The sequence below is a fragment of the Paenibacillus sp. Paensp111 genome (assembly GCF_059492195.1).
On sequence record NZ_CP168527.1, the window covers coordinates 3587672 to 3645342 of the forward strand.

The window sequence follows — 57671 nt, forward strand, 5'->3', positions numbered from 1 at the left end:
GTGAATAGTGGGCTATCCACTGGGGAACTATCGCACACGCGGTCATAAATGCGACGACCAAGCAGGCAGCATATAAGAAGAATGAGGATGCGCTAATGCGCCTTAATGACACACGCGCTTTCCAGGTTGTTTTCCAAATCGGCTTAAGCGCCGTTGCTTCCTTCATCTACACTCCTCCCTTAAGCTGCGAGCGTCTAACCCGGGGATCGATGAACGAATACGAAATATCTACGATCAGATTGGTCAAGACATAGATCATGGCCGTGAAAAAGATAACTCCCTGCACAACTGGGATATCCTTGGACAGGATAGCATCCGCCAAGATTCTTCCGATTCCCTGCCGGGCGAAGACGGTCTCGGTCACCACAGTTCCGCTGAGCAGCTCCCCGACCGTAAGGCCAATCATGGTCAGCGCCGGAATCAGGGAGTTGCGCAGAGCATGACCGTACATGACAGCCCTCTCAGAGAGCCCTTTGGCCCGCAGTGTCAAAATATACGGCTCTCCAAGCACCTCAAGCATCGTATTACGCACCATCCGTACGATGAATCCTGCTCCGATGAGCCCAAGCGTGAGCCCTGGAAGAACCAGCGTCCTCCAGCCGTCAGAACCCATGGCGGGCAACCAGCCAAGCTGAATGGAGAACAGCAGCAACAGCAGGATTCCCGTCCAGAACGCAGGCATCGAGATTCCGAACAGCCCAATGAAACGGGCCGCGAAATCAATAACTCCATTCCGGTGGATGGCAGAAAGTACACCTAGAAGAATACCTACAACTAGCGATACGGACACACTAACAAGGGTCAGGGTCAGCGTAGCCGGAAGATGTTCCAATATCTTCGGAAGGACCAGATCCCCATTCACTCTGGAGACCCCAAAGTCGCCCTGAAGCAGATGGATAAAATACCTGTAGAACTGGACATAGAACGGTTGGTCAAGCCCAAGGTGGCTCTTCAGGCTGGCGATGGCTTCCGGTGTAGACGCATTGCCGTCAAGCATGATCAGCACCGGATCACCGGGCAGCAGATACATAATAATGAACACCAGCATCGATGAGCCAAGAACAACAAGCAAGGAGGAGAACAGACGGGTTGCGATGGCTCCGGTCATATGATTAGCTCCCTGTTGTCTATTTGCGAGTCGTTACGTCGTAGAACTGTGGATAGCCCAGAAGATCGAACTTCAATCCTTCTACGCTGCTCGAATGGGCCACGGTATAAGGAAATACATAGATTGGAAGGGCGAGAGCATTCTTGATCACGTACTGCTGAATCTGCGCATAGGCCGCCTTCCGCTTCTGCGGATCGGTCTCTTGATAGCCTTGATCCAGCAGCTTATCGATTGCAGGGTCATTCAGCTTCACGTAATTGTAACCGCCCTTGCCGTATACTCTGTCCGATCGGAACAAATTGCGCAAAATATCCGGGTCAGCCTTAACCTGGGAATTGCCGACCAAATCATACTCGCCTTGAGTCAGCGGGGTAACGGTATCCTTGGTAATTGTCAGCTTGACATCCACACCGACCTGCTTCAGCTGCTGCTGGACAATCGCGGCAATATCATTGCGCTTCTCCCGGTTGGGTGAAGACTCCAGGTACCGAAGCGTCAGCTTCTTGCCGTCCTTCTCACGGATACCATCTGCCCCTTTGATCCAGCCAAGTTCATCCAGCAGCTGGTTCGCTTTCGCCGCGTCAGCCTTCACGCTATTCTCGAGTGTGGCATCATAACCAAGTATGCCAGGTGTCAGAACGGACCAAGCCCGTTGATACGTGCCCAGATACAGGGTCTTTACAATCGTATCCACATCTACAGCGGACCTCACAGCATCTCGCAGCTTGGGGTCGCTCCATGGCGCATTGCTTGTGTTGAAGTAGAGCGTGTACGGTGTACCATTGGTTATAGCTGTATCCAGCTTAATATTAGGATCGTTCTTCAAAGTCAGAATGTTCTGCGGGGGCACTGTCTCTGCGGCAAGCACCTGTCCGCTCTGGACACTGCCAATCCGGGTGGCTTCTTCAGGGACAATTTTGAAAATCAGCTTATCCAGATGCGAAGCTCCTTTGTTGTCCGCAATCGGCGGTCCCCAGTTATACTCTGAATTCCTCTCAAGTACAATCTGGTCGTTCTCGGACCAGCTTACGAACTTGAACGGGCCAGTTCCCACAGGGTGCTTACCGTATTGTTCACCATACTGCTGAAGTGCCTTAGGTGAGGATATCCCGAGAAAAGCGGAGCTTAAACCGCTAAGCAGCGGCTCAAAAGGTTCCGTGAGGTTCACTTTGATCGTATCCTCGCTAATGACCTCGGCGGATTTATAAGGCCCAATCAGCGTGCGCGCCTGCCCGGTCAAGGTCTGGGTATGATCGAGAGTGGCCTTCACCGCTTCCGCGTTAAAAGGAGTTCCGTCATGGAACTTAACGTTGTGACGCAGCTTGAAGGTATAGCTCTTGCCATCCGCCGACTTCGTCCAGCTCTCAGCCAGCCATGGCTTGAAGGTGCCGTCAGGCAGCTCGGATACCAAGCTGTCAAAAACATTACGGAACACCCTGTGAGATACGGCGTAACCGCTCTTGCCAGCGTCCAGAGAATCCGGTGAAGTGGCCAGCGCATAAGTCAGTTCACCGCCTGATGAAGAACTGCTGCTGCTCCCTTCAGCCGCAGCCTTTGGCGTTCCGGTATCGTCTGATCCCTTGCTTGAAGCGCATCCGGTAAGTACAAGAATGAATGCCGCCGATACGAGTACAAATTTCATCCAATTTGAAGCTTTTCTCTTGTTCAATATGATCTCTCCCTTTTGACAAGTTTGAACGTGAACAGCAGTAGGTACTCACTTTATTTCGCAGCTCTGTTAGGCTTGAGGCACCTCATCCTGTGCGAACTGGCTGCTAATGCCTCTTTGATCCGGTTAATCTGACCGATATGATGATGCACATGTCTGATGAACCCCGATACGATCGCTTCAGCTGTTACCGTCTCTCCTTTGAAATTCACTCCGGTCTTCTTCCAGTCCGTATCCGTCAAGCGTCCAAACAGCAGGCTGTTATACTGAAGCAGCGCCTGATACACAGTCAAGATCTCTTCAATGCTGCTCTCGTTCGCCTTCTGACCGTATACCCAGGCATCCTGATCAAAAGCAGGCAGCTGAGCTGTCGTGCCGGCAAGCACATCGCGAATCCGGAAAGACACAACGAAGTTGTGATCGGCTAAATGGGCCAGCACTTCAGTGATACTCCAAGATTCGGTTGATACTTTCCATTTCAGCTCTTCAGGGCTAAGGCCCGCGACGGCTTGTTCTAACACTCGGTAAGTATCCAGATAGTCTGGAATATGAATAGTACTCATGGTAAGTTCCTCCCGAAATATATTTTAATTTTATTTAACTTACCGAATTAGTCGGATTTAATAGAGCACTGGGTGCACTGAGTATAATAAAGTCTCCCGTAGGTAAGAGTGTGAATGATTCTGGGTGAGCGAAGCGTTGCCTACAAGCTTTCTGAAAGAAAGCTACATTGGAAGCATATTCTTTGTTCCAAAATTCCACCTAATAAATTTAATTAAGAAATCTGGGCAATAGCAAGCGGCGGCCTTCCGGGCATATTTCTTCCGTGCATGTCACTTTAGTGGCTCACTTTGTTCAAGCTTGGTTCCAGCACCGAAGAAGACTCCCATACCGCGCTGGGGATTTCCCGCTTCAGCACAGGGATAACCTCAGTTGCAAACCGTTCAACCTGCTCCAGTTGCTCAGCCTCGGTCAACCCGTCTACGCTGATACTAAGCACTTGATGCCCGTAAGCCTCATGATATTTCAGGATTTTCTCTATAACCCGGTTTGCACTTCCGACCAGAGCGGGTCCATTCTCGATATTGTCCTCAAGGTCTTTGAACGGGGACTGGTTATGCTTGGCGGAATCGGTAGATTGGAAGGATTCATAATAAGGACGATATCGCCGGATAGCTTCCTCATTCGTATTGGCAAGATACAAGCTGCCTCCACCTGCACCGACTACAGCAGTTTTGGGATCATGTCCATAGTAGGCCAGCCGCTCGCGGTAATGATCAATCAAGGCTTTGTATTTAGCCATAGGGTGAAAGGTATTGGAAGAGAAGATCGGCTCCCCGTACTTCGCAGCAAGTTCTGTTGATCTCGTGCTCGACGCGCTGCCATGCCAGAGCGGAATCGTCTTCTGAAACGGTCTTGGCTGTGTTGTAACCTGATCCAGCGGTGTACGGTAGTGTCCCTCCCAGCTGACTTCCTCCTCTCTCCATAGGCGCCGCAGCAATTCATACCGCTCGGCAAGGGAGTCCCACTGCTCCTCTTCGGTAATCCCGAAGAGCGAATAATGGCGCGGATCATTTCCTTTGCCAATAATCATCTCCAGTCTTCCTCCCGAGAGGTGATCGAGCGTAGCATAGTCCTCGGCTACCCGAACCGGGTCAAGCACACTCAGAACAGTCACAGTACTAAGCAAGCGAATCCGTGAGGTTCTTGCTGCTATGGCTGTCAGCACTAACGGCGGAGAAGAGGACAGAAAAGGAGCACCGTGACGCTCGCCAACCCCGTATGCATCGAATCCAAGCTTTTCAGCCAGAACTGCCTGGTTCAGCACGTTCTGGAATTTCTGCTGTGCCGTCAATGTCTCCCCGGTTACAGAATTGGGAATGTTCATCATCAGGCTGAACAGGGCAAATTTCATTTGGTCTATTCCCCTTTTATATGGATTGAACTAAAGACTATGCGATTAATTCCTCCATATAGATATTAATGCTCACCTTTAATAGGAACCCCAAATTCTGCTTTGAGGGCCAGCCTTATAAAATAATCAAAGCTCGGGTTAGTGTCTCTCCACGTCTCAGGCTGGGTACGCGTAAGTTCGTTCTTGTCAATGTCATAACCAAAGAAAGGACGTGCCGTGTTCCTTCTTCGCATGGTTGTAGACTCCCTTTCTCCACAAGATTGGCAATTCAACGCTCAAAAGCGGTAAAGAGTCGATCTAGACTTAAGAACTACCATACGGCTTTACGTTCAGGTGCTGATCTAAATGCACCCTCCCGCTCTTCCTGCAGAGCCTCAAATACGAACTGTACATGAAGCTTAGCGCCCAAAGTAAGTATCGATTCATCCAGCTCAAACTTCGGATGGTGAATTGGATAGACTGGGTTGCCCCCTTCTGGCGACGATCCCAGAAAAGCAAATGTACCTGGAACTTGTTCGGTATACAGCGCGAAGTCCTCCCCAGCGAGGATCGGTCTAAGCTCCTGAACACGGAGCTTCCCGAACACAATATGTGCGGCTTGTTCAGCCAAATGGAGCACATGGCCATCGTTATTCAACACAGTTCCGGTACGCTGAATCACCTCAGACGTTCCTCCATGTTGCAGTGCGATCAGTTCCGCTGTTCTTTGAATCCTGTGCGTAATTTTGTCTACCACAGCCGGATGGAATGCCCGGAATGAGCCTTTAATCTCACTATGGTCTGCAATGGCATTCAAGACAGTACCTGCATTCAATGTTCCAAAAGACAGCACTGCAGGTTCAAGCGGGTTCACCATGGTGGTCATGGCCAGCTTGATCTCATTAATGAATTGGGCGGCCATGAGGATGGCATCTGCTGCCAGGTGCGGCGAGCTGTGATGTCCGCTCACGCCATGGAAGCGGACTGTAAAGTGAGAAGAAGCCGCCATGGCCTCCTTCTTGTGCAGCCCAAGCGTTCCAGCCGGTAGATCTGGCCAGACATGTATGGCGAAGCACATGTCCACGTCCTCCAGAATGCCGGCCTCAATCATGTCCCGGCCGCCGCTGATTAGGCGGCCGTCTGACTCCAGCTGGCGCGTGCCCTCCTCCGCCGGCTGGAACACGAACTTCACCTTACCGTGAAGTTCGTTCCGGAACCGGCTGAGCGCTTTGGCTGCGCCCAGCAGCATGGCTGTGTGCGCATCATGCCCACAGGCATGCATGATGCCCGCGTGACGGGAGCTGTATTCTGCTCCCGTCTCCTCCTGGATCGGCAGGGCGTCCATATCCGCCCTCAGCAGAACCGTCCGGCCCTCCTTGCTTCCATGGAGGAGGCCGATAACCCCGCTGCCGAAGTGCCAGCCCACATGGCGATGTACTTCAAGGCCATACTGCTCTAGCAGCTCGGCTACCTTACCCGCCGTTCGCGGAACATCGAACAGCACCTCCGGATACTGATGAATATCCCGGCGAATCTGGGTAAGCTCCTCCTTCAGTGTATCGATATAAGCAAGGATAGGCGCCGTGTGCATCAGCTGTTCACTTTTTGCTTGGCGTAGCGGTTCTCAGGAATAGGCACCTCCAGATTCCCTCTCAGCGTATCGGCCTCGTAATCCAGTCTGTATAGACCTCGTTCTTGCAGAATAGGAACCACCAGCTCTACGAAATCACTCAGTCCGCTAGGCAGCTCGGAATGAATAATGAACCCGTCAGCAGCGCCCTCCTCATGCCAAGCCTGGATCTTATCTGCTACCTGCTCAGGTGTCCCGATAAATCCGGTTCTCGGTGTTGCGGACTGCAGCGCAACCTGACGCAGCGTCAAATTCTGCTCTTTCGCTCTCTGCTTGATCTTGTCGGTTCCGCTGCGGAAGCTGTTGGACCCAAAGTCACCCAGCTCCGGGAAAGGCTCATCCAGCGGATATTGCGAGAAGTCATGATGCTCGAAGAACCGGCCCAGATAATTAAGGGCATTCTCAATGGTCACAAGCCCCGCGAGCTCCTGATATTTGCGCTCCGCTTCTTCCTCTGTTCTGCCTACGATCGGGCCGATTCCCGGCAGAATAAGTATGTCCTCCGGCGACCGCCCGAACCGGACAGCGCGCTCCTTCACATCCTTGTAGAATGCCTTGGCCTCCTCCAGGGTCTCCTGACCTGTGAATACGGCGTCTGCTTCCTTGGCCGCCAGATTCTTCCCATCTTCCGAGGATCCGGCCTGGAAGATCACCGGCTGTCCCTGCTTGGAGCGGGCAATATTCAGCGGGCCCTTCACCGAGAAGAACTCTCCCTTGTGGTTCAGCGTATGCAGCTTCTCCGGATCGAAGAAGACTCCAGACTCTTTATCGCGTACGAACGCATCATCTTCCCACGAATCCCATAATCCTCTGGACACCTGCAAATACTCTTCTGCGATCTTGTAGCGCTGTGGATGAGATGGATGCTCTGCTCTGCTGAAATTCAGCGCCGAGCCCTCCAGCGGAGAGGTGACCACATTCCAGCCGGCACGGCCGCCGCTGATATGATCCAGTGAGGCAAACTGTCTGGATACGGTGAAGGGTTCGCTATACGAGGTAGACAGGGTTCCAACCAGACCAATTCGCGAGGTGACCGCAGCAAGGGCGGACAGAATTGTAATCGGTTCAAAGCGGTTCAGGAAATGAGGAATAGATTTCTCGTTAATATATAGACCGTCCGCAATAAAGACGAGATCAAACTTGCCTTCCTCGGCCTTTAATGTCTGACGCTTGTAGAATTCAAAATTCACACTGGCGTCGGTAATCGCCTCCGGGTGCCGCCACGAGGATACCGACCCTCCTACCCCATGTACAAGTGCGCCGAATTTTAATTTTTTAGAGCTAGCCATGAACATCTCCTCCTTCTGCAAAATTATAATTTATACAATTCCGATAAGTTAAATCGTATTTATGGCGATAACTATACCACCCGATTTTTCCCTCCGTCAATCCGGCAGCCAATCAACTCTTTCTATTCGTTAATAGATAACTTCGATAAGAGTTATTTAGTGAAGATGAGCTTCTCTCCCAGCCGTGAGAAAAGCTTGCGCAAGCGAGGTACTCTCCCCTATGCGCGAAATAATGTGGGTGTGCAGAGCGTTGCCTGATATCTCGGGAACATGAACAGGGATCAGCCGCCCCTCCTCGGTTTCTTTCCTCGCACACAGCTCCGGTAGGAAGCAGATCCCTGCCCGGTTCATCACCAGCTTCTTGGCCGTCTCCAGGTTATCCACCTGGTAGTTAATTTTGGGACGCTCAGACAAGCTGTCAAAAGAACGCTGGATTCTAACCCAGTCCAGTGATCCGCACTCAAAAAAGATGAAGGGCTCACGACTGAGAAGCTCTGCAGACACTTCCTCCAGCGTTGTAAAAGAATGTCCCTCATAGACAAATAGCCTGATCGGGTCCTCCAGCAGCTTAAGGGAATGAATATGCGGATGAATTACATTCCTCACCAGCCCCAGATCGCTCTCATTGCTCAGAACACGGTGCAGGATGGTATCACTTGCAGCCGTGGTAAGTCTGATGTTGACTTCCGAGAATTGCTCTTTAATCCTTGGAAGAATCTGCGGAATTATGTAGTTGGATACCGATACCGTACAGTCAATTCTCAGCTCTCCCGTCACTTCTGCAGCCCGGTGCAGGTGCTGCTTGGAGCTTTGGTAGAGACGGAGAATTTGCTGAGCATCCGGCAGGAACCGCTGGCCCTTGTCCGTAAGATTGATTTTTTTGCCCATACGGTCGAACAGTTGGCAGTCCAAATCGCGTTCAAGTGATTGAATCCTTGCGGTTACCGAAGGCTGTGACAAGAACAAGGCATCGGCAGCCTTATTAAAACTTCCATAATGGACAACGTATACAAAGGCCTCGAGATTATCCAGGTTCATCCTATTCAACCCTCCCAATGAACAATACACATTTAACATATTAGTTAACTCGGAATTAAATGTGCATGGTTTTGTTTAGGGACGAGTATACGGCACATGGTTTGTATGCGTCAATTAAAATATCCTAATTTTTCTATTCATCTTGCCTGAAAGTTGGTAGAAGTACTATGATAGAGATAGGTCTAAAGTCCAATTCCAAAATGAGGTGTCCTCTGTGGGGTTCAAAGGTAGGATTGCCGCAGTATCCATTACATTCTGCTTACAAACAGTGTTTGTTCTCTACGATACAGCCAAATATGGACGCCTTGATGCTTTCGTACTGGCAGGTTACTTGTTGGTTCTGCCTGTTGCTTACTGGGCGGGCTTCCACTTTGACCGGACTAAGGCTGAATCCGAGAAGGATCCGCTCACTCGCCTGTATAACAGGCGGTACGTCATGGAATCTTATCCCAAGCTTACGATGCGTGCAAGCAGACAATTAGGCAAGCTGTTCGTGCTTATGATCGACTGTGATAATTTCAAGACGATCAACGACAAATTGTCGCATGAGAAAGGAGATCTCGTCCTACAAAAGATCGCCGCGCTCCTGTGCGCGCATACCCGATCTTCCGATATTGTGTCCCGCTGGGGCGGTGATGAATTCCTGGTTATCGGGGAGTATAATGGATCTGAAGCACTAACCGCCATGCTCAAGAGGATTGCAGGTGAGCTTGAGAATCTCTCTCTTGAAATGGGTATCCCTATCTCCGCCACGATCGGATCCGCCGTATATCCGGATGACCATCATCACATTAATGAACTGATCAAGATTGCAGACAGAGAAATGTACTCCTATAAGCCCCGCACGAAGGAAGAGGACGCGTTCCTTGCCTACGATCTGCCTGAGCAGCATTGATAGATTTGCATTCTAATATAAAAAGACGCTCTCCTAAGTTCATCCTAAGGGAGCGTCTTCTTTTTATTTAACCTTATAAACGTTTAATGCTGTACACAAGCTTTCCTTCCGCATCGGTAGAAGTGAACTCGCTCTCTGCAAGCTCTGTCAGCTGCTCGAATACAGGAACGGCGACGAACTGCCAGTCACTAATATAAAAGCGGATATATCCGCCATCCGAATCCAGTTCCGTGCGTGCCAGATCATACGTCTTGGGCGGTGCAACCGGATCCAGTCCCAGTCGGTCGCTGATCCTTACTTCGATAGGATGACCGTGCCATTCTACCAGCTTGTTCAACATGCTAGGGTCCATGTGCCTACGCCTCCTTCATCCTGCAGCTGCCTGCATCTTCTTGGGGGATTACCTGCAAAGAGTACCCACTGAGCCAATCCCAGCATGGGGAATTCAACCTTGGATCAATGAAGGTCAGAAATTGGTCTTCGGTCTGGCAGACGGTAAGCCCTTTGCCCTCCGCAACGGTTATCAGGAGATCATCCTGTCTTTTCACTTCCACATGCCAGGTAATATGTTCATCCAGCTCTGCAAGTTCAAGGTCCAGCATGGCCTTCATATCTTCCGGAGCCGTCTGAGCCGTGGTGATGAAGACGAGATCCCAATTTAACTGACTGATATTCACGGAGGGTCCCCCTTTCGGCTTGTTAATCTTTAAGCAAGCTTTGACCTGCTGCTCGTAATATCGCTGAACATTCCAGAGTAGTTCGTCACTTCACCAGATTCATTCTTCACAGCACTAATCGTTAACCATTCGAGATAGACTTCTCCATTCTTCTTGCGGTTCCATATTTCTCCCTGCCAGTATCCATGCTCACGAATGTTCTCCCACATGTGGTTATAGAACTCCCGCGATTGCTTGCCGGACTTCAGGACACTTGGCTTCTTGCCAATGACCTCGGCCGCAGTATAGCCGGTTAATTTAGTGAATGAAGCATTAACGGAAGTAATCGTTCCCTTCTCATTCGTAACCATGATCCCTTCCACGGTATTCTCGATAATCGAAGCAGACAGTCCCAGCTTCTCTTGATAGAACATCCAGATAACCAGAATCAGGCTGGCAAGTGCAATTTCAGATAAAGCCATGAATCCAATAGCATAATGCCCGGTTGCCTTGAACAGGAGAGTAAGCATCAGCGGCGGGAAGAAGCCACCGAGTCCGCCCATGGCAGAGATGATTCCGTTCGCGATCCCCGCCTGCTTGGTGAAGTGGAGCGGCACGAGCTTGAAGATCGCTCCGTTCCCTGTTCCTGCACAGAAGGCCACAGTCAGACAGCCAACCGAATACCAGGTAAGCGTAGGGGCGAATGAGAGCAGCACAGCAGACGCAGTCAAGCCGGCAAATACAAGAATGAGCAGCTTGTAAGGATTCATGATATCGCCAAGCTTACCCCCGATTGGGCGCATGGCCGTAGCCAGCGCGATAAAGCCGGCTGTACGTAGTCCTGCATCTACCTTGGACAGATGGAAGTAAGTAACCAGGAAGTTAGGCAGATACACGGTGAAAGCAACGAATGAACCAAAGGTAATGAAATAGAAAAGACATAACAGCCACAGCTTCTGATTGCGGGAGACTTCCTTCACCTGCTTAACCAGTGAAGTTCTCACTTTCGCCTGCGGCTCCTTGCGGTCACCGAGCGTAAAGTTCAACAGCGCCATCCCGATAAGCAGAATTCCGTATGCCAATACGGTCTTGGACCAGCCGATTTGATTCGCGAGCAGCGGTGCCCCAAAGGTTGAGAAGGCTGTTCCGATATTGCCCACACCGTAGATTCCATTCACGAAACCGTGCTTTTCCTTACCGTAATATTTAGGGAGTGAAGTGACTCCAACCGAGAATACGGCACCGGCAGTCCCCAGGAAGAAGCCGCCGATGATCAGATCCCAGAAAGAATCGGCCTGGCTGACCCAGTACAGCGGGATGAGCAGCAGTACGAAGCTGTAAGCGAACATTCTGCGTGCACCAATGACATTCGTCCAATAGCCAAACGGCACTCTCATGATGGAGCCCATCAGCACTGGAACTGCCGTTACCCAGGTTAGCTGGGTTGCGGTTAGGTGAATATCCTCCTTAATGAAGGGCATTAATGAGGATATGATAACCCACACCATGAAGCCGGTAATCAAACTGACGGTTTGGACAGGTAGTTGAAATTTTCTAGTATTCATTTGACGTCACGCTCCCGAAAATAAATCCATATAGCAATTGGAAATAATACGATATTTAGTACTGCAAAAAGCACCACACGCTCATAGCGATCATAGAAGTAGGCGTTCACTGCCTGCTGTGTACAAATAATATTAAGCAGCAGTACGAAGCAGAGTAGAATGACACCACGGTAACTACGTTTCATACCGCTTCACTCCCGTCGCATAGATTGCTCCCTGCTCTTTGGAGAGAACTACTTCAGGAAGGGGGCGCTGCGGAGGACCCGCCGTCGGCTTCCCTGTCTTCACATCGAAGAATCCATGATGACAAGGGCATACCAGCCTGCCTTCTTCTTTGCTCCAGAATACGGGGCACTTGAGATGCGTGCATGCGTTCTGATAGGCCTTGAATTCATTCTCTCCCAGGCGGACCAGCAGTGCGGCATCATGCTCGCCAGGGTAGGCAAATTCAATGGCTTCCCCTATCTTCAAGTCATTCGTGTTAGCCAGCTTTTGCTTCGGGTGAGACTTGCTGCCAAGTCCAGTAAGCTCCTTCACGGCGAGTGTGCCCCAAGGCAGGGTAGACACCGCGAAGATCCCGGCCGCGCCAACCATAGTCTTCATGAATCCGCGCCGGTCCAGTCTGCGCTCCCCAGCCTTGCGGATATTGTGGGTATAGTTATTCTCGTCAAATGGAATTTTGTCGTTGCTGATCTTGGTACGGCCTGGATCTGTCTTCTTGTTATTCTTGATCTCCTCACTCATATATGGATCCCTCCTTCTTCAGCGGTACATGCTTGATTAGAATAGCTTCTCTGTGCCTTGCAAAATTCCCGGCAGGTTAATCTTCACGTGAGTCTCCCCTTCGAGCGGGTTCTCCGGCAGCCGGGAGGACATCCATTTACCCAGCCGGTGCTTCTCCTGCTTGGCTGCGAACTCTTCCTCCGTAATCCACTGGAGCGTATTGGTCGGGCAGACCGAAGCACACATTGGAGGAATCCCCTCTTTGGTACGGTCATAGCACAGATCGCATTTGTACATCAGGTTCTGTTCCTCGTCGAATTTAGGAATTCCGTAAGGACAAGCAATCGTACAGTTCTGGCACCCGATACATTTCTCTACGAGCGCTGAGAGAACAGCACCCTCTTCAGTCACTTGAATCGCCTGTGCCGGACAACTCCGGGCACAAGCCGGATTAACACAGTGCAGGCACATCAGCGGGATGGTCTGACGGTTCACAAGCGGATTGACATCATATACATAGTTACGATTGCGTTCATCGTGTCCGCCGCACTGCGTGCAGGCAGCAAGGCAGCTTCGGCAGCCGATACAATTGTCCATTTCAATATAGAGCAGCTGTTTCATCATTGGTGAACGGCCTCCTTCTCTGCCTTCTTACTGCCTGTTGTCCCCGCCGCCTGTGGATTCGTGCGTTCAGCTCCGAGCTTATCAATCTCAGCCGCACATACTTTAAATTCCGGCATCCGCGACATCGGATCAAGCGCAGGAATCGTAAGCAGGTTCACGGAATCATCATGACCGAAATGGTACGGTACGAATACGGTATCCTTACGAATGGCTTCTGTAATCTTTACTTTATATATACACTCACCGCGGCGGGTTCTAAGCCGAACTCTTTCTTCATGCTCAATTCCGTAATGTGCAGCCGTCTCAGGATGAACTTCGACATAAGGCTCTGGACACATATCCAAGAGGAATGGAATTCGCCGGGTCTGGTTACCGGATAAATAGTGATAGACAACACGGCCTGTAGTCAAGCGAAGCGGATAGGTCTCATCCGGCTCTTCCGCAGGCGGGCGGTATGGCAGCGCACACAGCTTCGCTTTGCCATCCGGGTGATAGAACTTCTTATCCAGGAACATATGTGGTGTTCCCGGATCCTCTTCATCCTTACACGGCCAGAAGACACCGTTCTGCTTCTCGATTTTGTCCCAGGTTGCGCCGTAGTAATCGGCATACCCGCCCTTGGAAGCCAGCCGGAATTCATCAGCTACGTCTTTGGCTGTCTTCAGATGACTGAAGTATTTACCGCGGCCCAGCCGTTCAGCCAACTCCACGGCAATCTGCCAGTCCGGCTTGCTCTCACCCAGGGGCTCCTGGGCCTTATTGATCTTGATGATACGGCCTTCCAGGTTGGTTACCGTTCCCTCATCCTCAGACCAGGTCACGGACGGAAGAATCACATCTGCGAATTCAGCAGATTCGGATAAGTACATATCCGAGCAGACCATGAAGTCAAGGTCTTTCAGCACTTTGCGAACGTAATTCAGGTTCGGTGCCGATACAGCCGGATTGGAGCAGAGCAGGTACAGTCCGCGAATCGTCTTCTGTTCCATTAACTCGAACATTTCGTAGGCAGATACGCCAGGCAGCGGCATTTCTTCCGGTGTGATCCCCCAAACCTTGCATACCTCTTCCACATGCTTGGGATTCGTAATCTTGCGGTAGCCTGGCAGCAGATCGGACTTCTGGCCGTGCTCCCGGCCGCCCTGTCCGTTGCCTTGACCCGTAAAGGTCGCTACTCCCGACTTCGGCCGGCCGATCTTGCCGGTCACGAGCGGCATATTCGTATAGCCGGATACGTTGTCGGCTCCCTTTTGCTGCTGCTCGATTCCCCGCGCGAACATCACAACGGCTTCCGGAGCTTTACCATAGATCTCTGCTGCGCGAATCAGCTTCTCGGGTGCAATCCCCGTAATTTCGCTTGTATATTCAGGCGTGAACTCCTTCACGACCTCTACCATTTCTTCAAATCCGCCTGTATGCTCTCTGATGAAATCCTCATCGGCATATCCGCCTTGAATCAGCAGATTCACCATACAGTTAGCCAGCGCCAAGTCCGTTCCGGGGCGCAGATCCAGATGAATGTCGGCTCTTCTTGCAATCGGAGTCTCCCGCGGATCAGCGACAATGAGGTAACCGCCGCGGCTTTGAACTTCCCATACTCTGAACATGGACGTAGGGTGACACTCAGCCGTGTTGCTTCCTGCAATGAAGAGGCAGTCTGTCTCGTGCAGATCTGTCCAAGGCAGGGTTGATCCCCGGTCAACTCCGAAGGTCCGCAGGAATCCTGCCGCAGCGCTTGACATACAGAAGCGGCCGTTATAATCAATGTACCGGGTCTGCAGGGCCACACGGGCGAACTTTCCGGTAAGATAACATTTCTCATTCGTCATGGACACTCCACTGAAGACGGACAAGCTGTCTTTGCCATACTGTGCCTGCATTTCCTTGAACCGGCGGGCAATCAGATCGTACGCTTCATCCCAGCTGGCTTCCCGGAAGCCTTCCTTGGTTCCCTTCAGAGCCGGATTATCACGGATTAGAGGCTTCAGGATACGATCTGGGTGATTCGTCTGCTGATAGGCGGTTACGCCTTTCGGACACATTTTCCCCAGTGTTACCGGCCAGTCATAACGCGGTTCAACCCCGATAATCGTGTTCGATTTGGTATCGACGCGCAGATTCATCCCGCACTGCATACCACAGTAAGAACAGTGTGTTGGAACCAGCTTCTCACCCGGGTGAACCTTGTTCTCTATAACCTTAAAGAATTTATCCTTTGGCATTCTGGTTGGCCTCCTTTACAGGGATCTTGTGTGTCTGAATACCCGTGAACCGGGACATCCGGTATTTACGGCGGCAGGGCAGGCACAGTTCAGCAAGATGGTATCCCTCTTCTGTCTGGAATTTGATGTCGTTCTGTCCAAGCACATTAATTACATCGTTCGACTGTTCGGCAGAGACAAATCCGTTACCGCATACAGCACATTTCTTCGTCTCCTGCTCTGCATAATGCTCACGGTAATTTCTCGCAAATACACTGAGCGGCCGGAATGGAATATGAGCGAGCTTGCCGAACGGGATATAGATCATGGTCAATATTACGGACCACTGATGAATCATGGTGATAACCGGGTGCCCTTTACCATGAAGGAACATATTGGAGAAGGTCAATGCAAGGCCGGTAACACATACGAACAGCAGCAGGTAAAGCGGCAGGAAGTCATAGGCAAATGACTGCTCAGCTCTGGCCTGCATGTTCTTGACTCTGCGGTACAAGGCCATGCATACCCCGCCGATGACCATGAAGGCCGAGATATTCAAAGCGTTATAGAACAGGTAACCCAGCAGCCCATCCGCCTGAATGTGCAGCACATCAATACCGAAGAACACAACCCAGTAGTAGCCGTTCTCCGCCATGGTGAAGTACATCCAGCCGAATACCAGCGGGAATGTAACCAGACAAGAGATGATGCAGCCCCAGCCAAGCAGGACGTGCTGAGTCCAGCGGTACCAGCCCCGGTTCCAGATGAATTTGTAAGTCACCAGATGGTTGGCTGTTGTCTTAGGCGTGCTCTTACGAAAGAGCAGCTTGATTCCTTTTTTGATGATAATCTTGGTCGGAGGTCTCTCCCCCCAGGCAATGAACCGATAGAAAAATCCACATATAAATACCAGCGTCCCTACCATGTAGCCGTATAAGGCCAAATCCAGATGTGTGAAGAACCGCGAGCCGATATAGATCAGCACCAATAGACCTAACACAGTCAGAAATACCGATTTTGCAAATTTGGAAGCGAATGCCCGATCCATTCTGTTCATATCCCCTTTCGCGCCTGTTCGTCTGAACCTTAAGTTCTTTCTCTTCAGCCGCTCGTTCACGTTCTATACTTTTTTCTTATTCATCATAGCTTGGATAACGAGAACACGTTATCGGGGGAATACCTGATATTTAGGGGGGCAATTCCCTTATTCGACGTAAGAACAAAGCCCCCATACATTAGCCAGTCAAGCTCATCTGCTGACGAACTTCCTTTCAATCGGCAATGTAAGAGGGCATAATAATTAAGCTAATAATGACACACATCATATTTTGTACTCAGCAACTGCTATACTCTTTAAAGGTACCCACCAAGGAGATTCAGTGTCAGCTTCGAAATAAATAGGGGGATTCCCCGACTTACAGGGCGGGTATGGAGAGAGTACAATAATAGCAGACTTGATAACACAACTAGAACGGGGAGCTTTATCCCCCCATGTTTGGTTTGTATTGGTGTATCGAAGTGTTCCTATATATTCCCAAGGAGGCGCAAGCCGATGATCACAATAAAAGATCATATCGAGCAGGAACTGGACTCCCTGCGCGCACGAACAGGCAGCGATTTCTCCGGCCTGCTCCTCATGGACAACCCGGATGCAGGGCTTCGCTGGAACTTTGTCTCCGGGAACCGGAGCAATCGCAGCAAGCAGATCATTCTCCGGCCGGGACAAGGGCTGCCGGGATTAGTTATGAGGCTCGGCCGGCGGGTAGTCCTGGACAACTCAATCCCGGATATTCGTAATTTACGCTTTGACAACCCGATTATGCTGGCTGAGAATCTACACGCCGTTGCTGTTATACCGATTCTGAAGGAACGGGATATCCTCGGTCTGCTGATGATCGGCAGTCGCAAGCCCACGCTCTACACATCTCCACTAATAGAGATGATTGAACGTGAAGCTGAAATCTTAAGTCCCGTTATCGATGGACTGAAATCAGATACAATCTCTTCGCGGTGAACCCTTTGCTTGTTGCTGGGGTTCATTTTTTTTTATATGATACAAAGTAACGAGGGGGTAAGCTCATTAAATGATTAGAATTCTGGTAGTTGACGATCATATTGTAGTCCGTTCCGGGCTTATGGCACTCCTGAACGGGAAGAACGGGATGGAAGTCATCGGAGATGCAGCTGATGGGCAGGAAGCCATCCAGAAAGCGCAGGAGCTGAAGCCGGATGTAGTTCTGATGGACTTTAGCATGCCTCAGGGTATGGACGGGCTGACCGCCACCCAGGAGCTGAAGAAGCTCCTTCCTGATATATCGGTGCTGATATTGACTATGCATGATGATGAAGAATACTTGTTCCGCGCAATTCAATCCGGAGCATCGGGCTATATTCTAAAAAGCGCGCCTCATGATGAGCTCGTAAGTGCCATCATGTCCGTGGCCACCGGAAGCGCTTATCTCTATCCTTCTGCAACCAAACGTCTGATGAATGAATACCTGGATGCGATGAAGAATGGTGAATCCCAAGGCGCTTTCGATACACTTTCCGAACGGGAACGCGAGATTCTATCCTGGGTTGCCAAAGGTTATTCCAACAAAGAGATTGCCGAGCACCTTATTATTAGTGTGAAGACGGTAGAAACTCATAAAAGTAATCTGATGGAGAAGCTCGGTCTCAAAACAAGGCCTGATCTGGTGAAATACGCCATGAAGAAGGGGATGCTGAATTTTGAATAAAGATCGCTCGTATCGTGACAGTGGAGATATTTTGGGCAAGAGCGTGAATAGTCTGCTGGACCAGATTGGTGAGCATCTGCAGGACTCCGCTTTTGCTGCAGAGCTTAAGGACTCTCTTCAGATGCTCTCGGATCTCAAATTCGCTCTGGATGAGTCCTCCATTGTAGCCATGACGGACAATCAGGGAACCATTATCTATGTAAATGATAAATTCTGCGATATATCACAGTATTCTCGCAGTGAACTTCTTGGGCAGGATCACCGAATTATTAACAGCGGTTATCATGACAAAACCTTCATTCGTGATCTCTGGCGGACCATTAACCGGGGCCAGGTATGGCGCGGAGATATTAAGAACCGGGCCAAGGACGGCTCCTACTACTGGGTCGATACCACGATTGTTCCTTTCCTCGGCGATGATGGACGGCCTTATCAGTTCCTTGCGATTCGTAACGAAATTACGAAACAGAAGGATTCCGAAGAAGCTCTTCAGTTCATGGTCACTCAAGTGATGAATATTCAGGAGAATGAGAGAAAACGGTTCTCCCGCGAGCTTCACGACGGGATAGGGCAAAGCCTCTTCTCTCTGGTCATCCAGCTTGACCAGCTTATTGCAGCCGGACACTCTCCGGACGAGCTGGAGTCGCTGCGCAAATATGTAACGGGAATTATGGAGGATGTACGCGGCATGGCTTGGGAAATGCGCCCCTCCGTGCTCGACGACCTCGGGGTTGTACCCGCACTTCGAACCTATATCGATAATTATTCCAGACATTATGGCATGTCTGTTACCTTTAATTGCACGCTCAAAAGACGGCTGGGCGTGAACGTAGAGACGACCATTTACCGCGTTATTCAGGAGGCACTCACCAATATTGCCAAATACGCGGACGTATCCGAAGCGGCCGTATCCCTGCTTGATGAAGAGCATGAAGTGCTTGTGCTTATTCGCGATGAAGGAATGGGCTTTGCGAACCGCCATGAAGGTGGCGGTGTCGGCCTGCTGAGTATGGAGGAACGGGCACGCAGTGTGGGCGGAACTCTGACCATCCAGTCTGAACCTGACAAAGGGACTACAATTGACCTGCGTATTCCGAAGAATACACCAGATTCTACTGATTAACCTCCCCTATCCTTTGGACGAACCAACCGGAAGCTGCCAGCTTCCGGTTTTTTTTGGCGCTCATCTCCGCTCCCTTCTCCAGCGACCGAAAGTCCAAGCCTTCTGGCACCTGACAATTGTCATATCCATATTGTGACATTCATGAATGTTGTCCAGTGGGAAATCCCGGTAACATAAAAGCATGAAATCAAACACGGGAGGAAACAAAAATGCCATCTGTAATCACTATGGAACATGTAGATAAGGAATACAAAGGAACACACGCTGTAAAGGATTTGTCACTACATATTGAAGAAGGCACCGTCACCGCCCTGCTCGGTCCCAACGGGGCAGGCAAGACAACCACCGTCTCTATGCTGCTGGGGCTGCAAAAGCCAACCCGCGGACAAATCCGTATCCTCGGGGGCTCACCGGATCAGCCCGAGGCACGACAGTCGGTCGGCGCCATGCTGCAGGATATCAGCGTGATCGACCGCCTTACCGTCCGCGAGACTATGGATCTGTTCCGCAGCTACTATGCGAACCCGCTTCCGCTGGCCCATTTGCTCGAGATATCAGGACTTGAGAAAGAGCAGAACAAATTCGCAACCTCCCTGTCCGGCGGGCAGAAGCGCCGCCTCGACTTCGCCTTGGCGATGGCGGGTGATCCCAAAATTCTGTATCTGGATGAACCTACTGTAGGGATGGATGTCGGCTCCAGACAGCTGTTCTGGGAAAGTGTCCGGGCCATGGCCGGCAAAGGCCGCACCATTATCCTGACTACCCACTATCTGGATGAAGCGGACAGCATAGCAGACCGCATCGTGGTGATTAACCAGGGGAAATTGATCGCTGACGGTACTCCAGCCGAGATTAAAGCCGCACAAGGACACAAAATGATTACTTTTACCGCTGGAGAACAGCTTCACCCGGATACCTTGGAGGGTCTGCCCGGAATTGTAGATACCGTATGGAGCGGCCGCAAAGTGAAATTAACCAGCACGGACACCGACCAGCTTATCCGCACACTTATCCAGCACAATTTGGATATTCATGATATTGAGATTTCAGCAGGTGGGCTTGAAGATGCCTTCCAAACTTTAATTCAAGGAGATGCTAAATAATGATGAAATCCATGATTGCCCAGTGTAAAGCCGAAATTCTTCGTACGGTCCGTAACCGCAGGTTCATTATCTTCTCCATCGTCATGCCGGTCATGTTCTACTTCATCTTCACCAGCACCCTCGGGAATATAAAGGTTAACGGAGTTGACTGGAAAGCCTATTACCTGATGTCCATGACCGTGTTCGGCGTCATCGGCGCCAGTATCAACACGCTCAGTGTAAGATTCGCCCAGGAAAGAACACAGGGCTGGGTGAGATTGATCCGAATCACTCCTTTGCCAAATGGTTCGTATGTGCTGTCCAAAATTTTGTCCCAATCCGTGATTAACCTGGGAACGATAGTCTTTATGTTTTTGATCGGTCATTTTGCCAAAGGGATTGACCTTAGCCTCGGAGAATGGATCACCTGCGGCCTGTGGATTTGGATCGGTGTACTGCCTTTCATGGCTCTCGGCACGCTCCTCGGCACTTTCAAAAGCGTTGAAGTCGTTCAGGTTGCCGCCAATATCATCTACATGTCTCTATCCGTCCTCGGAGGACTGTGGATGCCGCTGACTACGATGCCAAAAATTATGCAGGATATTGCCCAGTACCTCCCCTCCTACCGATTCGGTCAAGGAGCATGGAACGTGCTTGGCGGAAGCGGACCTGACTGGACCGGAATTGCCATCCTGGCTGCTTATGCCCTGATCTTTATGATATTATCAACCTATATCCTAAAGAGACAGGAAGCGGTGTAAATGCCCAAATCGCGGGGAGCAGTGCTGCCCTCAAGAATTAACAGTTATTTCCCTCTGATGTGGCTGGTCTATCTGATCTATCCGGCCGTGAGCCTGGCCGATGAGCCATTAAGGGATATGCTCATCGGCTACGCCGTGCTAGCCCTGTTCATCGCCAGCTATCTCAGAAGCTTCTGGTATGAACGCGGCAGACTGGTCTTCGCCACCGTGAACATGATCCTGACAGGCTACTTCTGTATCCTGTTCAATGATCCGGGGTTCGTGACTATGAACTTCTTCGCGACCGCCATGCTCAGCATGCTTGCATCCTCCAGGCAGTTCTGGACCGGTATGGGAATCCTGATTGGCACCTCGGCCATCGCACTCTGGATCAGCGGCAGCCATACCCGGGCCGCGGAATGGGTGAACATCCTGCCCCCATTAATTGTCCTGTTCGTCTTCCCTTTCTTTCTGCGGATGTTCCAGAACACAAGGAATCTCAAATCCGAGCTGAATATAGCCCAGGAAGAGATCGCCAGATTGAGCAAAAATGAAGAGCGCCAGCGGATCGCTAGAGATCTGCATGATACGCTGGGACATACACTCTCCCTTATTACGCTAAAGAGCGAGCTCGCCGAGAAGCTCGTCCTGAAGAAGCCTGAACAGGCGATTCAAGAGGTGAAGGACATCCAGGCCACCTCAAGGGCTGCCCTTAAGCAGGTCAGGGAGCTGGTATCCGGAATGAATGCCTTATCCATCCAGGAGGAGCTGAATAATACCAGAGCGATTCTTGAAGCTGCAGGGATCGGATTGTCCCTATCTGGCGAACCCCGGAAGTTAGGGGCTCCTCCGCTGGTTCAGAACATTCTGGGACTGTGTCTCCGGGAAGCCATCAACAATGTGGTCAAGCACAGCAGGGCGGACACCTGCTCCATCTTCCTGGGCGAGGATACCCATGAGCTAACGCTAACTGTGACGGATAACGGAGCTGGAGCAGAGCTGGACAGACCCGAAGGCGTATCCTCCGGACGCGGTCTTCTGGGCATGAAGGAAAGACTGGAGCTGATCCAGGGCACGTTAATCTACAGCTCCATACCAGGCAAAGGAACAACCCTGAGTGTGAAGGTGCCTAAAGTTGTGAAGAACCAACAGCTTGGAGGTGTATCATGAAAGTAATTATCGCGGAGGATCAGAGCATGCTGCGCGGAGCACTCAGCGCCCTGCTGGATCTTGAAGATGATATCGAGGTCATAGGACAGGCCGAGAACGGCTCGAAAGCGCTCGATTTAATTCTGCAGCTGTCTCCCGACTTGTGTCTGCTAGATATAGAGATGCCGGAGATGACAGGGCTGGATGTGGCTGAGAAGCTTCAGGAACTGAAGCATCCCTGCCGGGTAATCATCCTGACCACCTTCTCCAGATCCGGTTATTTCCAGAGAGCCATTCGGGCCGGAGCGTATGGTTACTTGCTCAAGGATGCACCGGTCAGTGAGCTGGGCGAAGCTCTCCGCCGGGTCAATGCTGGCGGAAGAGCAATCAGTCCAGAGCTGTCCATGACCTTCTGGCAGACGACCAACCCGCTTACAGACCGTGAACAGGAGGTTCTAGGACGTCTGGCGACAGGTCTCTCTGTCAAAGAGATTGCTTCCGAGCTGTTCCTCTCTTATGGAACCGTGCGTAACTATGTATCTGAAATTATCCAAAAGCTCGAAGCCAAGAACCGGATCGATGCCATAAGTATTGCCGAGAAGATGGGCTGGCTGGGTTAATTCCTGCCGGCTCTTTCTCTTTGGCTGAGAAATTGACAATTCTGTACACGATAAGCTTAAGCTTCATCTAGCTGTCATCTTCTCCCCCGCAGGAACATAAGGAAGAAAAGAGCCTGCAGACGGAAAGGATGAAGCTGACGTGCTGGATTGTATTATTGTTGGCGGAGGGCCCGCAGGGCTGAGTGCCGCCCTTGTCCTGGGCAGAGCCAGAAGGAAGGTTATTCTCTTCGATGATAACCGCCCAAGGAATGCCGTTACTCGCGAATCGCACGGATTCATTACAAGAGATGGAACGACCCCCGCTGAATTCAGGCGTTTAGCCCATCAGGACATCCAAAAGTATTCCTCTGTTGAATTCCGTACCGAGCCGATCACCACGGCTGACAAACATCCAGAATTTCTGGAGGTTACTACTTCTTCAGGGGCCGTATACCACACCAAAAAGCTGCTTCTCGCCACAGGGCTTAAGGAAGTTCTGCCGGGTATTCCCGGAATACAGGAGTACTACGGCAGAAGTATATTCAGCTGCCCTTACTGTGATGGCTGGGAACTGCGCGATCAGCCGCTCGCCATCATCTCGGAGGATGAGGAGCATGCCCGGCATCTGACCCGAGTCCTGTGGAATTGGAGCCGGAAGCTCCTGGTATGTACGAATGGCAGAGCCACTCTGTCACCTGAATTCAAGCAAGCTCTGCGCAGCAGAAATATCGCCTACAGCGAGCATCCGATCACCCATTTGATAGGCCCAAGCGGGCAGCTGGAGCGGATTATCTTCAGTAATCAGGAGGAGGCTGCCCTTACTGGCGGCTTCATCAAGCCGGACTGGTTCCAATCTTCCGAGCTTGGGCGCTCGCTAGGCTGTGTTATCGATCCTACTGGCGGTATTCATACCGATGAATTCGGCAGAACGAGCATCCTTCACGTCTACGCGGCTGGCGATACCTCGATCATCGCCCCCTCTCAGGTCATCATTGCCGCTGGAGAAGGCAGCCGGGCTGCTATTGGAGTGAACACAGATCTAGCGCATGAGGAATTCTAATTTCACGCAGACGACAGGAATACCACAAAAGGGGCTATCCCAGCAGGTCTACATACCTGGCTGGGATAGCCCTTTTCTCAACAATCAGACGTATAGTTTAATAAAGGCTTGCGATCTGCACATTAGCCGGCAGCTTGAACGGATTGTCCGGGTTAATCCGGTCATAGAACATGATGCCATCGAGGTGATCAAGCTCATGCTGCATGACGATGGCGGGAAAGCCCTTGAAGCGGAGCTTCAGTTCATTGCCTTCTTCATCATAAGCCTTGATCAGAACCTTCTCATAGCGGGGAACGAATCCCTGTATGATACGGTCCACTGACAGACAGCCTTCGCTTTCAGGCAGATACGTCATGGCTGCAGAATGACTGATGACTTTAGGGTTGAACAAGGCATATTCCTTCGTCTGCCCCTTCTCATCCGTTAAATAAGCGGCGAACATGCGCTTGTTCAGGCCAATCTGATTGGCTGACAAGCCCACTCCGGCCCGAAGCTTATATTTCTTCGCAATGTCCTCATCCTGGCTGTTCTTCAGGAACTGCATCATCGCCGCCATCTCAGCGCGGTCCTCTTCACTTGGAGGTATGCTGACCGGCTCTGTCTTCACGCGGAGAATCGGATCCCCTTCACGTACAATATCATCCATCAATATGAAATAATCGCGGGTAAATTTACTCATAGAGACGACCTTCATCCACCTTTTCCTACAGTATTTATGCGGCATCCGCATCATTTTGGAGGTACCGTTTTCGAACCTTAAGCATTTTAAACCTATCACTTCAAGCTTCTTCTGTCAAAATATGCGGATCTACGTCAACCATGCCAACTCTATAATATATTCCGCCCGCCCTTGTCCTATTTCCCTTGTGTCTTGAATAAGCTGTACAAGCACATTAAAGCGAATGCTCATGGCAGGAGGAATTGTAAGCATATGGATATTTTCAGCTGCTTGTTGCTCGGACTATCTTTGTCCGCACCCATCGGGCCCATTAATGCGGCCCAGCTTGACCGCGGGATTCGGGGCGGCTTCTGGCCTGCCTGGCTGCTCGGTCTGGGAGCAGTTATGGCAGACGTCGTCTACATTCTTCTGGTGTATTTCGGAGTCGTACATTTCGTGGATACCCCGTTCATGAAATCTTTTCTCTGGCTGTTCGGATTCTTCGTCCTTCTGTATATCGGAATCGAGAGTCTGCTCACCGCACAAAAAATAACGCTTCAGGAAACCCGAAGCGCCGAATCTTTATCCAAATCCTTTGTTGCCGGATTCTTCATGTCTCTCTCAAATCCGATCTCCATCCTGTTCTGGCTGGGCATTTATGGCTCTATCCTTGCGGAGACCGCTGCCACTTATGCGCCTAAAGAGCTCGTCATCTTTAGCGCTGCCGTCTTATCCGGAGTTCTCCTGTGGGATGTCACCATGGCATCGCTGGCCAGCGCATTCCGCAGATGGCTGACCGTTCCCCTACTGAAAGCCATCTCGATTATTTCCGGTCTATCTCTGATCGGATTTGGTCTTTACTTTGGGTTCGAAGCTGCCAAGGTGCTATTCTTCCGGTAAAATACGCAGTCAATGAGCCCCGCCGCGCTTTCTTCTCAGCATGACTCTGCGGGAGTACCGCTTCTGCTTCTTCCAGACAGCAGCCTGCATGATCAGCGTTACACCGCCGATCACCCCCACAAAGATCAGGCTGCCCCAGAAGCCGGGCCGGCTCGTCTCATGCAGCAGGGTTCCGCACACGGCTAGCCCGATCAGAGCCATGCCGAGGAATCGCTTAACCTGCCCGAATACGGATAACTCCAGCAGCTTGCCGGATGTAATGAGAATGAACAGCCAATTATACAGCAGCAGCAGCCCTGCTGCTGTTGTTACGTATTCATAGATTTTGCCCGGCATAACCAGAGCAAGTATAATTGAAGCAACCAAGCCTGCTGCTGTAAGCGAGATGGCGAACAGCGGCTGCTTTCCCTTTACTTTTTTGGCGAACAGGGGCGGTGCATCCTTGTCCTCCGCTAGAGTGACCAGCATGGTAGTTACCGCGAATAAAGACGCGACCATGGTGGAGAAGCCCGCAATAATCAGCACCGCATTGAACAGATGCGGAACGAACGGCAGCGGATAATTAGCCAGTGCCGTAATGAAAGGACTCTTCTTCGGAGTAAAGGCTTCCCAGGAGACGATCGTGACGGCCAGGCCAAGCGACAGAATATAGAGGGTAGTGAGCAGCAGCAGCATCACTCTACCGGCCTTGGGGGCATCCTCCAATTTCTTCAGCCGGATGGCCATTAAGCCAAGCACCTCAATACCGCCATAAGCATAGAACGCGAAGATGAAAGCAGACCAGAGACCCTTTATGCCGTGCGGTAAGAAGCTTTGCCGGGTGTGCGGGAAGACAGGAGCTCTGCCCGTTCCCTTGATCCAGCCCATTAAGACAATGACCGCAATCACGATGAACATGACAATGGCGGCGATCTTAATGATAGACAGAATATTTTCAAGAGAATCAAATCCTTTATTGCCGAGCATGATGACAATGAGTCCAAGAATTGCATAGCCGGACGCGAATACCCACATCGGTATGGCCGGGAACCAGAACCTTGTGAATATGGAGAGTGCCGTAAGCTGGCTGCCCATAATGAGCAGCTCCGAGCCCCAGTAGACCCAGCCGCTGCTGAAGCCGGCCCACCTGCCGAAAGCCTTTTTGGCATAGGAACGGAACGAGCCCTTCTCGGGATGTTCTGCAGTCATCTTGGCAAGCACATCATATACCGTATATGTGCCCACAGCGGCCAGGACAAATACAATCAGAACAGAGGGTCCTCCCATATGCAGGGCCAGACTGGATCCCAGGAAGTAACCGGTTCCGATCGTGCAGGCTACCCCGAGCAAAGAGAGCTGCCACCACTTCAGAGTTGCTTCTTCATTCTTGCTTTGTTTAGCCATAATTACCTCTCTGGACATGTATTTGACTTCTTGTGTGATCTATAGTGTTTCGGAACATGGGTAATTTTATGTACGGCACCGGGCCAAACACGGACAAGCCGTGGATACAAAGTGAGGCGAAAGCCCCCCATGGCGTATGTACTTTCCTCCTATTTTGTATGCATGATAACCGCTTTATGATAAGAAATGAAGGAATTTACAGATTTCTTGTTTAATAGCCCCACAAAGAAGTGTAAATCATATAGAAAAGCTAAATTTTCAGACACCTAACTAGATCGTACCAGGAGAGGATTAAATGAACACAGAACGGGAGAACCAAGCGACCCATGTCATATCTAAGTCTGCAGAGAAACGGATCCTGGCTGAGAAAGCGCTAAAAGAACAGCAAATCATGGCCTGGATGCCAATCAAAGTGAAGATGGCCCATCATTGGATAGAGAACGAGAAAAAACAGCTAAGCCGCAAAATGGTTCGGGGAGCCATTCATTTTTGTCATTTCGGGGAAAATGTAGGATGTGAGCAGAATGAGGAACGTCCTGTTGTGATCATTTCCAATAACACTGTTAATTCGACTTCCGGTAATGTAATTGTCGTACCGCTCACAAAGAACCTGAAAGCCAAAACCAACTTCAAAACCAAGCAGCCGGTCCTCACCCGCGACGGCAAACCAGTGCCCAGATTTCAAAGCCATTATTTCTTATTCACCAGTAAATATGACTTTCTTGCCTTTGATTCGGCCGCCAAGACGGAAGAGACAACTTCAGTAAGCAAGGTCAGACTTAAAGAACATCTTGGAAATTTGGACGAAGAAGACATCAATCGATTGGAGACTCGGATGAAATGGACGCTTGGTCTTTAAAAAAAAACGTGAAAATTGTATTGACAATAACTTACGAAATAGGTTACTATAAGTGCAGAGATTGAGTTGTGACCACAGTAAATTATGTCATCCACCTCGTCGTGGATAAATTCACACGTTTCACGTGTCTTGAGTCTGAAAGAGGAGCCTTACGTGCTCCTCTTTCCCTTTTGCATGATTAAATACTCCTACTTATAAGCCACCGATATTTCATATAACTGGCATAAATTTCGATACCACAGATAGGATAATAATATGTCGCTCACCACGTCGTGGGCAAATTCACCCCGTCCGGGCTCCGGCCGGGGGTTATTTTTGTTCACGTGCCCAAATCCTCTACCGTTAGATCGTTAGATGCTATTGCAATGTTTTTACCCGCTGGGCTGAGATTTAATCAGTTTTCGGCGGAAGTCCTTGCAAATAGGCCTGTAAAATAAACCGAAGGCTGTCCTCCAGCGATGTCGGCAGACCGAATCCTCCCTTCTGCTCCAGCGAGCAGAATCCATGGAGGATACTTCGCAGTCCCCTAACCGCATGAGTCTGTTCCTCCTCATTCAGTCCCCTTCCATTCAGCAGCCCCACGATGAGTTCCACCATCGCATGACCGGCCTTCTGCAGCTCTTGATCCTGCGGATCCGGCGCACGCAGGGTACTCTCATACAGACCGGGATGCTGGTGGGCAAAATCAACATAGGCCCGGCTGTAAGCCAGCAGCGCGTCGTCGCCGGTCAAGTCCGCGGCAGCGGCTTCCAGCTTGGACTGAAGCCGCTTTAAAGAGTGGACGGCCAGTCGGTTCCGGAGCCCCGGCAGGCCGTCAATGTGGTTGTACAGCGAGGGCGAACGAATGCCCAGCTTCTGAGCCACCGAAGCCAGCGTCACGGCCTCCAGCCCGTGACGATCGGCAATCTCCGCGGCCGCCTGGGTCACGGCCGCAGCATCCAGGCCGGCCCTAGGCATGAGGGCCGCCCCCTTTCTGGCCGCCGCCCGAAAGCTTACGGGCGGCGCTCAGGATGGCCCGGTCCATGGCTGGGACCGGGCTCTCGAGCATCTCGCCGTGGCCCACGGCGAGCAGCGACGGTGCCAGGTCCCGCAGCTTCTGCGCGGACCGTAGCGAGGTGCTGCTGCTCCAGGTGCCCCAGGCGGGGAACGGGAACAGCGGGCGAATCTGCCCCGCGACGGCGATGCCGCCGCGCACCTGGAGCGCATCGCCCGCGATGAGCGCCCCGCTGCGCGAATCCAGCAGCGCAATGGAGCCGGGCGTATGGCCCGGCGAAGCGATGACGCGCAGGGAGCCGACAAGGTCGCCTTCCTTCAGCAGCACGTCCGGACGGGTCTTCAGCTTGGAAGACACACCGCCGCTTATTGCTTCCGGGCTTTCCCCCGGATCAAGGCTGCGGTCCCCTTCGAGCAGCCGGGCATCCCGCATAGAGATGAAGACCTCGACCTCCGGCAGAGCCTCCTTCAGCTTATCCAGCGCTCCGACATGATCATCATGCGCATGGGTAATCACGATCCGGGTCAACGGCTTACCGATTTGCTTGGCGGCCTGCAGAATCCCCTTCGCGCTGTAAGAAAGCGCTGCATCAATCAGGGTAAGGCTCTCTTCTTCTTCGACCAGATAACAATTGACCGGGAATACCCGAGGCAGAAACGTTAATTGATATAAAAATTGATTACGCCGAATACGCATAATATCACTCCATTCATACGATTAACTAATGTTATTAGTTTTATTATAACTAATGTCGTTAGTTTTGCAATAGTCTCTTTACATTTATTTCATTCAGATCTCCTCCCCCCTGTCTAAATACCAAAAAACCCGCGTTATCCCTTAGGCTCTCGCGAGTTTCTTGGTATTCTTGGACCGGTACATTTCCCGGTCGGCTTCAAGGAATAGATAATCCATCTGCTGCAGAGAATGCTCGCTATAGGCATATCCAAGCGAAATATCCATGTTCAGGTCTGGACGCTCCATCCGGAATAGAGCCACACTTTGCTTGAGATCCTGAACCAGCTTGTTCACCTCATAAAGCGTCTTGCCAATCACTAATATGGCGAACTCGTCTCCGCCAACCCGGCAGACCATCACTTCTTCAGACACCAGCCTGCTGAGCAGTCCTGCTGCCTCTTTGATGTACAAGTCACCCATAATATGACCAAAGTTATCGTTCACATACTTCAGATTATCCATATCACAGACAATGATCGCCGCGGGGGCATCTACCTTCACATCATAGTGGGAGACCAGAATCTCGAAATGCTCCCGGTTATATAGACCGGTCATGGAATCATGGGCGATCCGGTATTCCAAGTACTGCTGGTATTCCAGCCTCTCCTGAGCAGGCCTCACAATTCCTTGAACAGCTGTAAGCTTACCCTCTTCATAGACGGGGGTTGCCAGCTCCTCATACCACCTGTAATGTCCATAACAGTCCTTAATCCTATACAGAATCGACTGCTCGAAATCAAATTCAGCATTCAGCTTCTGATAGAACTGATTCATATCCTCGGGATGTATCCGGAGAAACACCAGCTGCGGGTTATCCAGACCTGATATCTGATGTTCCGGCTCCATTAAACGGTCAAGCGGGGCATATACATATTTATATCTGCGAACAGGCTCAAGCTCCAAATAGTACACAATATCCCGAGTGCCTTCAAGGAGTTCAACTGCTCTTATGTCATCGCTGCAGGTGCGCCTGCTTCCTCCTGACCGAATTCTCATTGCCACCCCCAATACAAGGGCACTAAGGAATACACCTGATAGAAAAGAGATCCACCACATTTCATCACCTTCTGCAATCGATTTCATTATTTCACTTTCTCAAAGAACAATCCGCAGATTCTTAGATCTTATGTATAGTGAGCTTAATTCTAATGACTCCTCTGCGGTTCCGACGTTGGAGTAGGGGTCTGCACGAGCTCGGCGGGTAATCATATACCAATTTGTTCAACGAGGAGGTCGAACTGAGTCTATCAGAGGATATTCTCTCATCTGTCTTGTATGACTTACGGGCTCATCTACATCAAACTTTTGAACTAATTCATGGGGTTTAGTACTATATTCGACCTATACCCATGGAATTCCTCGTCCTAATCTCTCATACAATGGAAAAAATTAATTTTTTTAATTTTTCTCCATATGCAAAAAAAGAGGCTGTCTCCCGGCAATCCATACTTTCCGAGGGACAGTCTCTCTCGATCCTGAATTCAGCTAGATCTTCAGGATCCTTATTCTTAATGGAATTAATAATCGCTCCAGACTACTTGAATTTCTTCCAATCCATACTGCTGCTGCCCAGTAAGTGCTCAAAGTCATTCTCCAGACGCTTCTGCTCTGCTTTGCGTGCTTCTTCCGCCTGCTGGCGAGCTTCCTCCTGACGTCTCTGCTCATCTGCCTTCATCTCGGCCGCTTGAGCCTGAAGCTTGCTTAGAACTTCGCTGCTGAGGAGGTCCTTCAGCGTAGCAGGTTTGTCTTCCGCACGTGCGGGCACAGCCGGACGGATTTTCTTTTTGGCCATTATATTCACCTCGTTAACCTTTGCTATAGTTAGTTATATTATATAGCAGCCCCTTAACTCAAGTAAGATTAACGGGGAATATTCCATTTATTCCTCAATACTAGAAGGTAATTTAGTTATGGTAACGTCATAGGCGCTGTAGATAACTCCGTTTATCGGATCTCCATGAGCAATAATTTGGCGGAAATCAGAAACACTGGAATTATCACTAGCTTTCTTCAAATTGACAAACGAGTAACTTCTCATTCCAACCTGATATATATTTGCGTAGGCTACAATCGAACCATTATCAGAAATAGAAACCTTATCGCCCGCAATGATATTGGGATTCATTATTACGCCCATCTGCCCAATTGCAGACGCAAGCAAATAAGCTTGACCAGCACTAAATGTAATTGAGTCCGCTAATTCCGCTTCAGCTGCCACCGCTCCGGTTGCTGCGCTCTCGATCGGTGCTCCCTTGACTGATCCCGTACTAGCCACAGGAGTGACCTCAAAGCTTATATACTTTCCTACGTCCTCGGAGACTAAAGTATACGTGTTAGAGTTAGCTCCGCTGATTACTGCTTTATTCGTACCCACTGCATCATCCGCACGATACCACTTGAATTCAGATGCGCCTTGGCTATCACCCTCGTAATCGAAGTAAGCATAGCCTGCAGTTAACGTCTGACCCACCTTCGCTGTTCCGCTAACTTTTACATTTTGTGCCAAGGGGGCTTGGTTAGATGATTTGATCATTATTTTATAATCTTTATTATGTTCCCCGTTTTCAGAGAATACAGTTAATGTATAAACCTTTCCAAACTCCAATACCTGAACAGCATCTAAGGGAGTCGTTAGTGATTCACCAAACACTTCATAAGTCTGCTCCGATTTGTCTGTGGATGCAATCCAGTCCTTTAGTGTCCCTACCGTAACGGCTGCTTCAGTCTGCCCGACCAAGATGGTCTGATCTTCAATCGTTTGTGTAATGAAGCCATCAAGGGTAATACCAACTTCCGAACTTTCAGCGGGCCCTTGCATAGTTATAACCTTGTCTTTGTAGCCTGTCGCTTTGATGGTAACCACTAAGGTGTTCCCAGGACGTATAGGTTCAAATTCCAAGTGTCCTGTTGAGAAATCAAACACCTCTAAAGGAATCTCTAAACTTTCGCCCCCGTTCTCTTTAACAGAGATGCTGTTAATCTTGCTTGTCCATGCTGTATCCACTGCAAAAGAGAACGAAATACCCTCGCGGGTAACCGTGGTGTTCACCTCTGGCGGTGTCAACAAGCTAGAACCCGGAGATGGAATCGGTGTTGAATCCGGTACTGGCGTTGGTACGGGTACTGGTGTAGGTACGGGTACTGGTGTAGGTGTTTTTGCCGACTCTTCTTTTTTCTCGTTCAGCTCGGTTTTGACTGTGATGAATTTGGAAGCTACCAGAGCAACCTCTTGGCGCTGAGCACTTTTACCTGGCGAAAAAGTATTGTCACCTACGCCTTTGATCAATCCGGCTTCTACCGCGAAACCAACGGCGTCCTTCGCATAAGCAGCAATTTGATTGGCATCGCTGAACTTGATTTTCTCTCCATATCCAGCCGCATCTACACCTAAAGCTCTGACGAATAGCACAGCCATCTGTTCCCTTGATAACAGATCCGACCCTTTAAATTCACCGTTGGAATACCCTTTGATGAGACCTGCTCGTACAGCGGCTTCGATATAAGCGAACTCTTTATTGGTAGATGGCACATCTTTGAAGGTTGCCTTTACAGGTGCTTCATTTACATTAAGCTTGAGCGCTTTCGCCAGAATAATAGCGAACTCTTGTCTTGTAATTAAGCCGTAAGGGTTGAACTTCTCTCCTCCAACCCCGTTGACAATTCCTGCATTAGCGAGCTCCAGGATGGCATTCTTGGCATAAGAGTTCGAGATATCCGTAAATGTCGTGGCAGCCGCAAACGCCTGATTACTGAATAACGGACCTGCCAGAAGTGCTGAACTTAGAACCAGACTGGTTAACTTTTTCGTATTCTTCATAGATGCCTTTTTCCACCTTTAGCAATAGTATTTATAGTCTGCATATATATCGGTGGATTTAGATAAAATTTACAGTCATTTAGGAAAATTATGCCGAATAAAGTAATTAAATGACGAATTATCAAACTAATTAAGTTGGATCTATTGTAAAAGGGCTATAAAACGGAAGGACGCTAGAGTTTCCACGCGGCCATCTGTCCCCTATCCCGTTTTATTTTCTCAAAAAAGGTTTATCTTCCTCCTAAATAAAGTAAAATCAATCTTAAGTCTATTCCACTTTAGAAGGGAAGGCGTTCCGTTGATTGATTATTTTAGCGTAGAAGAAGCAGGCTCTTTCAAAGCCTTCTCCACATCTCACCTGGTTACTCTGGGTGTGTTCCTCTTCAGCCTCCTGCTTCTCTATAGCTGCCGAAGATGGCTTCAGAGACCTTCAAGAAGCCGAACCGGGCGGTATGTACTGGCCGGAATTCTGATCTTGTGTGAGCTCTCCCTCAATGTCTGGTACATCTGGGGCAATAGGTTTGATGTGAGAGATACTTTGCCGCTGGAGCTGTGCAGTATATCTCTGTATCTGTGTGTATTCATGCTGCTGTTCAAGAGCCGATTTATCTTCCAGATCGTATATTTTACAGGCATTGGAGGGGCACTGCAGGCCATCCTGACTCCTGCCTTGTCCTATCCTTACCCGCACTTCAGGTTCATCGAGTTCTTCCTAGCCCATATTGCAATCATTCTAGCTGCACTTTATATGGTGTGGGTAGAGGGGTTCAGGCCAACTCTGAAGTCGGTCGGTATCACGATGATCTTCCTGAACATTCTGCTAGTCCTGATCCTGTTCATCAATCATCTGACGGGCGGCAATTACATGTTCTTATCCCATAAGCCCGAGACGGCTTCCTTAATGGACTTTCTGGGTCCCTATCCCTGGTATATTGTCTCCCTGGAGACCGTGGCCTGCATCTTGTTCCTCCTGCTGTATATGCCTTTCGCCTTCTCTGCGGCCCGCGGCAAGAGGAACAAGCAGCAGCTGAATGCCTAGGCTGTTATTCCAGCTTCCCGAAGTCCATCCACTCTCCGTCCTGCGGAATGTGGACCGAGGAACCGAGTCCCTCAGAGGCCACCCGGGCCCCTAGGTCGTCACGGGTGACGAGGCAGTGGTTAATCGCCTCCATATGTACTGCGACAATTCGGGTGTAAGGGGCACAGCGTGCGAGCTGGATCACATCCTGCTCATTCATAATAATCGGGTCCCCGGTGATAAACCTGGCGCCGCCCGCATGAACTACTGTAACTTGAGGCTGGAACTTGCCTAGCGCCTCCTCAACTTCATCACACCAAATGGTATCACCGGCAAGGTACAAATCTGGCTCTCCCTCGGCCTTAAGAACATAACCGGATACCTGTCCCATTCTCAGTCCAATCTCTCCCGTCCCGTGCTGACCTGAAGTCCGGTGTATCTGAATCTGCTGAATATGGGCCGTAGACTCTACAGGCTGAACCCGGCTGAATCCGGCTGCCCGAAGAATCTCTTCATCACCAGGCTGACAGAAGACAGCCGCAGATTTGTTCACTGCCTTGGCGGCAGCTGGATCCCAGTGGTCTAGATGCAGGTGGCTGACCAGCACCAGGTCAGGATTAGACAGCAGGTGCATGCCTACCGGAAGAGGGACGAGAGGATTTCGTCTGTCGTTGGATGAGTTCATGATCGGGGGATTAGCCCCCGCTTCGCTGAACATAGGATCAACCAGTATGGTAAGTCCCGCATATTCAATCCATAGTGTCGCATTGCGGATCAGTTGTATTCTCATCTTCATCTACTCCTTCTTTGTGGTTATGCTTTAATTATAGAAAATGAGGATCATGCTGGCATATAACCGGGTGAAATGAATCTCACGTTAATTTTTTCAAAGTGAAAGGAATTTATCTTCTATGACCTTAAGTGCAATTGACGAGATTGATCTGAAGATTCTGAATTGTCTCCTGCAAAATGCGATGCTCTCCCACCGCGAAATCGGAGAGAGTGTTCATCTGACAGGCCAGGCTGTAGGCAGCCGGATCCGCAAGCTGCAGGAGCATGGAATCGTAGAAGGCTATACTGTTCGCTGGAATCCAGAGAAGATTGGCTTGTCTGTGCACGCCTTTGTTACGGTATTCCTTAAATCCGGGCCCGCTCATCAGACGTTCCAGGAATTCGCTCGGCAGCGGGAAGACATCACCGAGATGCACCGGGTTAGCGGTGAGGGCTGTTACTGGCTTCGTGTGCGTACAAGAACCCAAGAGCAGCTCAGCCAGCTGCTCGATGATCTTCTAGCCTATGGGAATTACAAATTAAGCCTATCCATTGGACAGATCAAATAAGGCAAAAAAAGCCCGGATATCCTATATGGATTCCGGACCGGGTTTCGAGGCGGAAAGCACCGAGGCCTCCTGCTTCTTGAAGCGTCTGAACAGGACGAATACCAGCAAAAATAAAATCATCACAAAGGAAGAATACCGGTACATTTGCGAGTAGCTCGTCGCGGAGGCGACTACACCCAGAAGCATGGAGCCGACCGCCACGCCTAGATCGAGTGAATTGTAGTAAAGGCTGTTCACCATGCCGTGCTGCTTCGGCGGGGTCTCACGCAGCATCCAGGCCTGCGTGGTGGGCTGGATAGCACCAAAGCCAAGCCCATACAGCAGCGCTGACACAATAAGCAGCGAAAGGGAATGCGTGAACGAGAGCGCAAGCAGGCTTGCGAAGACCACAAGCGAAGCCGGAATCAGCACGGCAGCCGGACCTCTGCTGTCGAATATGCGGCCAGAGATCGGCCTAATGACAAGCACAGTAAAGGCATTGAACAAGAAGAACAAGCCGATCTGAGCCAGATGGATTTCTGCTCCGAATAAAGCAAGGAAACCTAACAGCCCGCCGTAAGTCACGGAAATGAGCATATTCAGCGCCGCCGGAAGAATAATGCTCTTCGGAAAAGGGAGCTTGGCGGCGTGAGGCTCCCCTGCCGCAGGCGCTGTGGCCGGCTGAGGAGGAATGCTTCTGGTGAACAGCAGCAGGGGAATAATTAACCCCACTGCCACAGTTCCCAGCAGCGTGAGCCACGGAAATCCGAATCCAGACAGCACGGATAATCCAATCATAGGTCCAATGGACATGGCCAGACTAGTGGATAACCCGAAATAGCCTATCCCTTCACCAATCCGGTGTTTGGGAATAATCTGCGATACGAGCGTAGGCATTACCGTACTTGCCATCCCGAACCCTACTCCAAAGGCGATGCGCAGCAAGAGAAGCAGAAGCATGGTATTCGCGAACGAATACAGCGCTGTAGCTGCGCCTGCAATAATCAATCCGGTAATGAGCACCGCATTCCGGTGAACTTTTCGCATAACGGGAATCATGACGAACCGGGTTACTATGGCTGCCAAGGCGAACAAGCTCGTCACCAGACTAACGGTGAAATCGCCCGGGTGGAACCGTTCCTTCGCGTAGGTCGGGAACGGAGCCAGCAGCATTTGAAGACATAAAAACAGCAGCAAATAACTTATTGTCAGCATGATGAACGATTTCGTCCACAGCTTCTCTCTTTGATGATCCTGATCCATATTGATCGTTAATCACTCCTTCTTCTCTCTCTCTATCATCTCGTCCGCTTTCACGGTAATCTGCCGTAGCAGCTTCAATAACAGCTTGGATTCTTCGCCTGAGAACTCCTCCGTTATTTCTTCAAGCACCTGATGTTCTATCGGTTCCGTATGCCTTATTACCGTCCTTCCCTCATCGGTAATGAAGATGAAGAACGAACGGCGGTCATTCTCCCCGCATACCTTCCGTATAAACCCTTTCTCTTCGAGAGCAGTAAGGATTCGGGTAGTTGTAGGTTTGTCCTTTCCTGAACGTTCTCCAATCTCTTTCTGGATCTGACCGTCCTTCTCCCATATCCGGTACAATACAGACCACTGCTCCGGGGTGATATGGTAATCCCGCATACGCTGCTGCAGAATGAGGGACAGCTTACGATAAGCAATTCCCAGGTGAAAACCGATAGATTCATCAAGCGGACTATTCAAGATTTTTCTCTCCATCCATAATAGTTGTCACAACAACTATATTACGAATTTCTCTTGTTGTCAATTTGGAGGACTGTCCCTCCGCGCACGCAAAAGCCCGCATTCCTTAGCAGGAACTGCGGACTTTTAACTTGGCGGATAGTTAATCTTATTTCAAGAAATACTTATCAATCATTTCAGAGATAACCTGACTCTTGATCGGCTTGGTGATGTAATCCTGCATTCCCGCCTCAAGACACCGGCCCCTGTCGTCCTTGAGCACATTCGCTGTCACAGCGATAATAACAGGGACTTTACCCGGGGGTAGAGTCTCATGCAATATCTTGGTGGCTTCAAGTCCGTTCATTCCCGGCATATGCATATCCATAAAGATAAGATCAAAGGTTTGATAAGCCACTGTCTGAATAACCTCAAGACCGTTGTTCACGATGACTACGCTGTGACCCATGTTCTCAAGCATTTTTCTCAGGACCAGCTGGTTAATATCGTTATCCTCCGCTACAAGGATCTTCAGCTTCAGCTGGGAGTGAACCTCTTCGGCGCCTTCCCCTCCGGGATTTGCTGCATCCGAACTGCCCTTCACTCGCTGAAAACTTAACGTAAATACGAATGTGGCACCCGGCCCATCACTCGGCTCGACATGGATCTCCCCGCCGAGCATCTCAACCAGCTTTTTGGTAATCGCAAGCCCCAGGCCTGTGCCTTCATACTTCCGGTTCATGAAGTTATCCAGCTGATGGAAAGGCTGGAACAAATACTGGATCTTGTCCTCAGGGATCCCGATTCCAGTATCCTTTACCCTAAATTCAAGAAGCGTATGTCTCTCACAGCTGGAATGCAGATCAACGCTTAGTGACACCCCGCCGTTATAAGTGAATTTGATCGAATTACCTAACAGATTAACTAAGATCTGTCTCAAGCGATCAGGATCTCCAATCAGCTTATCCGGCACACTTTCCGAGACGGAAAGGTTCATACGCAGCCCCTTCTGATCTGCTCTCGCACGAAGCATGTCCATCGCTTCCCTCATCGTGTCCCTTAGTCCAAATTCAGCTTGATGCAGAACTGTCTTCCCTGACTCGATTTTGGCAAAGTCCAGAATGTCATTAATAATAGCCAGCAGGGAATCCCCGCTCTTGCGGATAATCTCTACAAATTCACGCTGGGTATCGTCAAGATCCGTCGTCTCCAGCAGAAGATCCGTCATCCCGATCACACCGTTCATCGGAGTGCGGATTTCATGACTCATCATCGCCAGGAACTCACTCTTGGCTTTATTCGTGTTCTCGGCTGCTTCTTTGGCGGCAATCAGCCTTTTCTGCTCGGTCATATCCTTTGCGATGACATAGAAGCCCACATTCTTGTTGTTAATAATAATGGGAGCAATGGTAGTCAGCACCTCGGTGACATGACCGTCTCTGTGCGCTAAGGTATCAATATTCCGCTCAACCGTGTTATCCTTCAGAGCATGATGAAGGATGTCTCTCAGATGCTTAATTCCGATGAATCGGGAGAAGCTCGTCCCGGCTATTTCCTTAATCCTGTAACCGGTCAGCTGCTCGGCTACGGCATTGCAATTAATAATATTCCCTTCGAGATCGAGTGAAATTACAGCATCATGATTATATTTCTTCAAAGAGTTGTATCTCTCTACGCTCTCTTGTAATTTAAGCTGGTCCTGCTTGCGCTCCGTTATGTCCTGAACCGTTCCCATAATGGTCTTGGGCAGCTTGCCGTCCTGCCCATATGTGACAATTCCACGCAGATCCAAGTACTGGGCTCCCCCATCCGGCCGGATCAAGTTAAGCTCAAATTTGAATTCCCTGTTCCGAATCGCATCATTAAAGATCCCCTTAAAGCGTTCCTTCTCTCCCTCAGGGACCAAATCCATAACCTCATATACTTTCAGAGGATCCTTGTCACGGGGGATTCCGCATATTGAATACACCTGTTCCGAACAGATAATAGTATTTCTATCTACATCCCACTCCCAGCTCCCTATGGAGGCGATCCGCATCGTCTGGGCCAAGAGCTCCTCGCGGTCCTGCATGTTCTTGCCAACATGATAATCAGACGACACGAACATAATAAAATAAGGCGGAAGATCTTCCTCCTCCCTCTTAACCAAAGAGATGGCTACCTGAGCCAAAATAACGCTTCCATCTTTGCGAATAAGCTTATGCTCCAGATTAAGAGCGGTGTGCTCTTCCTCGTGCAGCCTCTTTGCCTTGGCGTAGCTATCTGCATATTCCTCCTGATAGGTAATCTCTCTCATATTCAAGTTAAGCAGTTCCTCACGGGTGTACCCAAGGAGCTTGCAGAGGGCCGGATTAACTTGAAGCCATTTTCCATCCGCCGAGATAAATGCAATGCCTGTTGGTGATAAAGCATAAACTTGTTCATAATCAGGATATTGCTGAAGCAAATCATTATGCATAATACGCCTCCAACCAATGAAGTATATAGAATGAGCTATGGGGCTAGACAAGTTCACTTTTTCTAATAGATATCAGACAACTCATAAATTGTCAATTTACATTTTCTATGTAGCAGCGCATCGGTCCTCACTTGTATAACCCCCTGGATAGATGCTACTATATAAATGAAAGTAACTTCTCATATCATTCAGATCAAAAATCAGAGGAGCGTGAAGAGAAATGAGTTGGACTGAAATTTCAACTATAGATGAATGGAATCAAATTCTGGAGCAATCCAGCAGCCGGGGACAGCTGGTTCTGAAGCACAGCACTACCTGCCCGGTTAGCGCGAACGCACTCAAGGAATTCAATCAATTCGTTGAGGCTAATCCTAGTACAGATGTAGATTACTACCTGGTCAAGGTTATTGAATCTCGCCCTGTCTCCAATCAAATTGCTGAGGATCTGGGCGTGAAGCATGAGTCTCCTCAGGTTATATTTGTGAAGGATAAAGCTAAGTATTGGACAGCCTCCCACTGGTCTGTGACGAATGCCCATATTGCAGCCGTACTGAATTAATTCTTAGCTATGGAATATACCAAAAAAAGCCCGGCATCATGAAACATATGATGCCGGGCTTTCCTATGAGCCTTCGTTAGCTCCTTATTGCCCTCCCCTACCGCTTCGGGAGCAGCTTGACATATTCATCTGATAAACTCATCAGCTTCAATATATAATCGTAATCCTTCTTGTAAGGTGCAAGGTCAGTGATCGGCTGCATCGTCTTAAGAGAGACGGCCGTCCCGTCATCGAACCCTTGTCCGGGAACGAAGAGGATCTCATTGTTGAAGAAGGACCCTGTCGGCAGATAGTATCGCATTCCTACCACGTTCTGATCAATATTCAGCAGATCATGACCGAATGCAGTGAACTTCTCATCCTTCAGCGATATTCCGAGCAAATTGGCTACTGTAGGCATAATGTCGAGCTGACCGCCAACCTGGTTTATCACTTTCCCCTGAGTCTCTCCGGGCAGATGGATGAGCAGCGGAATATTGAACCGCGTAATTCGCGGGTCATAATGAATTCCGAGCTGCTGGCTCACGACAGCCGGATCATTGTCCTGCGGCTGCAGTCCGAAATGATCTCCGTACAGCACAAGCACTGTATTCTCCCACATTCCATTCGCCTTCAAGCGGTCAATCAGCGTTCCTACCGCATAATCGGTATAGTTCACTGCCTGAATATAATCACCTAGCTGCGTTCCCTTCATGGAAGCCGGGAGGGTTATCCGACTACGGTCGTCCGGAACCTTGAACGGAAAATGGCTGGATACCGTTACAAATTGTCCATAAAAGGACTTTCCGGCCTGGCTAACGGCTGACAGCTTATCAACACCCACGCGGTACAGTTCCTCGTCTGAAGCCCCGAATTCATTAAAATGGTCATTATTATAAAATGGCTTATCATAATAATGATCAAAATTCAGCGCCGGATACAGCTTGCTCCGGTCCCAGAAGCTGACATCGTTCACGTGGAAGGTATTCGCTTCGTAATGATATTTTTGCAGCAGTCTCGGTAGACTTGGCAGTACCCTGTCTCCATAACCGGTTGACATCGCTACGGTACCCGTTGGATAAATCGACGTATTGGACATGAACTCGGCATCCGAGGTATTGCCCTGGCCTATCTCCTGGAAGACATGCGGGAAGTACATGCCCTCGGAAGCCAGCTTATTCAGTACAGGAGTGACCTCCTGCCCTCCAAGCTTCAAATGGATCGGAAAGTTCTGAAAGGCCTCCATCTGTACAATAATCACATTCTTGCCCTTAGCCGCACCAAAGTAATCTGGTTTCTTCCCTGCTGTCTTCTTAGCCGAAGACTGGTAAGGATAAGACGATTGCAGCTGATTGATCCTGCTTATGGTGTCGTTGATATTCCCATTCTCGATCGCGAGACTCTCATCTCTGGCCTTCAAAGCCGCTGCAACCTGGTAATCGAAGAATCCCAGATTCTCGGCCTGAACCAGCTCATTCGTAATGGACCGTCCAGAACGAATGTACTGTGCTGAGACCAGCACACTGATTACTGCAATAAGGGCAACCCCTATTTTCCAGACCGGTCTTCGTCCTGCAATCCGAACTCCTCTTACCCGGTTCACTATCCAAATACAGGCAAACACGACAACATCGGCAAAAAAGATAAAATCAGTCCAGGTTATCGTGGATTGAATACTCGACTGAATCTTGGTTACCTGATGCAGTTCATTCAGCGCGGTATAGGTGGGCACAGAATTGAAATGCTCAAAATATAACGTAGATGAGAATAAGAGCAGAGAGAAAATCAGATTAAACACCCAGTATACCGGCCCCTTGATTCGGGCAGGCGTGACAAACTCCAATATAGAAAGCATTGCCAGAAGGGCAAGTGCATCTGTTAGCAGCCTTGCAACCTCAACCCCGGCAAAGAAAAAATAACGTAAAAGTACAAGCTTCAAAAAAAGCAGCACAAACACGACAAAAAAAGGCGTTCTGTGGTAAGCGCCCCTGTTCTTTTCCATACTCACTACCTTAACCTCTCTACTTAGGATGAAATCTAGTATACCACTAAATAGAACATTAAGGCTACTTTCCAGATCATAGGAAAAAGCCCCCGACACCCGGCAGATTCAAGGATCAGCTGGGATCAGAGGCTTGCTAGTTATATAAAATTAGTTCTTGCTAAGAACGTCTGTGAGAACAGGAACGATCTGGGATTTACGGGATACTACACCTTTCAGCACAGCTTTGTTGTCATCCAGCTTCACATTGTAAGCTTTCTCAACAGCTGCAGCCTGCTTGCCGAGTGCAAGACCGATCGAATCATTGTTCAAAATATCAGTTACCACGAACAGGAACAGATCAAGGCCCTTTTGCTCGATTACACTGTTCAGTGCAGCTTCTACTTCAGCTTGGCGGGACAGTACATCGTTAGTGTCTACGGCATTGACTTGAGCAATTTCAACTTTGGAGCTGCCCATTTGGAACTCTTTGGAGTCGATGGTAATCAGCTGCTCAATGGTCTTATCGCTCAGGTCCGCACCCGCTTTAAGCATATCAAGACCGTACTTGTCCGCATCTACACCAGCAATTTCAGCAAGCTCACGGGCAGCAGCCACGTCCTGCTCGGTGCAAGTAGGGGATTTGAACAGCAAGGAGTCAGAGATAATGGCAGACAGCATAAGACCCGCGATTTCTTTCTTAATCGTCTTGCCGTTCTCCTTGTACAATTTGTTAAGAATCGTTGCTGTACAGCCAACCGGCTCTGCACGGTAGTACAAAGGACCGCTTGTCTCAAAATTAGCAATACGGTGGTGGTCGATAACTTCAACTACGCGAACCTGATCAATATCGCTTGCACTTTGCTGACGCTCATTGTGGTCAACCAGGATCACTTCTTCAGCTTCATTCGCCACAGTCTCCACTTGGCGTGGTGCTTCCACCTTGAAGAAATCAAGCGCGTACTGAGTCTCGGAGCTTACACTTCCGAGGCGTACAGCTTCAACATCAAGACCTAGCTGCTTCTTCAGATCAGCGTAAGCAATCGCGGAGCAGATTGTATCGGTGTCCGGATTTTTATGACCAAAAATCAAAGTTTTTCCCATTGTAAAATTCCCCTTTGTCAGTTATTAGGCATCTATTCAAGCCTCAGCCTTGCATAGCTATATAGATTATAGCGATAAATCCGCCTTATTCCAATGCCTTTACCCATATTAGTTCACAATCTGCTTCTCCATGCATAGACTGCTCTCCCAATCCGCATATTCTCCATACCTCTCTATGACGTTGTACCCATGCTTGAGATAAAAGTTAACGGCCTCCACCTGCGGCTCCCCCGTCTCCAGCCTGATCGTACGAAAGCCTCTTGTTCCGGCTACTTCCTCCAAATGGGTGAGCACCTGCCGGGCGATGCCCTTGTTGCGGTAAGCAGGATCTACGAAGAAACGCCTCAGCTCGGCAAATCCCTGTTCGGGAAAAGGTAGAAATCCCCCGCATACAACCGGGGTATCGTCTAAGTAGGCTACGGCAAAGTAACCCTTTTGAATCGTCGGATCGCTGAAATCCACTTTGGATATTTCTTCCGGCGGATATTTCGTTAACAGGTACTCATCCAGCTTCAGAATTAATGCAGCAAGGCTCTCATCAAGTGGCAGCACCTGTCTTATCTGAGTTCCAACTCCCATTCTAGTCCTCCTCTCCTCCAGTTAGTGGGCCGTATGGATCGGCTTGTACAAAATATGCTGTGGTCCCTTTGGCCCCATTCTCATCTGGCCTTGATCCCTGAATCCGCATTTAAGATATAAACTGCGCGCCGGCTGATTATGTGCATTCACTGCCAGTACCAGCTGCGCAGTCCCGGGAAAGTGTTCATTCACATACTCCCCCAGCTGATTAAGTCCCTGCTTGGCATAACCTTTGCCCTGATGGGCAAAATTTATAGAGAACGCCCTTACTAGAAGGGAATGCGGCTCGCTTGTATAATCGGTTCGAATCTCTTCTCCATCATACAAGATGAAGAATCCAACCGGAACAGACTCAGCCACAATGACCACAGGATGACGATGCGGATCTGCCGCCGCAAGCGCCAGCATTTCTACAGGCATGCCTGTGAACTGCCGCTGATCTTCTGTCAATTCAAACCGTTCAAGTTCTGCCAGATGAGAGTCGGCCTGATAAGATTCAATTCTTACCCCATTATCCCGAAGATATGGCATGGACATTAATTTTCTCCCCCTATTTGGACTCAGACTCTGTGTATGTTCTGTATTATAACGATAATTTTTGGGCCAAACACCTACTTGACGTTTCCCAATCCTCTCACTATAATAAAAAACCAAATACAGGAAGAAGCGAGTATCAAAGACATGATTCGCCTCAAGGACTGCCCAGAGAGAGAAGTGAGTGGTGTAAGCTTCTCCTGAGACCGGAAGCGAGTTACCCCTTTGTAGCCGTGAATTGGAACCTGCCGATGCGTATGCGGTGGTATTACATTTCACCGACTAATCCCCGTTAATGGATTCTAATCAAGGATCTGCATATCCATGCAGCTACGGTGACGCCGCTGCGAATGGACTGATGCAGATTGAATTAGGGTGGAACCACGAGCTGAACGCACTCGTCCCTTTGCCGGGAAGAGATGTGTTTTTTTGCGTTCAAACCTTGTTGTATCCAAAAAATTATTGGAGGTATCCACCATGGACAAGAAAGAAATTCAAGTATCCCTGCCGGACGGTTCCGTCCGAGTCTACCCGAGTGGGATCACGGTTGAAGAGATTGCCGCCAGTATTAGCCCTGGTCTTAGAAAGGCAGCCATTGCGGGCAAGGTGAACGGCCGAGCCGTGGATCTATCCTGGCCTGCCGACGAGAATTGCCAAGTAGAAATTTTGACTCTGGACAGCGCGGAAGGCCTTGAGATATACCGCCACAGCACAGCTCACCTGATGGCGCAGGCGATCCGGCGCATTTATGGCTCCGAAGCGGTAAAGCTCGGAATTGGTCCCGTGATCCAGGACGGGTTCTACTATGATATCGACCTCGCGAAGCCGCTGTCTGTTCATGATCTAGGGGAGATTGAAAGTGAGATGGAAGCCATTATCCGGGAGGACCTGCCGATTAAACGCCGGGAAGTCAGCCGGGAGGAAGCCATTCAGCTGTTCAGTGAGCTTCAGGAGCCGCTTAAGCTGGCGCTTATTCATGACCTGCCTGCAGAAGCCGTCATTTCACTCTATGAACAAGGCGAATTTGTGGATTTGTGCCGCGGTCCACATCTTCCATCTACAGGCCGGATCAGAGCATTCAAGCTGCAAAGTGTAGCCGGTGCCTACTGGCGCGGAGATTCCAAGAATAAGATGCTTCAGCGGATCTACGGCACGGCTTTCCCGAAGAAGAGCCAGCTGGATGAGCATCTGCACCTCCTCGAGGAAGCGCGCAAGCGGGATCACCGCAAGCTCGGCAAGGAGCTGGAGCTGTTCATGTTCTCGGAGGAGGCGCCCGGCATGCCTTTCTATCTGCCGAACGGTATGGTCATTCGGACCGAGCTCGAGAATTTCTCTCGCGAGGCCCAGCATCACTATGAATACGATGAGGTCCGAACTCCCTTCATGATGAACAAGGTGATGTGGGAGCAATCGGGCCACTGGGATCATTACAAGGACAATATGTATTTCAGCAAGGTGGATGAGACCGAGTTCGCCCTGAAGCCGATGAACTGTCCCGGCCACATGCTGATCTTCAAGAACAGCCTGCGCTCTTACCGTGACCTCCCGATCCGGCTCGCCGAATTCGGTCAGGTCCATCGCCACGAATTCTCGGGCGCATTGAACGGTATGATGAGAGTTCGGACATTCTGTCAGGATGATGCGCATATCTTCGTACGTCCAGACCAGATTGAAGAAGAGATCAATCAGGTTATCGCACAGATAGGCTATGTCTATCAAGTGTTCGGATTTGAGTACAAGATTGAATTGTCCACACGTCCCGAGGACTCCATGGGCTCCGAGGAACTGTGGAATCAGGCCGAGCAATCCCTGCGGAATGTACTTGACGGAAGAGGTGTAGACTACCGCCTTAATGAAGGCGACGGCGCCTTCTATGGTCCGAAGATTGACTTTCATATCCTTGATGCCCTGGGACGCAGCTGGCAGTGCGGAACAATCCAGCTGGATTTCCAGATGCCTGAGAAGTTCGATCTGACTTATATCGGGGAGGATAATCAGAAGCACCGCCCTGTCGTGATTCACCGCGCCGTGTACGGCTCCATCGACCGGTTCATGGGCATTCTGACTGAGCATTACAGCGGCGCTTTCCCGCTCTGGCTGGCACCGGTTCAGGCCCGGATTATCCCGGTCTCCGAACCTTTCACGGATTATGCCCTCCAGGTCAAAGCCGCGCTTGCCGCAGCCGGCATCCGGGCTGAGGTGGATATCCGTAATGAGAAGCTGGGCTACAAGATCCGCGAAGCCGGTATGAAGAAGGTTCCTTATACGCTCGTTCTTGGAGAGAAGGAGCAGAATTCCGGAACCGTGTCGGTTCGCCAAAGAGCGGCGTGCGCGATTGGCGAGACTTCGCTTGATTCTTTTATCCAGCAGATGAAAGAAGAAATTGCCTCCAGAAAGTAAACATACAGCATACACAAGAACGGTACCTTCGCCTATCTGCGAGAGTACCGTTCTTAATGTTAACCTTGGTCCGTTAGTGTCAGCTTAGGGCTGTCAGCTTAACCTGAATGTTGAACGGATCCTTGGCGAACCAGCTCCCGTTCTTCTGCTGCACTTCAACCCCAGCCTCCTTAAGCCGCTGAACCACGGCCTCCACTTCGGAGCGATTAGGAAGTACCAGCTCATAGTAATCCAGACCGGCCGCATTCTCCGGAACCGGCGGGGCTCCTACCCCTGCCCATGTATTAAGGCCAATATGGTGATGATAGCCACCCGCGGAGACGAACAGCGCCGAGCTTCCGTAATTGGCAACTATATCGAAGCCGAGCACCTTGCAGTAGAATTCTTCCGCTTTCTTCAGATCAGACACATGAAAATGCACATGGCCGATTCGCGTACCCACCGGCAGTCCAGCCCACGCCATACCTTCCGATGCAGCAAGAAGTCCATCGATATCCACCGGGTCCGTCGTCATTACATAATGACCTTGTTCATCGCGCTGCCAGGTCTCCCGCGGGCGATCCGCATAAATCTCGATACCATTATTGTCCGGATCATTGATGTAGAGCGCCTCGCTGACCAAGTGATCCCCCTGTCCCACCGGAATCTGATGTTCCACCAGGTTACGCACGGCCAGCCCCAGTGAAGCCCGATCTGGAAGAAGAATGGCAAAGTGATAAAGGCCTGCTCCTGCTCTTCTCGGCAGAACATCCGCCTGGTCCAGCTCCCGTAGAATTAGAAGAGGATGAACACCATCCACCGTAAGCTCTACAGTATTTCCCTGCTGATTAAGTATCTTCAATCCTACAACTTCCTGATAAAAAGCAACTGAACGCTCAAGACTGCTTACCTTTAACTGTACGACCCCAATCTCGGTGGCCGGGTGTAGTTGATCTGTCATCTCTCTCATCCTTTCGGGTCATGTTAATTGAATACATTTATTCCGCCATTAATCACGGTTTCTTGTAAATAGAGCATCCAGTGACAACGGAGTTGTCTCTGTGAAGACCAGATGCAGGGCAATCAAGGCGAAAGCGATATCCAGCTCATACCCTGCCATTTGTCCATTTCCGAGAAGTCCGACAGACAGCTTAGCAGTGAATATGGCGCCGATCATAATAACAATCACAATCGCGGATACATACCGCGTCAAGAAGCCCAGAATAAGGGCAATACCTACAATAAGTTCAGTATAAGCAATAACGTAACCCAGAACACCAGGCAGCCCCAAGCTTTGGAACCAGCCCGAAATATTCGGAAGACCTGTCTGAAATTTATTGATGGAATGAGCCACGAACAAGATGCCCAAAGCCACACGCAAAATAGTAGATACATATTTGTTCAACATCACGATTTCTCTCCTTTTAATCTTTTTAATATTTAATTTATATTACTAATATCTTGCGCAAATTTTTTTCGAATATTACTAATATAAATTATTATTTTGTATTAACAATTTATCATGAGGTTATCTTGATGTCAATCATTTATTTGTTATAATAAATATATATTTGGTATTTGTAATATGAGGAGACGTGGGTAACTATGGACAATATGGACATTGGCTCGAATATCCGGTCTATTCGGAAAAGCAAAAATTTGTCGATCGGACAAATCTGCGAGAAAACAGGATTATCCCAAGGCTTTATGAGCCAGGTAGAGAACAACAAAACTTCCCCTTCCATCGCCACTCTGGATAATATTGCAGGTGCGCTGGATGTTCCGCTTGCCTTCCTGCTCCTGAAGAAGGATGAACGCATGCATATCATCCGCAAAGAAGAGCGCCGTAAAACGATTTACGGAAAGGAACAGTTCCAGGTTGAGCATCTCAGCGATCGGGGCAATGTTAAAATGATGCTCGTTGAAATGCCGCCAGGCGCTTCAACGGAGGAGGCCCATGCGCACGCCGGTGAGGAAATTCACTTCGTCATCCAGGGTACCGTCTATGCCGAGCAGGGCGATGTCTCCGCCACTTTAAATGCGGGCGACTCCTTCAGCTGGAAAGCCTGCTTCCCCCATTATGTGAAGAACATTGGGGATGGGCCTGCTGTTATACTGATTTCGGTGCACCGGGATGGTGGGAGTGAAGATTAGAAATAGAGGGGCACTAGTGAGGCATCGGCGCGCATTGTGAGCATTGTGAGCATTGTGAGCACTGGTGAGCATTGTGAGCACTGGTAAGCATTGCTGGGCACACTGTATGAGTACACTGGGAGCACTGGGGCCGCTGCGCTGCCGGATCGCCTTTCGATCGCTGTTATCCCCGGATTCTTTGAATTGTACTAGTAGTATGAATCCGGGGATAAAGGCGAACGCTTCGCTTCTACAGGAGATTCCGGCCGCTCCGCTGGGTCCGTGCTTGGCGTGGTCAACCCCTAACCTCACTTAGGTTTGGGGTAATAAAAAGAGGGCTGACCTTTAATTGGGTCAGCCCTCTTTGACTTAGTTACTGGGAGAAGAACAGTCTTTTCTAAAAGACTGTCTTCTCCCCTCTGTTATACGAGTGAATTAATAAGATAAATAGCTAATAAAACAAAAATGGAGGCAAATGTTATTTTATAAAACGCTTGGAGAGGTTTGTTGTCTTTCTTCTTTATCCAATAAAGAATCAAATAAACGATAGATAACATTATTATCAATATGGCTAATATTGTAGATAATGTAGGTGACATCGCTATTCTCCTTGAAATTGATTTACTAGCTGATTATCAAAGAGTGAACATACCGCCAGCTGCATAATCAATAACACCTAATTCGATTCGATAGTTGGGCTTATTCATTATTTTTTAGCCCATATATGTCTATGCGCCATACACGGGCTAGAGAATCATTTAATATTTAGCATTTACTCAGGTTTGGTATTCAAAGGCTTGAGATTCGCTTCGATCTGCGCGCGCTGGGGTTCCAAGAATGGCGGGAGGGCGAGGGATTCGCCTAAATGCTCCATATCTTCATCCGTGGCGAAGCCGGGGCCATCCGTAGCGAATTCGAACAGAATGCCGTTCGGCTCCCTGAAATAGAGCGAATGGAAGTAGAAGCGGTCGACATAACCGGAGTTCGGGAAACGGCCTTCGCTGATTTTGGAGATCCAGGCATGAAGCTCCTCATCATTCTCCACCCGGAAAGCCACGTGATGTACTCCGCCCCTTCCAAGCCGTTCGCGGGGAAGGTCATTCCTCTCCTCAATATGCACCTCCGCTCCGCTGCCGCCTTCGCCAGTCTCAAATACAAGAATGTCCGGCTGACCAGCTGCATCGGCCGGATAGGTGCCTTTGGCCCGGAATCCAAGCAGATCCTGGAGTACGGCAATCGTCGGCTGCGGATCTTGAACCGTCAGCTTAACCGGACCCAAGCCTACAATTCCGTAGGCCTGCGGGACAGGGCTCTTCGTCCAAGGGTTACCGCCGGCAACACCGTGATTGTTCTCATCGGATACCAGAAGGAAGCGCTGCCCCTCCCCATCTCTAAATGCCAATGCGGAGCGGCCGGCCACCTGCTTAATTTCATCATGCTCCACACCGAATTGATCAAGCCGCCCCTTCCAGTACACAAGCGCTTCATCGCTAGGAACGCGCAGGGACAGGGCCGAAATACTGCTGACACCTTCACGATTGCGCCCGGCCATTGGAATCTCGAAGAAGGTAAGCTCTGTGCCCGGGCTTCCCTCTTCATCTCCGTAGAATAGATGGTATACACGGGTATCATCTTGATTAACGGTTTTCTTAATAAGACGAAGTCCAAGCACTTCGGTATAGAATTTAAAGTTCTCTGCTGCATGAGCTGTTAGGGCGGAAACATGGTGGATGCCTTTGAGTTCCATAACTGCACCTCCGATTTTTATTAACGTACAACGATTAGGTTTATTATACACTAAAATTAAGTAATTTACAAAATGTAAGTTACTAATTAATAAAAAAAGATAACTAGTTTCTTCACCTAGTTATCTTGCGAATGAATGGCGAAAAGTATCCTTTATTTCTTTATGGGCTGCTTCTTCGCCGTAAGTCTCCCATACCTTAGGATCTTTCTAAACATCCGTTTATCCTTAAGCGCGTTGAAAATGTACTTATCCGGCCGGCTGTTGACCTCGATGATCCAGGGCTTTAGTTCTTTATCCATCCCGATATCCACCCCGTAAGCCCGAAAGCTTGGAAAAAAACCGCCAAGATGGCGGCTTACCCGGATACCGAGCTGATTCAGACGTTCAATATAATTGCTGATCTCCGCCTTGGACATTAAGGGGGCGAGCAGCTCTTCAATCGGCTTTGGCTGACCGCCATTGTGGTAGTTCGTTACTACTTTGTTCGGCTGGGCTACCCGCCCCACAATTCCGGTGACCTCCCATTTGTTCTGCGGATTCCGCTGGACCATCACACGCAGATCGAACGGGCTGCCATGATGGCGAAGCAGCGGAATTCCCTTTTGAACCAGGTAGAATCTGCGTCCCTTGCCCTGCTCAAATGCAGCAAATGCAGCAAATGCAGCCTCGAATGTCTTGTACGTGCGGCTCTGCGTCCCGCCCTGCAGGCGGTACCCCTCATGTGTATGCTGCAGCCGATAAATTCCATATCCCCCAGTCCCCAGATTGGGCTTGAGGTAGACTGTGCGGTAACGCTCTAGCATTACTCGTACATTCTTACGATCTGCCGGAGCTGTCTGGGGCAGGTGTCTGGCCAGTTCCTTCTCCTTAAGCATCGCTTGGTGCTTACCAAGCTTATTATTCCAATACACCCAGGATCACCTCATTATCTAACTTCATCATGGATTAGATATATGCGGGATCTTACCTCCTGTGTGGACGTAGTAACTACGGACCGTGAATATCTATTACCTATTCGGACCTCTGGTCACACTTTCAGAATGCCGCTGGCTTCCACCGCCTGAACTGCTTGTGCAAGCAAATCTTCATCCTGTACCAAAGCCAGCCGGACATGTCCCTCACCCGATGGACCAAACGCACTTCCCGGCGTAACAATAACGCCCGCCTTGCTCACCAGATCCATGGCAAAGTCCTCTGATCTCTCATAATGAGGCGGAATCCGGGTCCAGATAAACATCGTCGCCTTCGGTTTCTCCATATTCCACCCGATGCTTGTGAACCCCTCGCAGAGGATGTCTCTGCGTCTTTCGTAAGTTCTGGCCGTCTTCTCCACACTGCTCTGATCCCCAGTTATGGCTGCAATAGCCGCTTGCTGAATGGGAATGAACATTCCGTAGTCCATGTTAGACTTTAATGTTTTTAGCCGGGATACGATTTCAGAATTCCCTAGGCAAAAGCCGACCCTGGCGCCAGCCATCCCATAAGTCTTGGATAGGGAATTGAATTCCACGCCAACCTCCATCGCACCTGGATAGGCAAGAAAGCTGCCGCCAGTTCGGCCATCGAACACCAGCTCGCTGTAGGCATTGTCGTGAAGGACGATAATGTCGTATTGTCTCGCGAAATCAATCAGTTCGATATAGAAGCTGTCCGGTGCCAGGGCCGCCGTGGGGTTGTTGGGATAGGAGACAATCATAAACTTGGCTCTTCTCGCAATATCGGCGGGAATATCCTGAAGACGGATCACATAGTCATTCTCTTTCTTCTGCGGCATGAAATAGAGCTCGGCGCCGGCCAGCAGCGGTCCATCTGCGAACACAGGGTAGCAGGGATCCGGTACAAGAACTAAATCCCCTTCATCCACGATGGACAATGAGATGTGAGCAAGGCCCTCCTGTGAGCCTAACAAAGAGCAAATTTCGGTCTTTGGATCCAGCTCTACCCCATATCTGCGGGTGTACCAGCTGCTCGCCGCCTCCAATAAAGCACTCTGGTCATTGACTGCATAAATATAATTGTTCTCATCGGCCGCTGCCGAGCACAAAGCTTCTATAATGTGGGATGCCGGAGGAATGTTGGGAGTCCCCACACTGAGGTCAATGACTGGCTGTCCAAGATCCAGTCTCTTTCTCTTGATCTCAAGTAATTTGGTGAAGATGCCTTCTCCAAAACGGTCCATTCTTTTAGCAAACTTCATGATGGCTGCTCTCCTACTTTCCTGTAAACGTATAAATTGAATGAACTAATGGATCTTTAGTTCAATCCGTATAGTTAAGATTATAGCTTATTCCAATAGGGAGTGAACCATAGGACAGCTCATCTTCTCCATCATCTGCTTACGTCCGGGATCTACCTAGGTCCGCTGGCGAAGCAGCGATTCAATCACAGGATCAAGATCCATAGGTTCCACGGTAGTTTCAAATCTTCCGCTCACCCGGCCTTCATGGTCGACCAAGAACTTGGAGAAATTCCACTTCACCCCGTTACCGGCATAGATCTGCGGGTACTTGTCCCGAAGGAAGTTATCCATCCACTGGCCTTCCTTGGTCTCTGTATCGAACCCTTGGAACGGAGCCTGCTGCGTTAAGTATTCAAATATAGGATGTGCGGATGGCCCCATAACGTCAATTTTCTCAAATAGCGGAAAAGTAACTCCGTGGTCTGTCTTGCAGACTTCGAGAATTTCGGTGCTGCTTCCTGGCTCTTTCGCGTTGAATTGGTTGCACGGAAATCCAAGAATCTCCAGCCCCTGCTCCTGCCTTCGATCGTACAGCTTCTGCAGATCAGCGAACTGACGGGAATAGCTGCACCGACTTGCCGTGTTAACGATCAGAAGCACCTTTCCGCTGTATCGGGACAGGGGCATTACTTCGCCTAGAATTGAGGTGGCCTGATAATCGTATATAGACATCTCTGCATTCCTCCTTGGGTAGGGTAATCGGATATCATTTCATTCATCATAACCCTCCTTCTCTTATAGTTCTAATATATAGTTCGAATAGACTTTATAGGTTATTGTTATAATCCCCCTACAAAAAAGAGACAGCCATGAACGAATCCATAGCTGCCTCTATTTATACTATCATTATAATTTAATTCTCTGCAGCCGCAGCGCATTCAGCACGACCGAGACTGAACTCAGTGCCATAGCCGCACCCGCAAGCCACGGGGCGAGGAAGCCCAGCGCAGCAACCGGAATCCCGATCACATTATAAGCTAGCGCCCAGAACAAGTTCTGCTTAATGTTCAGCATGGTCTTTCTGCTCATGAATATGGCATCCGGGATGCTGTTCAAATCCCCGCGCATCAGGGTCACATCCGCAGCTTCCATAGCTACATCCGTCCCTGTGCCCATCGCCATTCCGATATCGGCTGTTGCCAATGCAGGCGCATCGTTGATGCCATCCCCAACCATGGCTACCTTGCGTCCGCCCTCTTGAAGCTTCTTCACCTCAGCAGCCTTGCCTTCAGGCAGAACCTCTGCGAGTACATGGTCAATGCCTACCTGTGCGGCAATAGCTTTCGCAGTACGCTCATTGTCTCCTGTAATCATCACGACTTCGATGCCCAGCTTCTTCATTCTTGCCACAGCTTCGCTAGAAGTCTCCTTGATCGTGTCGGCAACAGCCACCATTGCGGCATACTGGCCGTTCACCGCTACCAGCATCGCTGTCTTCCCTGCCTCTTCCAGCTCATTCATCTGTGCAAAAGCAGCTTCGGCACCAACCTGATGCTTGTTCATCAGCTTGCGGGTACCGATCAACAGCTCCTGACCTTGTACGGTGGCACGAATTCCGTATCCCGGTATAGCTTCGAACTGCTCCGCATTAGGCAGTTCAATTCCTTTCCGGAGAATTCCCTCCACAATGGCTTCTGCAAGCGGATGCTCCGAGTTCTTCTCGGCAGCTCCAATCCATCTAAGCAGCTCGGTCTCCGAATGGCTTTGATCCGCGACTACTACATCGGTAAGCTCAGGTGCCCCTTTGGTCACTGTACCTGTTTTGTCGAGAATGATGGCACTGATCTTGTGGGTAGCCTCAAGGTGCTCCCCGCCTTTGAATAGAATTCCCAGTTCAGCCGCCCGTCCCGATCCGGCCATAATGGAAGTCGGTGTAGCCAGACCCAGCGCACAAGGGCAGGCAATGACAAGCACCGCGATCGCCTTCTCAAGAGCACTTGAGAAATTGCCGGGTTCGACGGCGAAATACCATACGAGGAAGGTGACCACGGCAATGCCGATAACAATGGGGACAAAGATCCCCGAGATCACATCCGCTACACGCTGGATTGGAGCCTTCGAACCTTGAGCCTCTTCTACCACACGAATAATCTGAGATAATGCAGTCTCTCTGCCGACCTTGGTCGCGCGGATTCTAAGCAGCCCGTTCTTATTGATCGTCGCACCGAACACCTGGCTGTCCGCACTCTTCTCCACCGGAAGGCTCTCCCCGGTGAGCATCGACTCATCCACCGAGGAAGTTCCTTCGGTAACTACGCCGTCTACCGGGATTTTCTCGCCGGGCTTTACGATAACAATATCCCCTTGGACCACCTGCTCGATCGGCACCGAGATCTCCTGATCTCCGCGAACCACGAGGGCCGTCTTGGCCTGCAGGCCCATCAACGTCTTGATCGCTTCCGAGGATCTGCCCTTCGCAAGGGCTTCGAACAGCTTCCCGAGCAGGATTAGCGTGATCAGCACACTGCTGGTCTCGTAGTACAGCTCAACCCCGCCATGTCCATGCATGTTAAGACTCTCAATAGACAGGTACAGACTATAGAAGAAAGCCGCCGAAGTGCCAAGCGCAACCAGCACATCCATATTCGCACTGCCATTCCGGAGAGCCTTATAAGCGCCCTTGTAGAACTGAGCTCCGATGATGAGCTGCACGGGTGCAGCAAGGATAAGCTGAAACCAAGGATTCATGAACAGTTCCGGCACCCAGATAAAGGAGGTAAAAGAAAAGTGGCCCACCATCGCCCACAGCAGAGGGAATGAGAGAATCGCCGAGACAATGAGTTTGGTTCTCTGCCGTGCAATTTCCTTCTTGCGATGGTCACCGGCTTCCTGCTTCTCCGTCTTGAGAGCAGCCGTATAACCGAGCTTCTCCACCTTCTGGATGATCTCCTCTACAGATACCTCACCAGGAGAGAATTCAACCTGTGCTGTCTCCAGCGCAAGGTTCACTGAAGCCCGGCTTACCCCGCCAAGCTTGTTCAGTCCCTTCTCAATCCGGGTTGCGCAAGCGGCGCAGGTCATCCCGCCGATCTGGAAATCTGCCGTCTCCTTGACGGTGCCATAACCCAAAGCTTCGATCTTCTTCTCCAAATCTCCGGGATTAAGGACAGCCGGATTGTAGGTTACCGAGGCCTTCTCCAGCGTAAAATTCACATTGGCTTCGGACACTCCTTCCATCCTGCCAAGGCCCTTCTCGATCCGGCCTGCGCATGCGGCGCAAGTCATACCGGTAATTTGTAATACTGCCTGTTCCTCTCCTGATTGCTTCAACTTATCCATGCTGTTTCACCCCTAACCTGAGAACTTAACTTATAGAACTTCGTATCCCTGATCTTCAATAACTTCTTTCAAAGCCTGCAAGGAAATTTGAGCTTCGTCATACTGCACTTCCACCGTCTTGGAGGCGAGGTCCACCTGGCCGGATGCCCCTGCACCTTTCAGCGCCTTCTCAATGGAATTTACACAGTGACCGCACGACATACCTTCAACCTTCAATGTTGTTGTACTCATAATTCAACTCCTCCTATTTGATATGTTTTGTTTGTTTCGTTACTCATACTATACCCCCCTACCGTATAATTGTCAACGGGTTATTTGTATTTTTTCCCACACTGCAATTCTGCTGATCTCCATCCTCCATCCGGACGCGCTTAGATCCGGTCTATGTTTCCTACGACTTTACAAATCTTTTACACAAAACGCCCCTGCCCATGATGTTTGAATACTACCCTAGGGAAGTGAGTGCCTGGAAAACCTGTCACCACTTAGAATATCCATTATGGGGAGGAAAATCATGACCAGCAAATTTGCAAAAAGAATTATACCTACCGCTTTACTAGCTTCAGTAGCTGTTACCACTCTGCTCTCAGGAAGCATTGTGAACTCAGCTCCCAAAGCCGAGAAGAAGCAGAGCCCTAATGAGATCCGCAACGTGATCTTCCTGATTGGGGATGGCATGGGTGTCTCCTATACTACTGCATACCGTTATCTTAAAGATAATCCAGCTACTCCTCTAATGGAGAGAACGGAATTTGATAAATATCTCGTGGGCAACCAAATGACCTACCCGGAAGATGAGCATGAGAATGTAACCGATTCAGCTTCAGCCGCTACAGCGATGTCAGCCGGAGTGAAAACCTACAATGCTGCGATCGCGGTAGATAATGATCATACCGAAGTGAAGACCGTACTTGAAGAGGCCAAGAAGCAGGGTAAATCCACAGGTCTCGTAGCTACGTCCGAGATTACACATGCGACACCTGCCGCATTCGGGGCTCACGATATCAGCCGCAAGAATATGGATGCGATTGCGGACGATTATTATAATGAGAAAATTAACGGCCAGCACAAGGTCGACGTTCTGCTTGGAGGCGGACTGAATAACTTCGTGCGCAAGGACAAGAATCTTACGGATCTGTTCAAAAAAGACGGCTACAGCTTCGTGACTACCCGTGACGAGCTTCTCAAAGACAAGAACAAGCAGGTTCTTGGACTCTTCGCTCCTGGCGGATTCGACAAAGCTATCGACCGGGGTCCGCAGGCTCCTTCGCTGGAAGAAATGACGAACACGGCGATCTCCCGCCTGAACACCAACAAGAAAGGCTTCTTCCTCATGGTTGAGGGAAGCCAGATTGACTGGGCTGGTCACGATAATGATATCGTAGGCTCCATGAGCGAGATGCAGGACTTCGAGAAGGCCTTTAAAGCGGCGATTGATTTTGCCAAGAAAGACGGACATACCCTGGTTGTAGCGACCGCAGACCATTCCACCGGCGGACTATCGGTCGCCGCAAATGGCAAATACAA

57 protein-coding genes (2 of these 57 running past the window's edge) are annotated in these 57671 nt (G+C 49.9%); 17 read left to right on the top strand and 40 right to left on the bottom strand.

Annotated elements, in window-relative coordinates; genetic code table 11:
* From ACEN86_RS16925 to ACEN86_RS16965, 9 genes are all read right to left on the bottom strand, one after another.
* Nucleotides 1-166: the beginning of an ABC transporter permease gene (locus tag ACEN86_RS16925; protein WP_495631710.1), read on the bottom strand. 719 nt of this gene lie to the left of the window's left edge; only the first 166 of its 885 coding nucleotides appear in the window; it begins with the start codon at nucleotides 164-166; the stop codon falls past the left edge of the window.
* The gene (locus tag ACEN86_RS16930) at nucleotides 167-1108 is read right to left on the bottom strand and encodes an ABC transporter permease (protein WP_495631711.1); all 942 of its coding nucleotides are present in this window, start codon (nucleotides 1106-1108) and stop codon (nucleotides 167-169) included.
* 19 nt (nucleotides 1109-1127) lie between these two features.
* Nucleotides 1128-2777, bottom strand: coding sequence for an ABC transporter substrate-binding protein (locus ACEN86_RS16935; protein ID WP_495631712.1), 1650 nt, complete (start codon nucleotides 2775-2777; stop codon nucleotides 1128-1130).
* A gap of 53 nt (nucleotides 2778-2830) precedes the next feature.
* A complete protein-coding gene (locus ACEN86_RS16940; protein WP_495631713.1) occupies nucleotides 2831-3340 on the bottom strand; it encodes a DinB family protein in 510 nt (169 codons plus the stop codon).
* A 275-nt stretch (nucleotides 3341-3615) separates the two neighbouring features.
* Nucleotides 3616-4692: an LLM class flavin-dependent oxidoreductase gene (locus ACEN86_RS16945; RefSeq protein ID WP_495631714.1), complete on the bottom strand. Its 1077-nt coding sequence runs from the start codon at nucleotides 4690-4692 to the stop codon at nucleotides 3616-3618.
* A 65-nt stretch (nucleotides 4693-4757) separates the two neighbouring features.
* Nucleotides 4758-4925 carry a hypothetical protein gene (locus ACEN86_RS16950; protein ID WP_495631715.1) on the bottom strand — a complete coding sequence of 56 codons (168 nt, stop codon included), beginning with the start codon at nucleotides 4923-4925 and terminating at the stop codon, nucleotides 4758-4760.
* Nucleotides 4926-5002: 77 nt separating this feature from the next.
* Nucleotides 5003-6262, bottom strand: coding sequence for a M20 metallopeptidase family protein (locus ACEN86_RS16955; protein ID WP_495631716.1), 1260 nt, complete (start codon nucleotides 6260-6262; stop codon nucleotides 5003-5005).
* Complete coding sequence (locus ACEN86_RS16960; protein WP_495631717.1) at nucleotides 6262-7590, bottom strand: LLM class flavin-dependent oxidoreductase; 1329 nt, start codon at nucleotides 7588-7590, stop codon at nucleotides 6262-6264. The genes ACEN86_RS16955 and ACEN86_RS16960 overlap by 1 nt, the downstream gene beginning before the upstream one ends.
* A gap of 156 nt (nucleotides 7591-7746) precedes the next feature.
* A complete protein-coding gene (locus ACEN86_RS16965; RefSeq protein WP_495631718.1) occupies nucleotides 7747-8628 on the bottom strand; it encodes a LysR substrate-binding domain-containing protein in 882 nt (293 codons plus the stop codon).
* Between the two features lie 214 nt (nucleotides 8629-8842).
* Between ACEN86_RS16965 and ACEN86_RS16970 the strand changes: the two genes are divergently transcribed.
* The gene (locus ACEN86_RS16970) at nucleotides 8843-9523 is read left to right on the top strand and encodes a GGDEF domain-containing protein (protein WP_495631719.1); all 681 of its coding nucleotides are present in this window, start codon (nucleotides 8843-8845) and stop codon (nucleotides 9521-9523) included.
* A gap of 73 nt (nucleotides 9524-9596) precedes the next feature.
* On the opposite strand, the gene ACEN86_RS16975 is transcribed toward ACEN86_RS16970, so the two are convergent.
* Genes ACEN86_RS16975 through ACEN86_RS17010 form a run of 8 tightly spaced genes read right to left on the bottom strand, consistent with a single transcriptional unit; the run spans nucleotide 9597 to nucleotide 16340 of the window.
* Complete coding sequence (locus tag ACEN86_RS16975) at nucleotides 9597-9875, bottom strand: hypothetical protein (protein ID WP_495631720.1); 279 nt, start codon at nucleotides 9873-9875, stop codon at nucleotides 9597-9599.
* A gap of 4 nt (nucleotides 9876-9879) precedes the next feature.
* On the bottom strand, nucleotides 9880-10200 hold the full coding sequence (locus ACEN86_RS16980; protein ID WP_495631721.1) for a hypothetical protein: 321 nt from the start codon (nucleotides 10198-10200) through the stop codon (nucleotides 9880-9882).
* A gap of 29 nt (nucleotides 10201-10229) precedes the next feature.
* Nucleotides 10230-11744, bottom strand: a complete 1515-nt coding sequence (locus tag ACEN86_RS16985; protein ID WP_495631722.1) for a nitrate/nitrite transporter — start codon at nucleotides 11742-11744, stop codon at nucleotides 10230-10232.
* Nucleotides 11741-11929, bottom strand: coding sequence for a hypothetical protein (locus tag ACEN86_RS16990; protein ID WP_495631723.1), 189 nt, complete (start codon nucleotides 11927-11929; stop codon nucleotides 11741-11743). The genes ACEN86_RS16985 and ACEN86_RS16990 overlap by 4 nt, the downstream gene beginning before the upstream one ends.
* Entirely contained in the window at nucleotides 11919-12488 is a 570-nt protein-coding gene (locus ACEN86_RS16995; RefSeq protein ID WP_495631724.1) for a Rieske 2Fe-2S domain-containing protein, read from the bottom strand. Before ACEN86_RS16995 ends, ACEN86_RS16990 begins: the two co-directional genes overlap by 11 nt.
* A gap of 36 nt (nucleotides 12489-12524) precedes the next feature.
* Nucleotides 12525-13088, bottom strand: coding sequence for a 4Fe-4S dicluster domain-containing protein (locus ACEN86_RS17000; RefSeq protein ID WP_251378754.1), 564 nt, complete (start codon nucleotides 13086-13088; stop codon nucleotides 12525-12527).
* Nucleotides 13088-15313 carry a molybdopterin oxidoreductase family protein gene (locus ACEN86_RS17005; protein ID WP_495631725.1) on the bottom strand — a complete coding sequence of 742 codons (2226 nt, stop codon included), beginning with the start codon at nucleotides 15311-15313 and terminating at the stop codon, nucleotides 13088-13090. Before ACEN86_RS17005 ends, ACEN86_RS17000 begins: the two co-directional genes overlap by 1 nt.
* Nucleotides 15300-16340: a hypothetical protein gene (locus tag ACEN86_RS17010; protein WP_495634337.1), complete on the bottom strand. Its 1041-nt coding sequence runs from the start codon at nucleotides 16338-16340 to the stop codon at nucleotides 15300-15302. Before ACEN86_RS17010 ends, ACEN86_RS17005 begins: the two co-directional genes overlap by 14 nt.
* A 504-nt stretch (nucleotides 16341-16844) precedes the next feature.
* Between ACEN86_RS17010 and ACEN86_RS17015 the strand changes: the two genes are divergently transcribed.
* The 8 genes from ACEN86_RS17015 (at nucleotide 16845) to ACEN86_RS17050 (ending at nucleotide 23783) form a co-directional block, all read left to right on the top strand.
* Nucleotides 16845-17306, top strand: coding sequence for a GAF domain-containing protein (locus tag ACEN86_RS17015; protein WP_495631726.1), 462 nt, complete (start codon nucleotides 16845-16847; stop codon nucleotides 17304-17306).
* A 70-nt stretch (nucleotides 17307-17376) separates the two neighbouring features.
* Entirely contained in the window at nucleotides 17377-18030 is a 654-nt protein-coding gene (locus tag ACEN86_RS17020) for a response regulator transcription factor (protein WP_495631727.1), read from the top strand.
* Entirely contained in the window at nucleotides 18023-19153 is a 1131-nt protein-coding gene (locus ACEN86_RS17025) for a PAS domain-containing sensor histidine kinase (RefSeq protein WP_495631728.1), read from the top strand. Before ACEN86_RS17020 ends, ACEN86_RS17025 begins: the two co-directional genes overlap by 8 nt.
* 209 nt (nucleotides 19154-19362) lie before the next feature.
* Complete coding sequence (locus tag ACEN86_RS17030) at nucleotides 19363-20256, top strand: ABC transporter ATP-binding protein (protein WP_495631729.1); 894 nt, start codon at nucleotides 19363-19365, stop codon at nucleotides 20254-20256.
* Complete coding sequence (locus ACEN86_RS17035; RefSeq protein WP_495631730.1) at nucleotides 20256-20996, top strand: ABC transporter permease; 741 nt, start codon at nucleotides 20256-20258, stop codon at nucleotides 20994-20996. The genes ACEN86_RS17030 and ACEN86_RS17035 overlap by 1 nt, the downstream gene beginning before the upstream one ends.
* Complete coding sequence (locus ACEN86_RS17040) at nucleotides 20997-22145, top strand: sensor histidine kinase (RefSeq protein ID WP_495631731.1); 1149 nt, start codon at nucleotides 20997-20999, stop codon at nucleotides 22143-22145.
* On the top strand, nucleotides 22139-22744 hold the full coding sequence (locus tag ACEN86_RS17045) for a response regulator transcription factor (protein ID WP_495634338.1): 606 nt from the start codon (nucleotides 22139-22141) through the stop codon (nucleotides 22742-22744). The genes ACEN86_RS17040 and ACEN86_RS17045 overlap by 7 nt, the downstream gene beginning before the upstream one ends.
* Nucleotides 22745-22883: 139 nt before the next feature.
* Nucleotides 22884-23783, top strand: a complete 900-nt coding sequence (locus ACEN86_RS17050; protein WP_495631732.1) for an NAD(P)/FAD-dependent oxidoreductase — start codon at nucleotides 22884-22886, stop codon at nucleotides 23781-23783.
* A 97-nt stretch (nucleotides 23784-23880) separates the two neighbouring features.
* On the opposite strand, the gene def is transcribed toward ACEN86_RS17050, so the two are convergent.
* A complete protein-coding gene (gene def / locus ACEN86_RS17055) occupies nucleotides 23881-24462 on the bottom strand; it encodes a peptide deformylase (protein WP_495631733.1) in 582 nt (193 codons plus the stop codon).
* Nucleotides 24463-24714: 252 nt separating this feature from the next.
* Between def and ACEN86_RS17060 the strand changes: the two genes are divergently transcribed.
* Nucleotides 24715-25341, top strand: a complete 627-nt coding sequence (locus tag ACEN86_RS17060) for a LysE family transporter (protein WP_495631734.1) — start codon at nucleotides 24715-24717, stop codon at nucleotides 25339-25341.
* A gap of 9 nt (nucleotides 25342-25350) precedes the next feature.
* Here the strand turns inward: ACEN86_RS17060 and ACEN86_RS17065 are convergent, their stop codons facing one another.
* Nucleotides 25351-26724, bottom strand: a complete 1374-nt coding sequence (locus ACEN86_RS17065; protein WP_495631735.1) for an amino acid permease — start codon at nucleotides 26722-26724, stop codon at nucleotides 25351-25353.
* Nucleotides 26725-27019: 295 nt separating this feature from the next.
* On the opposite strand from ACEN86_RS17065, the gene ACEN86_RS17070 reads away from it, so the two are divergent.
* Entirely contained in the window at nucleotides 27020-27583 is a 564-nt protein-coding gene (locus ACEN86_RS17070; RefSeq protein ID WP_495631736.1) for a type II toxin-antitoxin system PemK/MazF family toxin, read from the top strand.
* Between the two features lie 390 nt (nucleotides 27584-27973).
* On the opposite strand, the gene ACEN86_RS17075 is transcribed toward ACEN86_RS17070, so the two are convergent.
* From ACEN86_RS17075 to ACEN86_RS17095, 5 genes are all read right to left on the bottom strand, one after another.
* Entirely contained in the window at nucleotides 27974-28540 is a 567-nt protein-coding gene (locus ACEN86_RS17075; protein WP_495631737.1) for a TetR-like C-terminal domain-containing protein, read from the bottom strand.
* Nucleotides 28533-29273 carry an MBL fold metallo-hydrolase gene (locus ACEN86_RS17080; protein ID WP_495631738.1) on the bottom strand — a complete coding sequence of 247 codons (741 nt, stop codon included), beginning with the start codon at nucleotides 29271-29273 and terminating at the stop codon, nucleotides 28533-28535. The genes ACEN86_RS17075 and ACEN86_RS17080 overlap by 8 nt, the downstream gene beginning before the upstream one ends.
* Before the next feature lie 141 nt (nucleotides 29274-29414).
* On the bottom strand, nucleotides 29415-30308 hold the full coding sequence (locus ACEN86_RS17085) for a sensor domain-containing diguanylate cyclase (protein ID WP_495631739.1): 894 nt from the start codon (nucleotides 30306-30308) through the stop codon (nucleotides 29415-29417).
* 538 nt (nucleotides 30309-30846) lie between these two features.
* Nucleotides 30847-31104 carry a YqkE family protein gene (locus ACEN86_RS17090; protein WP_495631740.1) on the bottom strand — a complete coding sequence of 86 codons (258 nt, stop codon included), beginning with the start codon at nucleotides 31102-31104 and terminating at the stop codon, nucleotides 30847-30849.
* A gap of 87 nt (nucleotides 31105-31191) precedes the next feature.
* On the bottom strand, nucleotides 31192-33129 hold the full coding sequence (locus ACEN86_RS17095) for an S-layer homology domain-containing protein (RefSeq protein WP_495631741.1): 1938 nt from the start codon (nucleotides 33127-33129) through the stop codon (nucleotides 31192-31194).
* A 298-nt stretch (nucleotides 33130-33427) separates the two neighbouring features.
* Here ACEN86_RS17095 and ACEN86_RS17100 point away from each other — a divergent pair, with 298 nt between their 5' ends.
* The gene (locus ACEN86_RS17100) at nucleotides 33428-34168 is read left to right on the top strand and encodes a YwaF family protein (protein WP_495631742.1); all 741 of its coding nucleotides are present in this window, start codon (nucleotides 33428-33430) and stop codon (nucleotides 34166-34168) included.
* Between the two features lie 4 nt (nucleotides 34169-34172).
* Here the strand turns inward: ACEN86_RS17100 and ACEN86_RS17105 are convergent, their stop codons facing one another.
* Complete coding sequence (locus tag ACEN86_RS17105; RefSeq protein ID WP_495631743.1) at nucleotides 34173-34937, bottom strand: MBL fold metallo-hydrolase; 765 nt, start codon at nucleotides 34935-34937, stop codon at nucleotides 34173-34175.
* Between the two features lie 121 nt (nucleotides 34938-35058).
* Between ACEN86_RS17105 and ACEN86_RS17110 the strand changes: the two genes are divergently transcribed.
* Complete coding sequence (locus ACEN86_RS17110) at nucleotides 35059-35487, top strand: Lrp/AsnC family transcriptional regulator (protein WP_495631744.1); 429 nt, start codon at nucleotides 35059-35061, stop codon at nucleotides 35485-35487.
* 21 nt (nucleotides 35488-35508) lie between these two features.
* Here the strand turns inward: ACEN86_RS17110 and ACEN86_RS17115 are convergent, their stop codons facing one another.
* From ACEN86_RS17115 to ACEN86_RS17125, 3 genes are all read right to left on the bottom strand, one after another.
* The gene (locus ACEN86_RS17115) at nucleotides 35509-36729 is read right to left on the bottom strand and encodes an MFS transporter (RefSeq protein ID WP_495631745.1); all 1221 of its coding nucleotides are present in this window, start codon (nucleotides 36727-36729) and stop codon (nucleotides 35509-35511) included.
* A gap of 12 nt (nucleotides 36730-36741) precedes the next feature.
* Complete coding sequence (locus tag ACEN86_RS17120; protein WP_495631746.1) at nucleotides 36742-37194, bottom strand: MarR family winged helix-turn-helix transcriptional regulator; 453 nt, start codon at nucleotides 37192-37194, stop codon at nucleotides 36742-36744.
* A gap of 148 nt (nucleotides 37195-37342) precedes the next feature.
* Entirely contained in the window at nucleotides 37343-39631 is a 2289-nt protein-coding gene (locus tag ACEN86_RS17125; protein ID WP_495631747.1) for a PAS domain S-box protein, read from the bottom strand.
* Nucleotides 39632-39851: 220 nt separating this feature from the next.
* Here ACEN86_RS17125 and ytxJ point away from each other — a divergent pair, with 220 nt between their 5' ends.
* Nucleotides 39852-40190: a bacillithiol system redox-active protein YtxJ gene (gene ytxJ, locus ACEN86_RS17130; protein WP_495631748.1), complete on the top strand. Its 339-nt coding sequence runs from the start codon at nucleotides 39852-39854 to the stop codon at nucleotides 40188-40190.
* A gap of 97 nt (nucleotides 40191-40287) precedes the next feature.
* Here ytxJ and ACEN86_RS17135 read toward each other — a convergent pair whose 3' ends face one another.
* The 4 genes from ACEN86_RS17135 to ACEN86_RS17150 all read right to left on the bottom strand — a co-directional run bounded on the left by ACEN86_RS17135 (nucleotide 40288) and on the right by ACEN86_RS17150 (nucleotide 44370).
* On the bottom strand, nucleotides 40288-42171 hold the full coding sequence (locus tag ACEN86_RS17135; protein ID WP_495634339.1) for an LTA synthase family protein: 1884 nt from the start codon (nucleotides 42169-42171) through the stop codon (nucleotides 40288-40290).
* 150 nt (nucleotides 42172-42321) lie between these two features.
* The gene (locus ACEN86_RS17140) at nucleotides 42322-43254 is read right to left on the bottom strand and encodes a manganese-dependent inorganic pyrophosphatase (RefSeq protein WP_495631749.1); all 933 of its coding nucleotides are present in this window, start codon (nucleotides 43252-43254) and stop codon (nucleotides 42322-42324) included.
* Between the two features lie 108 nt (nucleotides 43255-43362).
* Entirely contained in the window at nucleotides 43363-43833 is a 471-nt protein-coding gene (locus tag ACEN86_RS17145; protein WP_495631750.1) for a GNAT family N-acetyltransferase, read from the bottom strand.
* A 21-nt stretch (nucleotides 43834-43854) separates the two neighbouring features.
* Nucleotides 43855-44370, bottom strand: a complete 516-nt coding sequence (locus ACEN86_RS17150; RefSeq protein ID WP_495631751.1) for a GNAT family N-acetyltransferase — start codon at nucleotides 44368-44370, stop codon at nucleotides 43855-43857.
* Between the two features lie 474 nt (nucleotides 44371-44844).
* On the opposite strand from ACEN86_RS17150, the gene thrS reads away from it, so the two are divergent.
* Nucleotides 44845-46767: a threonine--tRNA ligase gene (gene thrS, locus ACEN86_RS17155; RefSeq protein ID WP_495631752.1), complete on the top strand. Its 1923-nt coding sequence runs from the start codon at nucleotides 44845-44847 to the stop codon at nucleotides 46765-46767.
* 79 nt (nucleotides 46768-46846) lie between these two features.
* Here thrS and ACEN86_RS17160 read toward each other — a convergent pair whose 3' ends face one another.
* Nucleotides 46847-47707 carry a VOC family protein gene (locus tag ACEN86_RS17160; RefSeq protein WP_495631753.1) on the bottom strand — a complete coding sequence of 287 codons (861 nt, stop codon included), beginning with the start codon at nucleotides 47705-47707 and terminating at the stop codon, nucleotides 46847-46849.
* Nucleotides 47708-47755: 48 nt separating this feature from the next.
* A complete protein-coding gene (locus tag ACEN86_RS17165; protein WP_495631754.1) occupies nucleotides 47756-48154 on the bottom strand; it encodes a DoxX family protein in 399 nt (132 codons plus the stop codon).
* A 206-nt stretch (nucleotides 48155-48360) separates the two neighbouring features.
* Between ACEN86_RS17165 and ACEN86_RS17170 the strand changes: the two genes are divergently transcribed.
* Nucleotides 48361-48900: a helix-turn-helix domain-containing protein gene (locus ACEN86_RS17170; RefSeq protein ID WP_495634340.1), complete on the top strand. Its 540-nt coding sequence runs from the start codon at nucleotides 48361-48363 to the stop codon at nucleotides 48898-48900.
* Nucleotides 48901-49651: 751 nt separating this feature from the next.
* On the opposite strand, the gene ACEN86_RS17175 is transcribed toward ACEN86_RS17170, so the two are convergent.
* The 6 genes from ACEN86_RS17175 to ACEN86_RS17200 all read right to left on the bottom strand — a co-directional run bounded on the left by ACEN86_RS17175 (nucleotide 49652) and on the right by ACEN86_RS17200 (nucleotide 56375).
* The gene (locus tag ACEN86_RS17175; RefSeq protein WP_495631755.1) at nucleotides 49652-50626 is read right to left on the bottom strand and encodes a ring-cleaving dioxygenase; all 975 of its coding nucleotides are present in this window, start codon (nucleotides 50624-50626) and stop codon (nucleotides 49652-49654) included.
* Nucleotides 50627-50778: 152 nt separating this feature from the next.
* Nucleotides 50779-51537 carry a YheC/YheD family protein gene (locus ACEN86_RS17180; protein ID WP_495631756.1) on the bottom strand — a complete coding sequence of 253 codons (759 nt, stop codon included), beginning with the start codon at nucleotides 51535-51537 and terminating at the stop codon, nucleotides 50779-50781.
* 116 nt (nucleotides 51538-51653) lie between these two features.
* Nucleotides 51654-52823 carry an aminotransferase class I/II-fold pyridoxal phosphate-dependent enzyme gene (locus tag ACEN86_RS17185; RefSeq protein ID WP_495631757.1) on the bottom strand — a complete coding sequence of 390 codons (1170 nt, stop codon included), beginning with the start codon at nucleotides 52821-52823 and terminating at the stop codon, nucleotides 51654-51656.
* A 156-nt stretch (nucleotides 52824-52979) separates the two neighbouring features.
* Nucleotides 52980-53537: a glutathione peroxidase gene (locus ACEN86_RS17190; RefSeq protein ID WP_495631758.1), complete on the bottom strand. Its 558-nt coding sequence runs from the start codon at nucleotides 53535-53537 to the stop codon at nucleotides 52980-52982.
* Between the two features lie 174 nt (nucleotides 53538-53711).
* Nucleotides 53712-56144: a heavy metal translocating P-type ATPase gene (locus ACEN86_RS17195; protein ID WP_495631759.1), complete on the bottom strand. Its 2433-nt coding sequence runs from the start codon at nucleotides 56142-56144 to the stop codon at nucleotides 53712-53714.
* 30 nt (nucleotides 56145-56174) lie between these two features.
* Nucleotides 56175-56375 carry a cation transporter gene (locus ACEN86_RS17200; RefSeq protein ID WP_495631760.1) on the bottom strand — a complete coding sequence of 67 codons (201 nt, stop codon included), beginning with the start codon at nucleotides 56373-56375 and terminating at the stop codon, nucleotides 56175-56177.
* Nucleotides 56376-56658: 283 nt separating this feature from the next.
* On the opposite strand from ACEN86_RS17200, the gene ACEN86_RS17205 reads away from it, so the two are divergent.
* Nucleotides 56659-57671, top strand: the 5' portion of a protein-coding gene (locus tag ACEN86_RS17205; protein ID WP_495631761.1) for an alkaline phosphatase. The gene runs 364 nt beyond the window's last position; the window shows 1013 of its 1377 coding nt (coding positions 1-1013); it begins with the start codon at nucleotides 56659-56661; its stop codon lies beyond the right edge, outside the window.

Coding starts and splice junctions, on each gene's coding strand:
- ACEN86_RS16930 (WP_495631711.1), bottom strand. CDS start 1,108: ATGACCGGAGCCATCGCAACCCGTCTGTTCTCCTCCTTGCTTGTTGTT.
- ACEN86_RS16940 (WP_495631713.1), bottom strand. CDS start 3,340: ATGAGTACTATTCATATTCCAGACTATCTGGATACTTACCGAGTGTTA.
- ACEN86_RS16945 (WP_495631714.1), bottom strand. CDS start 4,692: ATGAAATTTGCCCTGTTCAGCCTGATGATGAACATTCCCAATTCTGTA.
- ACEN86_RS16950 (WP_495631715.1), bottom strand. CDS start 4,925: ATGCGAAGAAGGAACACGGCACGTCCTTTCTTTGGTTATGACATTGAC.
- ACEN86_RS16955 (WP_495631716.1), bottom strand. CDS start 6,262: ATGCACACGGCGCCTATCCTTGCTTATATCGATACACTGAAGGAGGAG.
- ACEN86_RS16960 (WP_495631717.1), bottom strand. CDS start 7,590: ATGGCTAGCTCTAAAAAATTAAAATTCGGCGCACTTGTACATGGGGTA.
- ACEN86_RS16965 (WP_495631718.1), bottom strand. CDS start 8,628: ATGAACCTGGATAATCTCGAGGCCTTTGTATACGTTGTCCATTATGGA.
- ACEN86_RS16975 (WP_495631720.1), bottom strand. CDS start 9,875: ATGGACCCTAGCATGTTGAACAAGCTGGTAGAATGGCACGGTCATCCT.
- ACEN86_RS16985 (WP_495631722.1), bottom strand. CDS start 11,744: ATGAATACTAGAAAATTTCAACTACCTGTCCAAACCGTCAGTTTGATT.
- ACEN86_RS16990 (WP_495631723.1), bottom strand. CDS start 11,929: ATGAAACGTAGTTACCGTGGTGTCATTCTACTCTGCTTCGTACTGCTG.
- ACEN86_RS16995 (WP_495631724.1), bottom strand. CDS start 12,488: ATGAGTGAGGAGATCAAGAATAACAAGAAGACAGATCCAGGCCGTACC.
- ACEN86_RS17000 (WP_251378754.1), bottom strand. CDS start 13,088: ATGAAACAGCTGCTCTATATTGAAATGGACAATTGTATCGGCTGCCGA.
- ACEN86_RS17005 (WP_495631725.1), bottom strand. CDS start 15,313: ATGCCAAAGGATAAATTCTTTAAGGTTATAGAGAACAAGGTTCACCCG.
- ACEN86_RS17010 (WP_495634337.1), bottom strand. CDS start 16,340: ATGGATCGGGCATTCGCTTCCAAATTTGCAAAATCGGTATTTCTGACT.
- ACEN86_RS17015 (WP_495631726.1), top strand. CDS start 16,845: ATGATCACAATAAAAGATCATATCGAGCAGGAACTGGACTCCCTGCGC.
- ACEN86_RS17020 (WP_495631727.1), top strand. CDS start 17,377: ATGATTAGAATTCTGGTAGTTGACGATCATATTGTAGTCCGTTCCGGG.
- ACEN86_RS17030 (WP_495631729.1), top strand. CDS start 19,363: ATGCCATCTGTAATCACTATGGAACATGTAGATAAGGAATACAAAGGA.
- ACEN86_RS17035 (WP_495631730.1), top strand. CDS start 20,256: ATGATGAAATCCATGATTGCCCAGTGTAAAGCCGAAATTCTTCGTACG.
- ACEN86_RS17040 (WP_495631731.1), top strand. CDS start 20,997: ATGCCCAAATCGCGGGGAGCAGTGCTGCCCTCAAGAATTAACAGTTAT.
- def (WP_495631733.1), bottom strand. CDS start 24,462: ATGAGTAAATTTACCCGCGATTATTTCATATTGATGGATGATATTGTA.
- ACEN86_RS17060 (WP_495631734.1), top strand. CDS start 24,715: ATGGATATTTTCAGCTGCTTGTTGCTCGGACTATCTTTGTCCGCACCC.
- ACEN86_RS17065 (WP_495631735.1), bottom strand. CDS start 26,724: ATGGCTAAACAAAGCAAGAATGAAGAAGCAACTCTGAAGTGGTGGCAG.
- ACEN86_RS17070 (WP_495631736.1), top strand. CDS start 27,020: ATGAACACAGAACGGGAGAACCAAGCGACCCATGTCATATCTAAGTCT.
- ACEN86_RS17075 (WP_495631737.1), bottom strand. CDS start 28,540: ATGCCTAGGGCCGGCCTGGATGCTGCGGCCGTGACCCAGGCGGCCGCG.
- ACEN86_RS17080 (WP_495631738.1), bottom strand. CDS start 29,273: ATGCGTATTCGGCGTAATCAATTTTTATATCAATTAACGTTTCTGCCT.
- ACEN86_RS17085 (WP_495631739.1), bottom strand. CDS start 30,308: ATGAGAATTCGGTCAGGAGGAAGCAGGCGCACCTGCAGCGATGACATA.
- ACEN86_RS17090 (WP_495631740.1), bottom strand. CDS start 31,104: ATGGCCAAAAAGAAAATCCGTCCGGCTGTGCCCGCACGTGCGGAAGAC.
- ACEN86_RS17095 (WP_495631741.1), bottom strand. CDS start 33,129: ATGAAGAATACGAAAAAGTTAACCAGTCTGGTTCTAAGTTCAGCACTT.
- ACEN86_RS17105 (WP_495631743.1), bottom strand. CDS start 34,937: ATGAGAATACAACTGATCCGCAATGCGACACTATGGATTGAATATGCG.
- ACEN86_RS17110 (WP_495631744.1), top strand. CDS start 35,059: ATGACCTTAAGTGCAATTGACGAGATTGATCTGAAGATTCTGAATTGT.
- ACEN86_RS17115 (WP_495631745.1), bottom strand. CDS start 36,729: ATGGATCAGGATCATCAAAGAGAGAAGCTGTGGACGAAATCGTTCATC.
- ACEN86_RS17125 (WP_495631747.1), bottom strand. CDS start 39,631: ATGCATAATGATTTGCTTCAGCAATATCCTGATTATGAACAAGTTTAT.
- ytxJ (WP_495631748.1), top strand. CDS start 39,852: ATGAGTTGGACTGAAATTTCAACTATAGATGAATGGAATCAAATTCTG.
- ACEN86_RS17135 (WP_495634339.1), bottom strand. CDS start 42,171: ATGGAAAAGAACAGGGGCGCTTACCACAGAACGCCTTTTTTTGTCGTG.
- ACEN86_RS17140 (WP_495631749.1), bottom strand. CDS start 43,254: ATGGGAAAAACTTTGATTTTTGGTCATAAAAATCCGGACACCGATACA.
- ACEN86_RS17145 (WP_495631750.1), bottom strand. CDS start 43,833: ATGGGAGTTGGAACTCAGATAAGACAGGTGCTGCCACTTGATGAGAGC.
- ACEN86_RS17150 (WP_495631751.1), bottom strand. CDS start 44,370: ATGTCCATGCCATATCTTCGGGATAATGGGGTAAGAATTGAATCTTAT.
- thrS (WP_495631752.1), top strand. CDS start 44,845: ATGGACAAGAAAGAAATTCAAGTATCCCTGCCGGACGGTTCCGTCCGA.
- ACEN86_RS17160 (WP_495631753.1), bottom strand. CDS start 47,707: ATGACAGATCAACTACACCCGGCCACCGAGATTGGGGTCGTACAGTTA.
- ACEN86_RS17165 (WP_495631754.1), bottom strand. CDS start 48,154: ATGTTGAACAAATATGTATCTACTATTTTGCGTGTGGCTTTGGGCATC.
- ACEN86_RS17170 (WP_495634340.1), top strand. CDS start 48,361: ATGGACATTGGCTCGAATATCCGGTCTATTCGGAAAAGCAAAAATTTG.
- ACEN86_RS17175 (WP_495631755.1), bottom strand. CDS start 50,626: ATGGAACTCAAAGGCATCCACCATGTTTCCGCCCTAACAGCTCATGCA.
- ACEN86_RS17185 (WP_495631757.1), bottom strand. CDS start 52,823: ATGAAGTTTGCTAAAAGAATGGACCGTTTTGGAGAAGGCATCTTCACC.
- ACEN86_RS17190 (WP_495631758.1), bottom strand. CDS start 53,537: ATGTCTATATACGATTATCAGGCCACCTCAATTCTAGGCGAAGTAATG.
- ACEN86_RS17195 (WP_495631759.1), bottom strand. CDS start 56,144: ATGGATAAGTTGAAGCAATCAGGAGAGGAACAGGCAGTATTACAAATT.
- ACEN86_RS17200 (WP_495631760.1), bottom strand. CDS start 56,375: ATGAGTACAACAACATTGAAGGTTGAAGGTATGTCGTGCGGTCACTGT.